Here is a 57,468-nt window from a genome sequence, read left to right as displayed (position 1 = left end):
TACGACCGCCAGTGCCACTTGCCCTCGATCTGCAGACCGATCCCGACGTACTGGCCCGGTTTGTACGACTCGGGGAACCCCCAGCCCGTCCGGATGGTGACTGTGGCGGTGTCGTCGGTCTCCTTGGTCACGTCGAGCACCTTGCCGCGGAGCTCGCGCGCGCTCCACAGCGGATTGATCAGGTGCAGATAGTCGTCGGGCAGCAACGGGGTAGTCGCTCGGGCCACCAGACCCCGGATGATGTTGACCTCCGGCTTCCGGGCCTCGACCCCGGCCGCCGGCCGCTTGCTCCACTTCAACAGGTTCACTCAGACTCCTCCCCTAGAAATCCCCACGGCTGGAGTTACTGACCGGTACTACCCTTCGGTGCACGACTGTACACATCAATCGGTGACCGCGGTCACACGATTTGATACTGGCAGGTCACGACCGGTGCCGCGACCCGTTCGGTCACCAGGTGAAGGCGCCGCCGGTCCAGATGCCCGTCGCGATCAGCGCGAAGAGGAGTTCGATGCCGATCGTCTTCACCGCCGCCTTCAGCGCCGAGAACGCGCCCCGCCACGCGCCGTCGAAGCTGCGCGTGCGGACGAGTTCCGATGCCAGCGCACCCACGATGAAGCCGAGCAGCAGGCCGATGACGGGGACGACGAAGAAGCCGACGATGCCGACCAGGCCGCCGACCACGATCGTGCGGTTCGGGATCGCGTCCGCGCGCAGCGACCGGCCCGCGATCAGATACTTGAGCACCTCGCCGATGCCGATGACGACGATGGCCAGAGCGAACACCGACCAGGCCCAACCACCCACGACGAGGGCCCACACGAACAGTGCGCCGACGATGAGCAAGGTGCCGGGCAGGATCGGCACGACGATGCCCACCAGGCCCACCAAGATCACCGCTGCGACCAGCAGCTCACCCCAGAACGGCACCCGGACCTCGTCCGATCACTCGCCGGGCTTCGACGACGCACCGGGGCGCGCGTCGGCGGGCCGGTCGTCGGTCTTGACCATCGAGGTCATCGCCGGGGCCTGATCGTGCGGGGCCTTTTCGTGCGGGGCCGGCCGTGGCGGCGGGCCCGACGGACGCGGCGGGGTCCCCGACGGGGGTATCGGCGCGGGCGGTACCGGGCGCGGACCCCCGGCCGGCCGCGGTACGGGTGGCCGGGGCCCGGGCGGCGGTCCCGGACGACCGGGCGGCGGTCCCAGCGGCGCACCCGGTGGTTTCAGTACACCGGGAGGCGGACCCACGGGTCCGCGCGGCGGGCCGACCGGGCCGGGCGGTGGCCCGGGGCGTCGCGGAGGCGCCGGGGGCGGGGTCGGCGGAAGGTTAGTGGCCTTGCGAACGGCCGGGCGGCCCGGCACGGGTGTGACGAGCGACGCGGCGCGGACGGCACGCTCACGCGCGACCGGCACGTCGTCGGCTGTCGCGGTGACCACGCCCATGCGCCGGCGGTGGAAGCTCTCGGGCTTGCCGAACAGTCGGATGTCGGTCTCGGGTACGGCAAGTGCGGCGGCGACGTTCTCGAAACCGATCGCCGGCTCGTCGAGTTGCCCGTAGATGACGGCCGAGGCACCCGGGGACGCGAGCGTGACGTCGACCGGGAGACCGAGGATCGCGCGGGCATGCATCTCGAACTCGGACAGTCGCTGGGTCGCCATCGTGACGAGGCCGGTGTCATGGGGCCGCGGGCTGACCTCGGAGAAGTAGACATCGTCGCCCTTGACGAAGAGTTCGACGCCGAAAACGCCGCGCCCGGCCAGCTTTCCGTCACCGAGCGCGGTGGCGATGCGCGCCGCGATCGAGGTCGCCGAGGCGTGCGCGTCGGTGCTCATCTCATGGGGCTGCCAGCTCTCCACGTAGTCGCCGTTGATCTGTCGGTGACCGATGGGCGCACAGAAGTGGGACGTGAGCCGGCCGGTGGCCGGATCGATCGCACGAACCGTGAGAAGGGTGATCTCGTAATCGAATTCGACGAAGCCCTCGACGATGACGCGACTGCCCTGCACCCGACCACCAGTGTTCGCGGTCTCCCAGGCCGAGGCCAGCTCCTCGGGGCCCCGCACGACCGACTGTCCCTTGCCCGACGACGACATGACGGGCTTGATCACACACGGGAACCCGACCTGGCGGGCCGCGACGGTGACCTCCTCTAGAGTGTCGGCGAAGAGATACGGCGATGTCGGCAGCCCGAGTTCCTCGTCGGCGAGACGTCGGATTCCCTCGCGGTTCATGGTGGCGACGACAGCGCTCGCGGTGGGGATGACCTCGGCGATACCGCGTTCGGCGACGTCGACGAGGGCCTCGGTGGCGATCGCCTCGATCTCGGGCACCACGTACGCGGGACGATGTTTGTCGATGACCGCGTGCAGGGCGGCGGGGTCGGTCATGTCGATGACCTCGGCATGGTGGGCGACCTGGTGGCCGGGCGCGTCGGCGTAGCGATCGACGGCGACGACCTCGACGCCGAGGCGCTGGAACGCGATCACGACCTCTTTGCCGAGTTCACCTGCCCCGAGGACCATCACCTTGGTCGCGGTCGGACTCAGCGGCGTGCCGATGACGTCCGGCGGCCCGGTCGTCGGCGCCGGCTGGGCTGCGCTGGGCGCACTCTCGCTGTTCGACGTCATCCTCAAATCCTACTTGCCGCCAGCACAGATCCCGGCGCACTCCTCCACCTCGTCGAACACACCAAGGACCGTCGGGTGATCATCCCGTCACCTCGTGCACGAAGCACCAGCGCCACACCTCGTCCGGTTCGGCCGAACGCATGACCGGGTGCCCGGTCTCGTGGAAGTGACCGTTCGCGTGTCGTCGCGGGCTCGAATCGCAACAACCGATGTGCCCGCACGTCAGGCACTTCCGAAGATGTGCCCAGTGGGTCTCGCCGATCGCGACACAGTCCTGGCAACTGCGGTCGTCGCCCGATGCCGGCGCCGGGTCGGCGGCCGGCGCGGCGTCGAACGACTCCAGTTCGACGCAGCGCGCCGTGCTCGAGGCGTCGGAACCGGACCCCGCCGGCCCGGACGCGGCCGATGACTTCCGCCGAAAGATCTTCATGCCCGACATTATCCATCGGGCCGGCGCGATTAGAGTCGCTCGAATGGGCGCATCGCTACTGCTGGTCGCGGTCATCGCCGTGGCGGTCGCCGCGTTGTGTCGTCGCTATGGCTGGTCATCGCCGCTGGTGCTGGTCACCGTCGGTCTCGGGATCGCATGGATTCCCGAGTTGCCGTCGGTGGCCCTGGAACCCGAGCTCGTGCTCTTCCTCATCCTGCCGCCGCTGCTGTACTCGGCCGCGCAGGAGAGTTCATATCAGGCGTTCCGCGCCAACTGGCGTGCAATCGGATTCCTGGCGGTCGGCCTACCGCTGGTGACGACCCTGGTGGTCGGATACGTCGCATACCTCGTCGTCCCCAATCTCCCGCTCGCCGCGGCACTGGTCCTCGGCGCGGTCGTCGCGCCGCCGGACGCGGTGTCGGCGCAGGCGATCGGCCGCCGGCTCGGTCTGCCGCGCCGGATGATGACGCTGCTCGGCGGCGAGAGCCTGCTCAACGACGCGACGGCCCTCACCGCGTTCCGGATCGCGCTCGCCGCGGCGGTGGGGGCCACCGCGACGGTCGGCGAAGGCGTCCTGACGTTCGCGGTGGCCGCCCTCGGCGGCCTGGTCGTGGGCCTCCTCGTCGGGGTGGTCGTGTCCTGGGTGCGTGTCTGGCTCACCGACCCGCCGATGGAGACAGCGATCGGCATCATCGTCCCGTTCAGCACGTACTACGCGGCCGAGGAACTGCACGGCTCGGGTGTCATCGCGGTGGTCACCGCCGGTCTCTACCTCGGGCACCGATCGGTGCGGCTGGGTTACGCGACGCGACTGCAGGACGACGCGGTGCGCAAGTCGATCGACACCATCCTCGAGTCGTTCGTCTTCCTGCTGATCGGCCTGCAGCTACCCATGCTCATCGAGGGCGTCGAGAACGAGTCGTGGACGCAGATCGCCATCGACGCCGCGGCGGTCCTGGCGGCGACGATCCTCGTGCGGATCGTCTGGGTCTTCCCCGCGACCTACCTGCCCCGCCTGCTGTCGCGTCGGATCCGCGACCGCGAACCGTCACCCACCCCGGCGTCGGTCTTCGTCGTGTCCTGGGCCGGCATGCGCGGAGTGGTATCGCTGGCCGCCGCGTTCGCCATCCCCGTGTACACCGAGGCGAACGAGCCCTTCCCCGCCCGCGCGGAGATCCTGTTCCTGACCTTCGTCGTCGTGGTGGGCACGCTGTTGATCCAGGGCACGACGCTGCCCTGGGTCATCCGGTTCCTGGGCGTCAGCGGCGACGAGCGAGCCCAGGACCGGCTGGCCTATGCATCCGCGCAAGACCGGGCGTCCCGCGAAGCCGAACGCCGGCTCGACGAATACGCCACCGAGCTGACCGACGACGATCCGCGCCGCCTCCAGGTGGCGATGCTGCGCAAGTGGATCACGACGCAGCGCAACGTCGCGTGGGAGGAGCTGGGCCGCGGACCCGAGGACCTCGGCGAGAGTCCGACGTCGGCCGGGGCCCGTCTGCGGACGGAGATCCTGCAGATCCAGCGCGCGGTGTTCATCGCCGAACGCGACGCCGGCCGTATCGACGACGAAGTACTGCGGATCGCGTTGCGCCGCCTCGACTTCGCCGAGGGACAGGGCGACCGCGACGTTTAGTCCCCCACCCGAACGAACCCGGGGAGTTCTGCCCATTCCGCGTTCGGAAGTCCTGCCCTACCTTCGGTTCCCATGACCACGACCATGACCCGCCTGGCCACCGCCGGCGCCTCCCTCGTCCTCTCCGCCGGCTCGCTCGCCGTCGGCACCTCCACCGCTGCCGCCGCTCCGTCCGCACCGTCCTGCGATGCCGGGCAACGGACCGTCACCTCTGTCGTCACCGCGCAGTCGGCGGCGTCGATCTGCCAGTGGCGCACCGACGGCACGCTCGAATACCGGGGTGTCGCCCGCTCCAGCGGGAACGCCCTGTGCATCCCGGTGTCCGAGGTGCACCGGCAGGAGAACGGCAGTGGCCGTTACTACTACGTCGCCTACAACAACGGATACAAGTACTCCGTCTTCGACGGACTGGGCCTGAGCATCGTCGGCCCCGACGGGTTGCTGATCAGCTCCGAGGACGCGATCGGCTGAGCGAGAATGTCATTCGTCGTCGACGAACGCGGCGAACACGGCGGTCTCTTCCGTACGGCCGCGCAGCGAGGTGGTCTCCTGTTCCTCCCAGCGCGCCGCCTCACTCGGTTGCGCGGCCTTGACCGCACGCCCGGAGGCCAACGGGCGCCGCGGATCCCGCTTGGCCAGTTCCGACAGCCGGGCACTCTCGTTGACCGGGTCGCCGATGACGGTGTACTCGAATCTCTCGATGGCACCGACGTTCCCGGCGACCACGGCCCCGTGGCTGACCCCGATCCCGGCCGACAGCTCCGGTACCTCCTCGGCCAGACCGGAGGCGATGTCGCGGGCGGCGGCGAGTGCGCTGCCGGCGGCGTCGTCGAGGTCGATGGGTGCGCCGAAGATGGCGAGCACCGCGTCGCCCTCGAACTTGTTCACCAGGCCGTCGTGTTCCTCGACCGACCGCACGATGACGGCGAAGAACTTGTTGAGGATCTCGACGACCTCGGTCGGTCGTCGTTGCGCGGCAAGCGTCGTCGAACCGATGACGTCGACGAACAGCGTGGCGGCCAGACGTTCGGTGCCACCGAGTTCGGGACTCGACGACATCGCCGCCTCGGCGACCTCATGGCCCACGTGACGGCCGAAGAGGTCCCGTATCCGTTCTCGCTCACGGAGTCCGGTGACCATCGAGTTGAAACCGACCTGTAGGTCGCCGAGTTCGGTGCCGTCGTAGACGACGAGGTCGGCGTTCTCGAGGTCGCCGTCGCTCACGCGGTTCATCCCGGCACGCACGCTGCGGATGGGTCCGGTCACACTCATGCTCGACAGCAGCGTCAGGAGCAGACCGGTGAACAGGGCGGTGACCCCGAGGACCGTGGCACCGACGAACAGGTCGAGCTTGGAGGTCTCGTCCCGTGCGAGCCCGAAGGCCAGCACCAGCAGGATGCCGATGATCGGGATCGCCGAACCCACCATCCACGAGACGACCGAGCGCGCCTTCACACCAGTGCGCTTACGCCGACGATGCCCGGCCGAGATCAGTTCCGCTGCAACGGGACGCAGCGTGAAGTCGATGAAGAGATATGAGATCGCCACCACCACGACGCCACTGAGGCTCACCACGAACAGCGTCTTCGGGATCAGCTGCGGGTCGACGATCCCGTACATGATCGTGAGCATGACGGTGGCGACACCCCACAGGAAACCCTGCACCAGCGACAGCCGCCACGGCAGCCGCATCGTCCGCCGGGCGTCACGTTTCGTCGGCGGGACGTCGCGGATGGCCCAGCGCAGGTCGCGGACGCCGACGTAGGTACCCCACCCGATCCCGACCACGAAGGCCACGGTGATGTAGACGGGCACCACGATGAAGTTGACCCACCAGAGTTCGGCGGTGAAGACGGTCGGCTGCGGGATGCCGACCGCGGTGAGCGCGACCGCGACGATCGCGCCGAACATGTTGGCCACCACGATCGACGCGGTCAGCAGGGTCTGAATCCGGACCCGCTGCTTGATGCTGCTCTCGCCGACGGATCCGAGCAGGATGGAACCGTAGTCGCGACTCCCCCGCTTGGCACGCATGGGCACTAGCTAATCACGAGCCGTGCCCGGATCCGCGACGAGCTTCGCGGAGCCACCGCCGGGAGCGTCGGTCCTCAGACGATCTCGCGCCGCACGATGGTCTGGTCGCGACCGGGACCCACGCCCACGCACGAGATGTGCGCACCTGAGAGCTCCTCGAGCCGCAGGATGTAGTTCTGCGCGTTCTGCGGCAGTTCCTCGAAGGTCTTGCACTGGGAGATGTCCTCCCACCAGCCCGGCATCTCCTCGTAGATCGGCTTCGCGTGGTGGAAACCGGTCTGGGTCATCGGCATCTCCTCGACCCGTTCGCCGTCGACCTCGTAGGCCACGCAGATCGGCACGGTGTCGAGGCTGGAGAGGACGTCGAGTTTGGTGAGGAAGTAGTCGGTGATCCCGTTGACGCGGGTGGCGTAGCGGGCGATCACGGCGTCGAACCAGCCGCAGCGACGGGCACGTCCGGTGGTCACGCCCACCTCGCCGCCGGTCTTGGCCAGGTAGGCGCCCCACTCGTCGAAGAGCTCGGTCGGGAACGGCCCCGAGCCCACCCGTGTGGTGTAGGCCTTCAGGATGCCCAGGACGGTGGTGATCTTGTTGGGGCCGATACCGGCACCCACCGCCGCGCCGCCGGCCGTCGGGTTCGACGATGTCACATACGGATAGGTGCCGTGGTCGACGTCGAGCAGGGTTCCCTGGGAACCCTCGAGCAGCACCGTCTCGCCGTTTTCGAGTGCCTGGTTGAGCAGCAGCCGGGTGTCGGCGATGCGGTGTTTGAACCCCTCGGCCTGGCCGAGGACCTCGTCGACGACCTGCGCCGGGTCGAGGGCCTTGCGGTTGTAGATCTTGACCAGGATCTGGTTCTTGAGTTCGAGCGCGGCCTCGACCTTCTGGGCCAGGATCTTCTCGTCGAGGACGTCGGCGACGCGGACCCCCACGCGGGCGATCTTGTCCTGATAGCAGGGGCCGATGCCGCGGCCCGTGGTGCCGATCTTCTTGTTGCCCAGGAAGCGCTCGGTGACCTTGTCGATCGCGACGTGGTACGGCATCAGCAGGTGCGCGTCGGCGGAGATCAGCAGGCCCGAGGTGTCGACATCGCGGTCCTCGAGTCCACCGAGCTCGGTGAGGAGCACGCCGGGGTCGACGACCACGCCGTTGCCGATCACGTTCTGCACGCCGGGCGTCAGGATGCCGGACGGGATGAGGTGCAGCGCGAAGGATTCCCCGCTCGGCAGTACGACGGTGTGCCCGGCGTTGTTGCCACCCTGGTAGCGGACAACCCAGTTGATCCGGCCTCCGAGGAGGTCGGTCGCTTTGCCTTTGCCCTCGTCACCCCACTGGGCTCCGATAAGCACGATCGCGGCCATGTCCGGTACTCCTTTGTGTGGCGCGCTTGGGACCAAACCCGACCAACACTACTGGGTCCGCGCGCTCGATACGCTATCCGCGTGCCGTTTGCCCTTCTCAGCCAGACCAGCCGCGCCGACGACAAGAAGGCCGTTCGTGCCGCGGTCGCCGATGCCCTGACCGATCCCGCGGTCTCACGCCTCGTCGTCGAACCGCGCGTCGCCGAGCGGTTCGCGCCCACCGTGGCCCACGAGAACGACATCTTCCTGTCCCAGGTGCTCGCCGCACTGATGGTCACCGAACGACTCGACGTCGAGGTCGCGTACGTCTCCGCCGAGGCCACCCCGGCGACGCGCCGCTACGGCTTGCCGCACGGACGCCCCGCGCGCGAACTGGCCGAGCACGGCACCGCGGTCGCGGTCCCGCTCATCCGTGACGACGCCGCGACGGTCGTGGTCGGCAGCGCCCGTCACCTGGGCGCCGAGGGCGCGAAACTGCACGGTGAGACCTATGTCGACAACGAGCGCCTGTTCGACGGCGAGGTGCGCTCGATCCTCATCGAACCGACCCTCGCCGCGCCCGGGCTGCGCGCGCAGGTCGAGCGGATGTTGCTGCCGGGCAAGTGGTTCGCCGGACGTGCCTGCCAGACCGGCGGCACGAATGTCGTCGTCGAACGTGAGGGTGTGGTGAACCCGCGCGTCCTCAAGCGGTCGACGTTCTACCGTCATGTCACCGATCTGTTACTCGTTCGCCCCTGACCGCAATCCGTAGCGCCAGTGCGGATATGACGCGCATTGTCGCTACCGATTCCCGACGGGTCAGGCGACCGGACGTGCCTCCGGGCCCGTGGTGAGGTGAAGGTCGTCGCGCCGGATGAGCGCGGTCGCCACGACGCTGATGATCGCGGTGAGTACGAGATATCCGGCGGCCAGCCACGGCGACCCGCTCGCCGCGCCGATCAGTGCGGTGAGGATCAGCGGCGTCAGTCCCGAGGCGTAGATGCCGGAGAACTGATAGACCACCGACAGGCCCGTGTAGCGCACCGGGGTCGGGTACAGGCTCGCGAACAACGTTCCCTGCGCGCCGTAGAAGAGCGCATGGATCACGCCGAAGACGATCACCAACCCGACGGTGAACCACAGCAGGTTCGCCGTCCCGAACAGGGCGAACACCGGATAGACCGCCACGCCGTAGGCGGTGATCCCGATGAGGTAGATCGTCTTGGCGCCATAGCGGTCGGTGAGCAGGCCGGAGAACGGCAGCAGGGCCGCCATCACCAGCGACGCGATCGTCACGGCCACCAGGACCGGGACCTTCTCCATGTCGAGTTCGCTGGTGGCGTAAGCGATCGCGAAGACGCCCCAGGTGTTGAAGGCGGAGCCCTCACCCCACCGGGCGAGGAGACCGAGGACGGTGTTGCGCGTGTTCGGCGGGACCACGACGTCGCGCAGCGGTGCCGTGGACTTCTTCGCGAGTTCGGCGACCTCGGCGAACGCCGGCGTCTCGTCCACCTTCAGGCGCACGACGAAGCCGATGACCACGAGGACGATGCTCACCAGGAACGCGATGCGCCAGCCGTAGGTCAGGAACGCCTGCTCGTCGAGGACCACCTGCAGCAGGGCGAACACACCGGTACCCAGTGCGAGTCCGAGCGCCAGACCGATCTGGGGGATGCTCCCGAACAGACCGCGCTTGCCGTCCGGACTGTGCTCGACCGACAGCAGGACCGCACCCGCCCACTCCCCGCCCAGCGCGAACCCCTGCACGACCCGCAGGAGCAGCAACAGGATCGGGGCGAGCACACCGACCGACGCCGCGGTCGGCAGCACGCCCATCAGGGCGGTCGCGACGCCCATCATCACCATCGTGATCGCGAGTGTGCGCTTGCGGCCGATGCGATCGCCGATGTGCCCGAACACGATTCCGCCGATCGGACGCACCACGAAGCCCACCGCGAACGTGGCGAAGGACAGCAGCGTGCCGACGAACGAACTCTGGTCGGGGAAGAACAGCTGGTTGAACACGAGGCTCGCCGCGGTCGCGTAGAGGAAGAAGTCGTACCACTCGACGGTCGTGCCGAGAAGACTTGCCGCGACGACGGTGCGGAGGCGCTTGCGACGCTCGGCATCGGTCTCGACGACCGGCGCAGCTGCGAGTGTGGAGGTAGCCATGACCGACACACGGTAACGACGCGGCCGCCCGATCCGGCGACTACGAATCAGCGTGAACGAAAAGTTGCGACCGCTGCTCGGGCGTCAGCCGGCCGCGATGTGGGGCCTGTCCGCGGCTCGACGGCGCGCGGTCACCAGGTCATCTCCTCCCGGCACCGTCGCTGGTGATCGTCGGGATCGATCTGCACCGTCGCGTGCTCGAGACCGTGGCGCGCCAGGACGGCCTGCGCGGCGGGCAACACCTCGGCATTGGGCCGACTGCTGCCGAGATGCACAGTGGCCACATCCATCCCGGTCGTGAGCGTCCAGACATGGAGGTCGTGCACGTCGTCGACCACCGGGATGTCGGCCAGATCGGCCCGCAATGCCTCGACGTCGACGTGGGCCGGCGCCTGCTGGTTCAGGATGCGCAGCGCGTCGAGTGCCAGTCGCACCGCCCGCGGAACCACCCACAGGGCGATCAGTACCGCGACGACGATGTCGGCGTAACCCCATCCGGTCGTCATCGCGACGATGCCGGCCACCAGTACGCCGACGCTGCCGACGGCGTCGGCCAGCACCTCCAGATATGCGCCGCGGACCGCGATCGATTCCTTCGCGTCGGCCCGCAGCAGCAGCATGACCCCGAGGTTCACCAGCAGGCCCACCAGGGCCACGACGATCAGGGTGAGGCCCGGGACCTGCGGATCGCTGCCGATCCGCTCGACCGCCTCGTAGAGCACGAAGACGGCGACGCCCATGAGCAGTACGGCGTTGGCGACCGCGGTGAACACCTCGGCGCGGTGCCAACCGAAACTACGGGTGTCGGTGGTCCGCCCGTGCCGGCCGAGCAGCAGTGCGATCAGGCCCATGACGAGTGCGACGACGTCGGTCAGCATGTGTCCGGCGTCGGCGATCAGTGCCAGCGAGTTCACCAGGATGCCGGTGACGAGTTCGACGACGAAGTAGCCGCCGATGAGCGCGACGGCCAGCACCATCGGCCAGAGGCGGCGCCGGCCCCCGGCCGTGGGAGCGTGCGAGTGCGAATGTGAGTGCCCCATGATGCCGGTCAATATATGCAGAAGTTCGCATATGTGGCAACAGGTTGGTCAGCTCCGGAGGGTCGCCAGTGCGGAGGACCTGCGCAGACCTGCCGTCATCAGCAGGTCCACGAGCAGCGAGCGGATCTCGGCGAGCAACGCGGCCTCCGACAACTCGCTGTTGGTGACCAGGTCGACGCGGGCCTTGCGCACGATGCTTCGGATCACCCGGGCCGCGTCGGCCTGGTCGGGTTCCTCACCGGGATCGGCCATCATCATCGCGCGGAGCACCTCGAAGGCCCCGGCGAGATCGTCGATGATCTCGATCAGCTCGGGGAGCACCGGCACACCACGCTGGGTCATGCCGAGCGAACGCCGCGCGATGATGCGGAAGTTGCGGACCGCGTTGTCGATGGGGTCGGCGGTGGCCGAGATCCGGTCCAGCCGCATCCGGGAGCCCCAGTAGAGCGGTGAGATGCGCGTGACCTCGCGCCCGCCGGTCATGTCCGACCGCATCTTGTTGATCGCGGCCTGCGTCCCGCGCGCCGATTCGAGTGCGGCGGCGATGAGTTCCTCGTCGCGCTCGCGCAATCCGGTGGCCAGCTGGCGGGCGGCGTCGCGGACCGTCGCGAGGACGCCGGCCGCGTCCCGGCGCGCCCGGCTCGCCGGATTCACCGGCAGGAGCGCCCCCACGAGGATGCCGACCAGCCCGCCGATGAGCGCGTCGAGTGCGCGATGGAAACCCGCCACGCCGCCGGGCGGGAGGAGCGTCGCGACCAGCGCGGCCGACGAGGCCGCCTGCATGGGGACGAGCGGGCCGTCGTCGAGGAAGACCGCCACCGTCATCGCCAGGGCGACGACGACCATGATCTGCCAGGCCCCCTCCCCGACCAGGCTGATGAACAGGTCGCCGACGAGGATGCCGATCGCGACGCCGCCGACGAGTTCGGCGGCCCGGCGCCACCGCTGCCCGAGGGACAGGCCGAGGGAGATCACCGCGGCGATGGGCGCGAAGAACGGATCGGGGTGGACGAAGACCTCCACCGCGATCCACCATGACACCCCGGCGGCCAGCGCACACTGGACGATCGGCACCAACGACACGCGTAGCCGGCGCAGCCGGTTCTTCAGCGGCGCGGGCATCGCGTTGAACACCCGGCGCGGATACGACGGGTTCGCGGCTCTTGCTGCCATCAGGCGGACGTCATCCGCGGGTGACCGGTCGGATCACACGAGGCCGAGTTCGGCGGCCGCGCGTGGATCGCTGTCGTTGAGCAGGTCGAGGCAACGCAGGTGTTCGTCTTCCTCGCCGATCAGTTCGGCGGCCCGGGCGAGCGCCCCGACGCACCGTAGGAAGCCGCGATTGGGTTCGTGGCTCCACGGCACCGGCCCGAAACCCTTCCAGCCGTGTCGTCGCAGCTGATCGAGGCCGCGGTGGTAACCGGTCCGCGCATAGGCGTACGCCGCGATCACCGCGGCAGAGTCGATGTCGTCACCGGCCGCGGCGGTCTTCGACGACTCGAGAGCCGCCTCGGCAAGGTAGGCCCAGGCGATCGAGGCGGTCGGATGCGCGGCCGCGACCTCCGCCGCGGCAGCACCGTTGAGCAGGTCTGATTCGGCGTCGTCGTCCCCGGTGAGCAGAACCGGTTGCGGGCCGAGAAGATCTCCGAAAGACGTCATGTCCTCTATTCAAGCACCGTGCCGCCCGGGGCCGTCCGTTCGATCAAACGCCCTAGTGCTGGAATGTCGGGCCGTTCGCTAGGGTGAATGACGCAATCGGTCCTGCTGCCCCCGGTGATCGGCGTCGTCGGGCGGCCGGACCGAAGTCGTGCGATGGCGAATACGGGGTGAAACAGTCGATGGCGCGATCCGAGAGGCCGAGAGCTGCTGTCACCAGGGCATTGTCGACCCTGAAACAGGTTCGGGATGATCGTCGCGCTCGCCGGACGGGTGCACGACCGGTGCCCGGCACCACCCCGACCGGCACCGACGCCACTCCACCCAGCACCAGCAGAGAGGGCCGCGAGCCAGCTGTGGACGATTCCACCAAGAACGAGACCGCCGAGGACAAGGCCGCGACGACCGAGGCGACCGCCGCGGAGTCCACGGCAGACGCGTCCACGGCGGACGGTGCCGCGAAGAAGCCCGCAGCACCGAAACCGAAGGGTGGGCGCGGGATCGACGGCGCCACCCAGGTGATCAACCGCGGCAGCCTGCCGTCGGCCGAGGACCTCGAGGACCTGGACGACATCGACCCGCTGGGTGCGGAACCGGAGTCCGCGGAGACCGGCGAGACCGCTGCCGACGACAGCGCCCCCGACGACGCCACTCCTGCACCGAAGCGCCTCGGCCCGAGCGACTCGGCGACCACCGTCATCCAACGGTCGGATCTCCCCGACGCCGCCGAGCTCGAGGACCTCGACGACATCGACCCGACCGCCCCAGAGCCCGACGCAGCATCCCCCGAAGCCGAGCTCGCCGATTCCGAGTCAGCGGCGTCGGACACCGAGACCGCGGCGCCCGACGCCGAGGCTCCCGAGTCCGAGACCCCCGCATCCGACTCCCCCGCCCCTGAATCCACTGAGTCCGAGTCGGATTCGGATACCGAGGCGACCGCCGAACCGACGCTTCCCGACGACACGGACCCGTCGACGGGTACCGCGGTCGGCGCCGGTGTGGCAGCGGCGGGTGCGGCCGCGGTAGCAGCCGGATCGGCTCCCGGTGATTCCGACGCCGAGACCGAGGCCGATTCTGACGCGAAGGCCGAGGCCGAGCCGGTGGACGACGACACGGCGACGGACGAATCCGCGCCGGACGAGACTGCACCGGACGAGTCCGGTGTCGCATCAGAAGCAGACCAGGACCCCGTCGTCGACCCGGACGCCGAGGCGGAGCCGGTGGACGACGAGCTGGCCGACGCCACCGACACGATCGAGCCGGCGGTTCTCGAGGACGAGGCACCCGACGCAGCAGCGGACGAGACAGCGGCGGACGAGACAGCGGCGGACGAGACGGCGGAGACAGAAGCCGACTCGCCGACCGAGGCGATCGCCGTCCCCGCCGGTGGGAGCACCGACACGAACGAGACGGACACCACCGACACCGAGACCGAGGCTGCCGCCGAGGACTCCGGATCGGACGCCGCGACGACCGTGATCCCCGCGGCAGCCGCTGCCGCCGCCTCTGCGCGGAGCGAGACGTCCGCGCCGGCCGAGGAGGAGGCCCGGACCACACCCGAGCCGGCCGTTCCGGCATCGACCGAGGGATGGACGACCACCGACCGCGAACCGCAGGTCATCCCGGGTAGCGGCCCTACGTCACCGAAGAAGAAACGCGGCAAAGGTCTTTTGATCGCGGCGGCAGCGGTCGTGGTGGTGATCGTGGCCGTCGTCGGCGGCATCTTCGCCTACAACAGCCTGCGCGCACCGGCGCCCGCAGACGAGGCCGCGACCGTGGCCATGGACTACACGACCGCGCTGTACGAGGGTGACCTCTCGACCCTGCGGTCGGTCACCTGCGGCGAGCTCAACGCGTTCTACAGCGATTTCGACGACGCCGCTTACCAGCGCACCTACGAGGCGCAGCGGGCCCGCAACGAACTCGTGCAGACGCAGGCGATCAACGCGGTCCGCGTCGTCGAAGGCGGTGACCAGGCCGTCGTCGAAGTGGTCGCGGTACACACCAATTCACCCGATCAGCCCGAGACCGTCACGCTGAACCTGCAGCGCGACGGCGACGACTGGAAGGTCTGCAACCCCACGTGACGAGCGGACATCGGTACGGCCCACCGCCGGCCGGCCCGGGTGACCGTCCTGCGCCGGGCTACTTCACGCCCCCGTCCCGACCGGCACCACCTGCGGGCACGACGCCACGCCGGGGTCTCTCGACGGGCATCAGTCCCGTGCCGGACAACCGGGTCCGAAGCAACCGAATCCGTCCCTACGACGTGGGTTCGCCGCAACGGTCCCGGTCGCGCGTCGACCCGGCCGTCGTCATCGCGGCGCTGGTGATGGTCGCGCTCGCCGCCGCGGTCGTCGTCGGGCTCGCCCTCACCTGAGCCGGGCCCCCGGACCGGCGCGACGCACGGGGTCGATCACCCGAAAAGACAACTGCCCGCACCCTTTCGGGGTGCGGGCAGCGATCGTGGGACCCTCCGTCAGGCAGTCAGGGACTTGCCGTTGGACTTGAGGTCGTTACACGCCTCGACGACGCGCTCGCTCATGTTGGTCTCGGCCTTCTTCGACCAGCTGCGCGGGTCGTAGACCTTCTTGTTGCCGACGTCGCCGTCGACCTTCAGCACACCGTCGTAGTTGCTGAACATGTGGCCGGCGACCGGACGGGTGTAGGCGTACTGCGTGTCGGTGTCGACGTTCATCTTGACGACGCCGTAGCTCAGGGCCTCATCGATCTCGCTCTTGAGCGAGCCCGATCCACCGTGGAAGACGAAGTCGAAGGGCTTGGCTCCGTCACCGAGGCCCAGCTTCTTCGCGGCGACCTCCTGGCCGGTGTTGAGGACATCGGGGCGCAGCTTCACGTTGCCCGGCTTGTAGACGCCGTGCACGTTGCCGAAGGTCGCGGCGAGCAGGTAGCGGTTGCCCGAGTCGCTGGCACCGAGGGCCTCGATGGTCTTCTCGAAGTCTTCGGGGGTGGTGAACAACTTGTCGTTGATCTCGTTCTCGACGCCGTCCTCCTCGCCGCCGACGACGCCGATCTCGATCTCCAGGATGATGTTGGCTGCGCCGGCCTTCGCCAGGAGCTCCTTGGCGATCTCCAGGTTCTCGTCGAGCGGCACGGCGCTGCCGTCCCACATGTGTGACTGGAAGAGCGGGTTGCGGCCGGCGTCGACGCGCTCCTGCGACACCTGCAGCAGGGGGCGGACGTAGGTGTCGAGCTTGTCCTTGGGGCAGTGGTCGGTGTGCAGGCCGATGAGGACGTCATATTTCTCGGCGACGACGTGCGCGAACTCGGCGAGCGCGACCGCACCGGTCACCATGTCCTTGACACCCAGGCCGGACCCGAACTCGGCGCCACCGGTCGAGAACTGGATGATCCCGTCACTGCCTGCGTCGGCGAAACCCTTGATGGCGGCGTTGATCGTCGACGACGAGGTGCAGTTGATCGCGGGGAATGCGTAACCGCCCTTCTTCGCCTTGTCGAACATCTCGGCGTACTGCTCCGGGGTTGCAATGGGCATCGACGGATCCTCCAGGGTGTTGATGTGCTCTGGTGTTCGGGTTCTCTCGCCGTCGATTGGTGCTTCGGTGGCGAGCAGCCGGACTTCCCGCGGCCGGACTTCACTCAGTATGGCAGGTGCGACATCACCCGGCGCGGGCACCATTCGTGCCCGGACCTGCTGGAAACCGGCGGTGGCGGACCCGTGAGATTCTGTCCTCGCCCCACGCGCAGGTACTCTGGGTCCCCGTGATCGACTCCGCGCTTGCCACCACGACCACCAACCTGGCGCTCCTGCCGGGATTCCTGGATCCGGTGAACCTGCTCAACTCGTTCGGCACGTGGATGCTGGCCGGTCTGCTGTTGGTCGTGTTCATCGAGTCGGGTCTGCTGTTCCCGCTGCTCCCCGGCGACTCGCTGCTCTTCACCGCCGGGCTCATCGTGGCGGCGAAGTCGGCGGAGATCGAGCCCTTCGCCCCGCTGTGGGTGCTCCTCGTCCTGATCCCCATCGCGGCCTTCCTCGGCGACCAGGTCGGGTACTGGATCGGCAAGAAGGCGGGATATTCGCTGTTCCGGCCGGACGCGAAGATCCTGAAGCAGGTCTACATCGAGGAAGCGCACGAGTTCTTCGAGAAGCACGGTCCGGTGACGATCATCCTCGCGCGCTTCGTTCCCATCGTGCGGACCTACGCCCCGCTGGTCGCCGGTGCCGCGAAGATGCGGTACCCGATCTTCCTCACGTACAACATCATCGGCGCGGTCGCCTGGGGTGCGGGAGTCACGCTGCTCGGCTACTTCCTGGGCCAGATCGAGTTCATCCGCGACAACATCGACTACATCTTCCTGTTCATCGTCTTCATCTCGGTTCTGCCGATCATCACCGAGATCGTCAAGCGCATCCTGCGCTCGCGCAAGAAGGTCGTCGAGGAGGAGCCCCTCCCCGCGTCCGACGACGCGAATAACTGAGCCGCCGAGCAGCTGGTCTGCGAGAGCAACACCGCACCGAAATAACGACAACCATTCCGGCGGTACGGCGAAACCGCAATGACGACAGTCGGATTCAATCGTTGGTCCCGCCGTGGCCTGGTGTTCACCCGCGTGCTCGAAACTGGTCATATTCATCTAGATGAATAGACCTCGTGACCACACTTCCACTCCGCCGGCTATCTGTCGGCAACACCTACAACTTGCGTGATATCGGTGGCTACGAGTTGCCGGACGGTGCCCATACCAGTTGGGGCCGGATCTTCCGCTCCGACGCCGCGCAGTTCGCCGACGGTACCGATATCGCTGAACTCAACCTGCAGACCGTGATCGACCTGCGCGACGACGCCGAGATCGCGGCGCTTCCCACCGGGCTCGACGCGTTCGTTCCGAATGTTCTCCATCGGCCGTTGGACCCGCGGGCGCTGCTGTCCGCCGCCAGCGATCCCTCGCCGGACCCGCTCGGTGACCTCTACATCGCGCTCATTCGTGAGCGCGGCGCCGAACTGGCGGCCATCATCGCCGATCTGGCTCGGCCGGGTGCGCTGCCGGCTCTGGTGCATTGCGCCGCGGGTAAGGACCGCACCGGGGTGGTGATCGCCCTCGTACTCTCCGCCATCGGAATGCCCGGCGACATCGTCGCCGCCGACTATGCGCTCACCGCCGACTATCTCACCGCTGAATTCTTCGCCGCAGTATCGGCGGAATCGGGCGCCGCCGACCCCACCGACGAGGTACTCCGCGGCGCCCGTCCGGAATCCATGAAGGCGATGCTGCGCGTATTGGCTGCCGAGTACGGCGGCGCCCGTGCCTATCTGACCGGCCACGGAGTGCCGGACGAGGCGATCGACCAGCTCCGAACCACCCTCACCCGCTGACCCCACTAACTGGAGAGATTCCCATGAAGATCGTGCAGATTTCCGATACCCATCTGACCGCGGCCGGCGGTCCCACCACTGCCGCTTTCCGGTTGCTGGCCCAGCATCTCAACGATGAGGTCCGGCCCGATCTGGTCGTGCACTCCGGCGATATCCAGGTCTTGCATCCCGACGACGCCGCCGATCGTGCCCACTCCCGTGCGCTGCTCGACCTGATCAGCGCCCCGCTGCTGGTGATTCCGGGCAACCACGATGTCGGCATGCCTGGTCTGAACGCCTGGGCCGGTCTCAGTGTGACCGATGAGCGTGTGGCCGCGCACGAGGCCGCGTTCGGTCCCGGGCACTGGCGTCACGATACAGACGCGGCGATTCTGCTCGGGATCAACAGCGAGTTGCTGGGGTCCGGCTTGCAGCGCGAGGCCGATCAGTGGCGCTGGCTCGAGAACACCTTGGAGGACCTGCCGGCGGACCGCCCGGTGCTGCTGTTCTTGCACAAGCCGCTATGGGCGGCCACCGACGAGCCTGCCGACCATGCCGAGGTGAAGATGAAGATCGGGGACCAGCGGGTCAGTGTCCGCCAGGTCGATGTGGGACCCGTCGCCCGCGACCGGTTGCTCAGCCTGCTGGAGCGAATCGATCTGCGCGCGGTCGGATGTGGCCATCTCCACCGCTACCGGAACGTGCAGCGGAACAACGCAATCGAGGTGTGGGCGCCAGCCACCGCCTTCCTCGCTCCCAGTGAGGACGACCTCCCGGAAGCGCATGAACAGCTGGGCTACGTCGAATACAGTGTGGCCGGCGGCGACGTCACCGCCGAGTTCCGCCTCGTCCCGGGGATGCCGCAGCTCACCACCGATGATGTGCCCGAGATCGCCCAGGCGATCGAGGCCATGACGGCCGCCGCGGTCTGATGGCCTCCATCGAACTCGACGGAATCGTCCGCAACTTCGGCGACACCACCGCGGTCGCCGACGTCTCGCTGACCACCGGACGCAACGACTTCCTCGTGCTTCTCGGACCCAGCGGCTGCGGTAAGACGACCTTGCTGCGCATGATCGCCGGGCTCCTCCCACCCAGCGCGGGACGCATCCTCGTTGACGGGAAAGACGTCACCACCCTGCCGCCGCGGGAACGTGACCTGGCGATGGTCTTCCAAAATTACGCCCTCTACCCGCATCTCACCGTCGAACAGAATCTCGGTTTCGGCCTCAGTGTGCGCAAAACCGGTAAACCGGAGATCCGTCGACGCGTCAAGGAGGTCGCGGAACTGCTCGACCTCGACCATCTGTTGCGACGGCGCCCAAAAGAGTTGTCCGGCGGGCAGCGACAGCGAGTGGCGCTGGGTCGCGCGATGGTGCGCGAGCCGATGGCCTTCCTCATGGACGAGCCGCTATCCAACCTCGACGCGAAACTACGGTCAAGCACCCGGACCCGGCTCATCTCGCTGCATCGCCGTCTGGACACCACCTTTGTCTATGTCACCCACGACCAAGTCGACGCCATGACCATGGCCACCAAGGTTGCGGTATTGAACGAGGGTCGGATCGAACAGTTCGGTACCCCGGTGCAGATCTACGACGAACCCGCGACGGCGTTCGTCGCCGGGTTCATGGGCGCGCCGCCCATGAACCTGTTGCCCGCCGAACTGTGCGCAGGGGACGGCGACCGGCTGGTAGTGCGTTCTCCCGGTATCGATATCGAGCTGCCCTACCGCGCCAGCGCAGACCTCGGTGTGCGGGAGGTGCTCCTGGGTGTGCGTCCCGAGCATCTCGTCCCGGTGCCCGCCGGCCACGACGGGCCAGCCCTACGGGGCCGGGTCGATATCGTCGAGAACCTGGGCAACGAAGAGATCGCCGAGGTGAAGATCGGGGACCAGCGGGTCAGTGTCCGCGGCGCCCGGCCGATCCAACTCGCGCCGGGCGACGTCACCACCCTGGCAGTACTCCCCGAACACGTTCACCTCTTCGCGCGGCAGAGCGGTCGTCGCCTCACCTGGGAGCCCGACCGGGCCCCTGTCCTCGTTTCCTGAAAGAGATCCCCATGAAGTTGTTACGCGCCGTGCCTGTTCTGGCGGTCGCGCTCGCCGCGGCTATTGCCGGCTGCGCGACTGTTCCGACCACCTCCGACACGGGGAGCGGATCGGCCACCGCGATCATCCCTGAGCTCGCCCCTGACCAGCAGGTGTCGATCCGCTGGGAGAGTTACAACCTCGCCAGTGCCGGGATCTTCGGTGACACCACGCGGGGCCTCGTCGCGGAGTTCGAGCGCCTGCACCCGAATATCGATGTGGAAGCCGTACCGCCGCAGGGCTCGTTGAATGAGATCGCGCAGAGCGTGCAGCGGCAGGTCATCGCCGGCAACCCTCCCGACGTCGCCCAGCTCACCTTCGCCGACCTGCGCTACACCGCCAGCGATCTGGGCGCCAAGCCACTCAGTGATCTCGTCGGCCAGGACGAGGTCGACCGTCTGCTTACCGACGGTCCGCACCCGTACGCGCCCCGGGCCGCTGTGCTCGGTGACGTCGACGGCACCACCTACGGCATCCCTTACGTTTTCTCTACTCCGATGCTGTTCATCAACGCCGACCTGTTCCGCAAGGCCGGGCTCGATCCCACCGATCCGCCGAGAACCTGGGCCGAGGTCGCCACAGCAGCCGCGGCCATCGCCAAGGTGCCCGGCACCAGCGGTGGCGCCTACCTCGGTTGCCTCGATGCCGCATCAGGTGGTGACTGGTGTCTCACCGGGATTGTCCGCTCGGCCGGTGGCCGGCTGCTGTCCGAGGACGGAAAGACCCTTTCCTGGGCCGAACCCGAGTCCGTCCGGGCATTCGAGGGCATGCAACAGATCGCCCAGGCAGGTCCGAATGCGATGCCCAATATCAGCGGCACCGACGCGCAGGACGCGTTCCTACGCGGTGATCTCGGCATGCTGCTGACCTCGGCCGGCCTGCAGAACGCGATCCTCGAATCCTCCGCAGGCAAATGGCAAGCCGCCGCCGCACCCATGCCCGGCTTCGGCGACACCCCTGCCGTCCCCACCAACTCCGGCTCGGCGTTGTTCATCCTGACCGACGATCCGGCGAAGCAGCGCGCCGCCTGGCAACTGATCGAGTTCCTGACCAGCGCCGAAAGTGAGACCACCATCACCTCGAACATCGGCTACGTCCCCCTACGGGCGTCGTTAATCGACGACCCCGCCTACCTCAAAGCGTTCGCCGACGAACACCCAGACTTCGTTCGCCCCAATGTCGCCCAACTCGACCGCCTCGAACCGTGGGTCTCCTACCCCGGACCCAACTACCAGCAGATCCGCACCCTGCTGGCCAAAGGCACCGAGGAGATCGTCTTCCGCGGCGCTGACCCACACCAGACGTTGTCCGCTGCGCAAACCAGCGCCCAAGCCCTGATGCCGAAATGACCGCCGTCCTCGACGAGCCCGCCCCCGGACGCTTCGTGGAACCGGACCCGCCGCCGGCACCGAGCACACCGCCTCCGGTGGTCCGCCGTCCGCTCCTGCGCCGCCTCGCCAGTGGCGCAACGCCCTATCTCTACTTGGTACCCGCCCTGGCCGGGCTGGTGGTATGGGTGTACTCGCCGCTGATCCAGACCATCCAACTGTCGTTCTACGACTGGAACCTGGTGCCCACCTCACCAGCCCGCCCAGCGGGATGGTCGAACTACGTCGAGGCGTTCGACCTACCCCAGTTGGGCAAGGCCACGGTGAACACGCTGCTGTACCTACTTGCTCTGCTGCCCTTCACCATTGTGATCCCAGTGATAGTGGTTCTCCTGTCACAGCGGGTACACGGCCGAGCCCGCGCCTTCTACCGGACCGCGATCTTCGCGCCCTATCTCATCGCACCCATCGTCACAGCCATCGTGTGGCGCTGGCTCCTCGACCCCAACGGCGGTCTGCTCAACCAGGCACTCGGGCTGTTCGGAGTGGCACCGATTTCGTTCCTGCGAGACCCGCAATGGGCCATGTGGTCGATCGTGGTGATCGTAGGCTGGCAACTGCTCGGCTTCGCCGTTCTCGTCGTCTCTGCCGGGCTGTCCGGAATCTCCGACGACTACGCCGCCGCCGCCCGCACCGACGGCGCAACGGAACGCCAGATCACCCGGCGCATCACACTTCCGCTTCTCTCACCGACGCTGCTGTTCATGGCGACGCTGACCATCCTGTCCGCCGCCCAGCTGATGTTCCCGATGATCCAAACCCTCACCCAGGGTGGCCCCGGCGACTCCACCACCAACCTCTACTACCTCCTCTACGACATCGCATTCGGTTCGTTCGACGTCGGCCTCGCCTCCGCCGCCAGCGTGCTGTTCTTCCTCGGCTTCGGGTTCATCGCCTGGGGCGCGGTGTGGCTGATGGACCGCTGGAGCTTCCATGACGACTGAAACGCCCACTCAACCGACCGCTGTTGTGCGCACCCGCCGATTCGACGTGCTTGGCGGCCACCTGGTCCTGGCATTAATCGCCGTGTTCAGCCTGGTGCCGATCATCTGGATGTACGTCACCGCGCTGCGCCCTCGCGACGATGTGCTGAGCCAATCTGTGCTGCCCAGCGGGGTCAGCCTGGACAATCTGCGGGCCGCCGCCGACCTGCTGCCGCTGGGTGGCCTGATCGGCAATACCGCGCTCATGGCCGTTGGGGTCGCGGCCTTCCAGTTGTTCACCGCGTTGTTGGCTTCGTACGCGTTCGGCCGCTGGCATTTTCGCGGGGAACGCGTACTGTTCCTGATCTTCGTCGCCACGTGGCTGGTCCCTTTCCAAGTCACCATGCTGCCCAACTATGTCCTGTTGTCCGACCTGGGCTGGCTCAACACCCTCACCGGGGTGATCGTCCCGCAACTCACCGCACCGTTTGCGGTGCTGCTGCTGCGCCAACACATGCGCTCGTTCCCGCGCGAACTCCTCGACGCAGCACGCATGGACGGCCGGTCGCACTGGAACACCTTGTGGACGGTTGTCGTACCCTCGCTGCGTGGACCGCTCGCCGCGCTTGCCATCCTGCTGTTCGTCACCGCGTGGAACGAGTACTTCTGGCCGCTGCTGGTCCTGTCCGATCCGGCCTCGGTTGTCCAGATCGGGTTGCGCAGCCTGATCACCGAAGCCGGAACCGACTATGGTGCGATGATGGCCGCTGCCGGGGCCCTGTGTCTGCCCATCCTCGCCGTGTACATCCTGCTACAACGCCAGGTCGTCAACGCCTTCGTCCGCTCCGGGTTGAAATGACCAATACCCGTATCGGCGGAAAGGGCCGGATCCCGCTCTACCGTCAGGTAGAAACCGAACTATTGCGCCAGATCCAAGACCAAGAATTGCATCCGGGGCAGCAGCTACCCACTGAACCCGAACTCGCCGCGGAATGGGGCGTCAACCGCCTGACCATCAGGCAGGCCATCAGCGAACTCGCCCGCGCCGGAGTGGTCGTCGTCCGCCAGGGGGCGGGAACCTACGTGGCCGAACCGCCGGGGTCATCGAACTCGGCCTGCCCGCGATGCCGTCCACCGATGCCGACGCCGGCAGTACCGCATCGATTGCCGAATACGTGCAGGAGGACCAGACCGAGACGCTCGTCGACATCACCGATCGGGACAATTCTCTCGACGCCGCCGGACCACTCGGTACGCGAGGGCCCTTGATCCGCATCGACACCCTGGTCCGAACCGGCGAACGGCCGTTGATGGTGTGCAGTTACTGGCTCGAGGGACGCCGCTTCCCAGGCTTCACCGGTTTTGTCGCCGACCGGGTGGCGTTGTTCCAGATTCTGCAGGACCACTACAACATTCGGCTTCGGCACTCCTGGCGCGGACTCACCGCGGCTCTGGCAAGCACCGCCGACGCGCGGCTGCTCGACGTACCCGCGGGCAGCCCGGTGATGCTGCGTGACGGCGTCAACGTCGACGACGATGGGTTGCCCACGATGTATCTGCGGCGCCGGCTGCGTGGTGACCGAATCCGGTTCACAATGCAATACGCCAACGAATAGTTCGTGCGGCAATATCCGACCCCCACACCGAGCGCTCGTAATCCACATGACCGGCGTCTCCACCGGCTGCGCGAGGTCACCGCACGGGCGCCCTCACCACGCGGCGTCGAGGTCGGCGTGCTGCCGGACCCATGCGTGCATGGCGATTCCGGCGGCCACGCCCGCGTTGATGCTGCGCGTCGAACCGAACTGGGCGATCGACACCGTGAGATCGGCCTCGCGTTGCGCATCGTCGCTGACCCCGGGGCCCTCCTGACCGAACAGCAGCACGCAGTCGCGCGGTAGATCGGCTGTTTCGAGCGGACGAGCACCGGGCGTGTTGTCCACCGCCACCACGGTCAGCCCCTCGTCGCGAGCCCAGGAGATGAGATCGGACACCGTCTCGTGGTGCATCAGGTGCTGATAGCGGTCGGTCACCATCGCTCCGCGACGGTTCCAGCGGCGTCGTCCGACGATGTGGACGGCGGCCACCGCGAAGGCGTTGGCGGTGCGGACCACCGTGCCGATGTTCGCGTCGTGTGCGAAATTTTCGATGGCGACGTGCAGCGGGTGCCGGCGTGCATCGATGTCGGCGACGATCGCCTCCCTCGACCAGTACCGATAGGCGTCGACGACGTTGCGCGTGTCACCGTGCGCGAGAAGCTCGCCGTCGAGGCGCGGATCGTCGGGAACGGGACGGCCGGCGTGTTCGTCGGCCCACGGCCCCACGCCGACGGTCGGCCCGGTCTGCCACTCGGTGGGACCGGGTACGGCATCGGGGTCCTCGGCGGGTTCCGGGGCGGGGAGATCGTCGGGGTCCCCCGACCCGGCGTCAGGCAAGCCCGAGATCGCCGAGATCCAGGAGGGAGCGGTACGGCACGCCGAGCGCGGTGATGACCGCGTCGGCGCCGGTCGCGCGGTCGACGACGGTGGCCACGCCGACGACGTTGCCCCCGATGCCGCGCACGGCCTCGACAGCCGTGGACGGCGAGGCGCCGGTCGTGCTGGTGTCCTCGACGACGAGCACGTCTCGACCTTCGATGTCGGGCCCCTCGATCTGGCGTTGCATGCCGTGCGCCTTGGCGGCCTTCCGGACGACGAAGGCATCGACCGGCTTCCCGTCGGCGTGCATGATCGACGTCGCCACGGGGTCCGCACCCAATGTCAGGCCGCCGACGGCGACGTAGTCCCAGTCCGCGGTCAGTTCGCGCATCAGCCGCCCGATGAGCCGCGAGGCCTCGTGATGCAGGGTCGCCCGACGCAGGTCGACGTAGTAGTCGGCCTCTTTACCGGACGACAGCGTCACCCTGCCGTGCACGACGGCGAGCTCGCGGACGAGCTCGGCCAGCCGTGCCTTCGCGGTCGGGTCGACCCGCGGGGTCTCGGCAGGAACCGGGGCGGACGAGGACATGCGACTTCCCTCTCGATCGACGTGCCGGGATTCGATCTCCGGCTGCGTGGGGTGGTGGCGCGATCAGTTGCGGTGGCGGGGCCGTTCGCCGGTGTCCCGGCGAGGTGTCTCGTCAGCTGTTCCGGCGTGCCCGCGGGTCCCGGACCCACGCACGGGCATCGGGGTCATCCGCCGGCCTCCGGTCGTCGGCGACGCCGGGGACGGAGTGGGAGGCTTCCGCGTCGCGGCCTGGTTCTCGGAGTCCCCGGCCGGCGCCCCACCGCCGGACGGCGCGCCCGCGGCCTGTCGCCTGCGCTTGTCCCGCAGTGACTCGGTCTTCTCGTCGGCGAGCTCGGCCCGGGTGGGTCCGTGCGGGTCGCGCGGATCCGGCGAGTCCTCGGGTTCCCGCGTCGGCGGCAGCACCCGGAGAAGGTCGGCGAACCGGCGGACGACCTCCAGGCCGGTGTTCAGCTTGGCCGGGTCGTTGGTCACCGGCATCGAACCGAGCGCCCAGTTGCCCTCGTTCCACAGGACCTCGACGAACGCGGGCGCCTTGTTGGCGAGCGCGACCATCCGGCGGTCGCACACCCGGCGGGCGACGTCGAGATTGTTGGAGAACATGACACGCGGACCCATCGCGCCCAGCAGTTCCACGTCTTCCTCCGCGGGGGCGAGGACGTCTTCGTGCCGCAGGTCGACGACGACATGCGACGGCGAGGACCGTCGGACGGCGATCACGGTCGCGGTCTCGGCGAGGTCGAAGACCACGGCCTCCACCCCGGCGTAGTGTCCGTAGGCGACGTCCTGCACCGGGATGTGGTCGCCCACATTCATGGTGGCGCGACGGAAGACCTTGCGCAGCTTGGTGTCCGACTCGCGGAACTTGAACTCGTGCTCGTCGCCCCAGACCGCACGCTGGTGCCGTGCAACGCTCGACCGCTGGCGGTCGAGCCACAACAGGACACCCGCACCCAGTAGGGCCACGGCGGCGATCAGGAAATAGACGGTGGTCATCGCGCTACAGCCTACTATCGGCGGGCCCGCGGTGAGGTCATCCGCCTACCCGGATGTACCCGCGTTCCTTGTCGACGACGTTGACCAGCACGTCGGCCGGCTCCTCGGTGCCCGCCGAGACGTAGCGCCGGAGGTTGTCGAGGACCTGCTCGGCCAGCGCCTCGCGCCATCCGACGGCGTCTCCGCTCATGTGGGCCGAGATCGCGACCCCGGGCAGGTCCCACAGTTCGCTGTCGGCGGGCAGCGGCTCGGTGACGAAGACGTCGAGCGTGGCCGCCCCCAGATGCCCCGACCGGAGCGACGCGACGAGGGCCGCCTCGTCGACCAGTTCGCCGCGTCCGACGTTGACGAGGTGCGCGCCGGGTTTCATCGCCGCCAGTACCGTCGCGTCGATCATCCCGGCGGTCTGCTCGGTCAGCGGCGCGATCGCGACGACGGTGTCGAAACCGCCCACGTGCGCGGCGAGGTCGTCGGTGGCGACGACGTGTCCGAAGTCAGGATCCGACGCGCGCGCGGTCCGGCCCGCTCCCACCACCCGGATACCCACGGCGCGAAGCAGTTTCGCGATCGCTCGACCGATCCCGCCGGTACCGATCACGAGCGCGGTGGTGCGGTGGGTGGCCACCGTCTCGCGGTGTCGCCACTCGTGGTCGCGTTGCAAGGCCATCGACTCGTGTAAACCCTTGTGGTGGGCGAGGATCGCGGCGAGGACGAATTCCGCGATGGGACGGTCGAAGACGCCGTGGGCATTGGTGACGACGACATCCGAGGACCGCAGTTCGTCGAAGAGCAGCGAATCCACTCCCGCGGCGCACACATGCACCCAGCGCAGGGATGTCGTCGCCTCACCCCAGTGCTCGGCGAGCCCGCGGGAGAAGAAGTCCCACAGCACGAGAACGTCCGCGCCCGGCAGGGCGGCGCCGAGATCGTCTGCCGTGCAGAGTCGTACCGTCGCGAGCTCCTCGATTTCGGCCAGGTTCCCCGGGGGGAGGGTGTCCGGCGAGGTCAGCAGTGCGACGACAGGTGGATGCGGGTGCATGCCCCCACCGTAAGCGTGACCTCGGCGTCGTCGCCAGGACAGACGCCGAGGTTCGCTGGTCGGCCGGTGTCAGCGGGAGATGATCGGCAGGGTCAGCCGGCTGGGGTGTGCAGGTCCGTGCAGCACGCGGTTGGTGGCGATCACCGCGTCGTCGATGGACTCGGTGGCGATGAACCCGCCGGTGTTGGTGTTGCGGTCGTAGCGGGGGAAGTTGCTGCTCGAGATGTCCAGGCGCAGGCGATGTCCGGGAAGGAACACGTTGGACGTGACACCCAGTTTCACCGTGACTTCGTAGACCTCGTCGGGGGTCAGCGGCGTCGGCCGGGAGAGGTCGTCTCGGTAGCGAAGCCGCAGCACTCCGTCGCAGAGGTTGATGGCGCGGCCGTCGGGGAAGACGTCGACCAGCTTGGCGGTGATGTCTGTGTCCACCGCACTGGAGGAGACGAACACGGTCGCCTCTACGTGGCCGGTCACCTCGAGAGGCTCGTCGAGGACGGGGGTCACGTAGCAGAGGACGTCGTCGCGGCCGTCGACGACGGACTGGTCGACCGGTCCGATCAGCCCCGGTTCGGCGGGCATCAGTGCTCCGCCGGTGGTGGGGACCGGGTTGCGCGGGTCGTAGGTGAACTCATCGGACGACTCGGCTGCCGGTACGGCCACTTGGAGGGAGCCATCCCCATGGCGCGTCGCGGCCGATCGTGCGCTGTCGAGGTAGTAGTCGGTGTACCGGGTGTCCGGTAGCGGCCAGTCGGCTTCGTCGCGCCACTGGTCGATGCCCATGACGAAGATCCGCACCCGCGGGGCCGGTGTGTCGGGGACGATGCCGCGCAGGTGTTCGTCGAAGAAGGCGAGATGGAACTGCGTCACGTCGGCGTCGGCCTGGTTGCCGAAGTGGCGGTCGGCGTATCGGCCGGTCCAGTTCACGTGGTCCCAGGGTCCGATGATCAGGCGTGACTTGTCGCGGGCGGCGTCGGAGCCGCCGTGTGTGCGGACGCCGATGAACCCTTCGACGGTGCCGTTGATCTTCAGGTCATACCAGCCGCCGATCGAGAGGACGGGGACGGTCACCTTCCCCATGTACTCCAGACCCGACCAGTCCTGACTGGCCCAGTAGTCGTCGAAGTCAGGGTGGGCGATCCAATCGTCGAACCAGCGGCCCTTGCCGTGGATCGGCAGGTCGGCGAGGGGTGTGGCGTCGTTGAGCGGTAACGGGTCGCGTAGGTAGCCGGCCAGGCGGTACAGAGTGCTCGGGTCCTGGCCGGCGCCGGAGACGAGAGCTCGTTGCTCCTGCCCGGCGTAGATCAACGCGTTCCACCAGGTGGCCAGGCTCAGCGACATAGCGCCGCCCGGCGAGTACCAGAGGTTGGTGTACCAGTTCGCTGCCGCCTTGGTGGGCGCGATCGCGCGCAGACCGGGGGCGTCGCCGCTGGTGGCCACCGCCCACTGGACCATCCCCATGTACGAGCTGCCGTACATGGCGACACTGCCATCGGACCAGCTCTGGGTACGTATCCACTGGACAGTGTCCTGCCCATCGGCGATCTCGTTGACCTTCGGCTCGAAGGTGCCCCCGGAGGCGGTGGTCCCGCGCACGTCTTGGACCACCACCGCGTAGCCGGCGTTGACAAGCGCAATTACCGAGGGAGCAGGACTGGTGGGCCCGCCGACGGTCATACGCCGGTCGTAGGGAATCCGTATCAACAGCGTCGGCGCCTGACCCTCCAGCGGATGCCACACATCCGACATCAGGGTCACCCCGTCACGAGCCGTGACCTCTACGTCGGGTTCGTACAAGTACTTCACATCGTCTCCTTGTCAGACCTGATCGCGCCCGCAACACGCGACAGGGGAAATGCCCGTTCTCCAGAAGCACCCGGCTCGACGGGCGACCCAGCCAGGTACTTTTATTGGTACCCGGTAGTTGATGAAAGTACCGTGAGGTGTTCGTCACTACAAGACCCAACTGGTCGACAGTGCACAAGGGCGAACCGTGGGCAAAGTCAGCTCCGACCGCGATGTCCACACGCCCGCTGCGCCTCTGCCGTCTACGTTGTTCACCGGGCGCGCCGGCTGGACGACCCGACCCGAACACGGCGTCCACCTCGACCGGTTCGGCGCTCACCCCCCTGAAAGGAACGCATTGATGAAACGCTGGCAGGCAAGCGAGTTCGGCGCGCCGAGCACCGTATTGAAGAAGGTGGAAGTCGTCCTACCCGAACCCGGTCCGAACGAGGCCCGCGTGCGCGTCCTGGCCGCCAGCGTGGCGCTTCCCGACCTGATGATGGTCCAGGGCCGCTACCCGCTGGTCCCCTCGCCCCCGGTCTCTCCCGGCCAGGAAATCGTAGGCATCGTGGACAAACCCGGCCCCGGATACCCCTTCCCCGCAGGCACCCGGATCATGGGCAACAGCCGTGCCGACATCGCGATCGGCGGGCTCGCCGAGTACACACTCAGCCCGACTGCCGGGGCGACGCCCGCCCCCGCCGAACTCACCGACGCGCAGGCCGCCGGATTCCCCGGCTCCTACCACGTCGCCCATGTCGGCCTCGCCCACCGGGCCACACTCCACGAAGGCGAAACCCTCCTGGTGCTGGGTGGCTCAGGGCGCACGGGGTCGGCCGCCATCCAGCTCGGCAAAGCCCTGGGCGCCACCGTGATCGCCACCGCCCGCCACAAGGACAAAGCGCGCTTCTGCCGTCTCCAGGGCGCCGATCACGTCATCGACCTCGGCGAACAGGATCTCGCAGATACGGTCCACGAACTCACCGGCGGCCAGGGCGCTGGCGTCATCTACGACACGGTCGGCGGTGAAGCATACGAGCAAGCCACCTCGGCTGTCAGCCGCGGGGGACGCGTTCTGCTGGTCGGATTCGCCAGTGGCACATGGGGACAACCCGACCCCCAGCACATCGTCTTCAACGACTACTCGGTCAGCGGAGCACTTGCCCTCTTCCGCTCCGACACCGAACGCGACCTCACCCGCGAAGCCCTATCCGCCTTCCTGCGCGACGGGTCGATCTCCCCGCCCGTCACCGAGACCTACGACTTCGATGACGCGCCGGCCGCCGTCACCAGCCGCGGCGGAGGCGCCGTCGGCCAGGCCGTCGTCACCATGGTTCAAGCGGTCGTCCCGCAACTGTGACGGGCGCTGGGGCGCAGCGGGCACGCAGAACCTGATCAGCCGGCTCGAAGGGCGATGCTACGACGGCGTGATCGACATCGAAGACGCGGGCCGCCCTCACCGATCGGCCAGCAGCCCGTTCAGAAGAAGGGTTCCCAGTTCGCCGAAAGCGTCGGCGGCACTCATTCCGGTGCGTTCGAGGAGAACTCCGGACTGGACACCTTCGATGGCCAGCGCCACCAGCTGGGCGGCGAAGTTCCCGTCGGTGGCCCGGAAGTCGCCCGCCTCGATGCCTTCCTCGATCAGCTCGCGCACACGTTCGGCGGCACGCTCGGTGTTACGCGCATAGATCTGGGCGGTCGGTCCGAAGGCGACCATGTCGTCGTAGAACGCCTGCGAATTGCGGCGCATCGCCTCGGCCACACCGCCGAGGTAGACGAGGATGCGCGTGCGCGCCTCGTCATGCTCGGCAACACGCTGCTCGATGAGTTCGGCCGATGACCCGAAGAATCGCTTGGTCGCGAGTACGACCATCTGCTCCTTGGTCGGCGCGACGCTGTACAGCGTCGCCCGCGAGCAATGCAGACGTTCCGTCAGCTCCCCGACGGTGACGGTGGTGAAGCCCTCGGCGAGGAAGATCTCTTCGATGCTGTCCAGCAGGTCGGCGCGCCGAGTCGCGTCCACCCGCCGTCGTCGCGGCGTCTTCACCTGCGCACGCCCGCGATTCACCACTTCCGCCATCCCGCGAGTCTGACACACGAATCGAACTCGACGGCGGTCCGCAATCGGCGTGGTACAAAAGTGGGTACTCTATGCTATTTTTTAGTACCCAGTGTTTTTCCGGCACGGACCTGAGTTCACCATTGGAGTTGGCCATGGCATCCCCTGTTGACACACGCGTGCGCGAGATCCTCGCCACCTACACCGGCGACGGCGTCGATGTCGCCCACCTGCTCTGCGACCGGCACCCCACAGACGCCGTGGCACTGACGTTCGTCGACGCAGACCGCTCGATCCGGCAGGCCACCTTCGGCGAACTGGCCGAGTCGTCGAAGCGGGTGGCCGCCGTCCTCGCCGCACGCGGGGTCGGTCAGGGGTCCCGAGTGGCGACCCTGATGGGCAAGAGCCCGGAATTGCTGGCCGTGGTCCTGGGCATCTGGCGCCTGGGCGCGGTGTACGCGCCGCTGTTCACCGCGTTTGCGGAGGCCGCGGTGTCCTCACGGCTGGTCGATGCCGACGTGACGGTGGTGATCGCCGACGAGGACCAGGCCCACAAAGTGCCCGACGGCACATGGGAACTGGTCGTCAACACCGCTGAGGCCTCCGACGGATCCTTGGCCGCGCTGACGCAGGCGGTGTCCGCCGGTGACGTGGCCGGGCAGACCTCGGTGGCCGTCGGCGGCGACGGACCCCTGGTCCACATGTTCACCTCCGGAACCACCGGCAAGCCCAAGGGCGTCGTGCACCCGGTGCGCTATGCCGCCGGGTGGCAGAGTTACCTCGAGTTCGGCCTCGGGGTGGACACCGAGAGCGTGTTCTGGTGCGGCGCGGACCCGGGATGGGCCTACGGGCTCTACACCGCGATCGTGGCACCGCTGGCCGCTGGGATCACCACCACGCTGACCCGCGGAGGTTTCTCCCCGCAGGCGACCTGGGCAGCGCTCGACGAGCTGCGCGTGACCGACTACGCCGCCGCGCCGACGGTGTATCGCGGTCTGTTGACCTCGCCGGACGCCCCGCCGGAGGGGTTGTCCCTCAAGCGGTTGTCCAGCGCCGGCGAGCCACTGACCCCCGAGGTCAACGAGTGGGCGCAACAGGTGCTCGGGTTGCAGGTCCACGACCACTACGGGCAGACCGAGCTGGGCATGCCGATCGGCTATCCCCACCATCGGCTCCTCGAACGGCCCATCGTCGCCGGCGCCATGGGGGTGTCCCTACCGGGTTGGCAGATGACCGTCCTGCGGACCGACACCGATGTCGCGGCGGACTTCGGTGAGGTGGGACAGCTGGCCGTCGACGTCACCGCCAGCGACTTCATGACCTTCACCGCTTACGCCGGCAACGCCGAGGCGACAGCGAAGCGCTTCCGCGGCGACGGACGCTACTTCCTGACCGGCGACATCGCCACGATCGACTCCGACGGCGTCATCCGGTTCTCCTCCCGCGACGACGACGTCATCCTGATGGCCGGCTACCGGATCGGGCCCTTCGACGTCGAGTCGGTGCTGCTCACCCATCCCGCCGTCGCCGAATGCGCCGTCATCGCCGCACCCGACCGCGTCCGCGGGGAAGTGGTCGAGGCCTTCGTCGTGCTCGCATCGAACTGGACCGTCGACGGGGCGACCACGGAAAGCGAACTGCAGCAGTGGGTCAAGACCCACTACGCCGCCCACGCCTACCCGCGACAAGTACACCTGGTCCCGGCCTTGCCCAAGACCCCGAGCGGAAAGATCCAGCGCGCCGAACTGCGCAAGCAGCGCCGCGAACAGACCACCGAAGGCTCGCCGTCGTGAGCGCCGGAGACCCCCTGGGCACCGGGGACACCCCGACCGTTCTCGTCGCCGCCGATGGACCGATCCGGATCCTCACCCTTAACCGGCCGCGTCGTCGTAACGCGCTCAACGCCGAACTCATCGCCGATCTCGACCGCGCACTGAGCGACGCCGAAGCCGATCCCGACGCAGGCGCGATCGTGCTCACCGGGGCCGGCCCGTCGTTCTGTGCAGGCGCGGACCTGAAGTACTTCCTCGAGCTCGACGAACACGGAGAGTCACCCATCGAGTTCCTCCGCGACGTCTCCGCCCTGTGCACCCGACTGGAGACCAGCAGGCTACCCGTGATCGCCGCGATCCACGGGCACGCGGTCGCCGGCGGCATGGAGCTGGCATTGGCCTGCGACGTGGTGATCGCCGCCGACACCGCACTCATCGGCGACGGCCATGTCCGCAACAACCTGCTTCCCGCAGGCGGTGCCAGCGTCCGACTCCCGCGCAAACTCGGCGTCTCGATGGCCCGATGGCTGGCCTTGACCGGTGAACTCGTTGCCGCACAACAACTCATGCCCACGGGCTGGTTGCACAGCGTGGTACCCGAGGACACCCTCGTCGACGCCGCCACGGCGGCCGCACGCATCCTCACCGATCAGCACGGTCCCGCCCAGGCACGCTACAAACGACTGCTGTTCGACCTCGACACCGTCGACCCGCACACCGGCCTCGCCCTCGAGCTCGACACGTTCGACGCACACTGGCGCGCACACGACGTCCCCGCTGCACTGAAGAAATTCCTCACTCGCCAAACAACATCGGCACCCGCAGTGCCCCAGACCGCGGTATCTCAGACAGGAGCACGACGATGAACCGTTTCGACTCACAGGTGGTCGTCATCACCGGCGGCGCCCAAGGACTCGGAGCAGCCATGGCCCAGCAGTTCGCCGCCGAGGGAGCCACTGTCGTCATCGGTGACGTCAATGCCGACACAGCCCGGGCCACCGCCGACACGATCGCCACCGCCGTCGGCCGGGAATGCCACGCCGACGCCATCGATGTCACCGACTCCACTCGGGTGACCGAGTGGATCGACTCGATCGCCGAAAGGCACGGCCGCATCGACGTCCTGGTCAATGCAGCCGGCATCATCCGCGACAACCGTGCCGAGAACATCTCCGACGCCGACTGGCACGCGGTGATCGACGTCTCCCTGTCCGGCACCTTCTTCTGCGCCCGCGCCGCGCTCCCCCACATGCGTGCCAACCAGTACGGGCGGATAGTGTCGTTCTCCTCGATGAGCTGGCGCGGGAACTTCGGTCAGTCCAACTACGTCGCGGCCAAGGCCGGCATCGTCGGACTCACCCGCACCCTCGCACTGGAAACCGCGCGCGACGGCATCACCGTCAACGCCATCGCGCCAGGACTCATCGAAACCCCGATGCTCGCCTCGATGGACGCCGCAGCCCGCGACAAGCTGGTTTCCAAAGTGCCCCAACGCACTACCGGTGACCCCGCGGACATCGCCGAAGCCGCCGCATTCCTGTGCTCCCCCGCCGCCCGCTACATCACCGGCATCGTCCTCGACGTCGACGGCGGCATCAGCATCGGATCGTCCATCCGCTGACGGACCCTCACAGGACGACGGGAACCGATCCCGTGCGGCAGCCCGACCGGTCGAGCAGCGAGCCCAGTCGCTTCGGGGTCTCCAGCGTGACCGAACGGTCTGCGACGACGAGCCCCGGTACCCGGCTCTCGAGTTGCTGCTCGAACTCCGACAACTCGCCGATGGTGTGCAACCACACGCCCATCACGATGTTCGCGGTACCGGTCACCTCGCCACACACCCGCACCTGGGGCAGGTCGTCGAGCGCGTCTACGAGCGCCGAGATCGACCGCGACGACGCCCGCGCCCACACGTTCGCCGTGACCGGCCAGCCGCTGATGACATGGGCCACTTCGCATCTGATCGACAGAACGCGTTCGGCGACGAGGGCGGTCAGCCGACGCCGGACGGTCGGCGCACTCAGTCCGCTCGCGGCAGCCAGGTCGACCGCCGAGCGTCGACCGTCCTCGGCCAGCGCGGCGATGAGCCGCAGATCCATCTCGTCGGGTCCGTGCACCAGCGGACGATGCTCGGGCCGGTACTCGCCGAGCACCGACTCGTCGGCGTCGGAGAGCGTGTGCACCCGCCAGCGTTCGCTCTCGCCGAAGACCCGCATCACCACCCTCGTCCGGGTCCTGGCGACGCCCTCGGTCTCGGCGAGGCGCTGCACCCAGTCGCCGAGGAAACCGAGGTCCGGGACCATCACGGTCAGCAGGAGGTCGCCGTCGCCCGCGGTGCGCTGGATCGTGGCCACATGCCGGTCGGCGGCGAGATGCTCGACGAGCTCCTCGCGCCGCGACGACGCCTGGAGCTCGACGAAGGCGCTGCAGCGAGTGTTGAGGTACGCGGCACCGGGATAGGTCACGATCCAGGCGAGCCCACTGTCGACGAGCCGCTCCCAGCGACGGGCCGCGGTCGCCGCGCTCACGCCCACGACGTCGCCGACCACGCCCCAGGGCGCCCGCGGCGCAACCTGCAGAGCGTGAACGATCTGATAATCGAGGTCGTCCGGCACGCAACAATCCTGCATCACGCGGTGAACTTTTTTCGGTATCGGCAGTCGCCGGGACAGCCCGCGGCAGCGCTCCTACGTTTCCTCCCAACACCCAGTGGCCGCACGGGCGGTCCGGAAACGAGGAGGACGATCAGTGAAGGTCTGCGTCATCGGCGGAGGTCACGGCTCTTACGCGGCTGCGGCGGAACTCAGCGAGAAGGACCACCATGTCACCTGGTGGCGACGGGACTCCGCGGCGTTCTCGTCGCTGGTCGAGCGCGGGACGCTCGACATCGACGATCACCTCGGCCGGCGGCAGATCGGTGTCGACGGTCTGCACCTCGGCGACGCCGGCGACGGCGACACGGGCGGTGGAACCGGCGGTGGCATCTCGATCGTCGCCGATCTCGCCGAGGCGGTGTCCAACGCCGAGGTCGTCGTCGCGCCGGTGCCCGCCTTCGCCCACGAATCGCTCGCCCGGCAACTCGCGCCGCACCTGCGCGACGGTCAGATCGTCTACCTGCCGCCGGGCAGCTTCGGGTCGATCGTGTTCGCGCAAGCCGCGCGCGCGGCGGGCAACCCCGCCGACGTCGCGTTCGCCGAGACCGGCACCCTGCCCTACCTCGCGCGCAAACACGGTGACACCCGCGTCGTGGTCAGCGGATACGCCACGCGCCTGCCCACGGGGGTCTTCCCGGCACGGCACACCGACCGGGCGCTCGCGGTTCTCGGCGAGGTCTACCCCGCTGTCGAGCGCGTCGAGGACGCCCTCAGCGGCGCGCTGATGAACGCCGGGCCCATCATCCACCCGCCGCTCATCCTGATGAATGCCGGTCCACTGGAACACTTTCCGTCATGGGACATCCACAACGAGGGTACCCAGGACTCCATCCGGCGGGTCACCTCCGCGCTCGACGCCGAGCGCATCGCGGTCCGGGAGGCACTCGGCTACGGTGCGCCGCACTTCCCGCTCGCCGACCACTACACCGCCGACGGCGACGAGTGGATGTACGGCAACGCCGCCCACGAGAAGCTCACCGACAGCGGCGACTGGCGCGAGAACATCGACCTGCGGACCCACCGCTACATGACCGAGGACGTCGAGATCGGCCTCGCGCTGCTGAGTTCCGTGGCGACGTGGGCGGACGTGCCGTCTCCGGTGGCCGACGGCCTGCTCGCCCTCGCCGGGGCGGTCACCGGCCGCCCGGCCGCGACCCGCGGGCGCACCTTGGCGAACCTGGGGCTGGCCGACCTCGACCCGTCCGGCATGCGGACATACCTCCACGACGGGCCGGCGCAGTGACGGGCCGCCACATCGCCGTTGTCGGCGCCGGCCGGATGGGCCAGGGCATCGCCGCGGCGCTGGCCTTCGGGAATGTCGCGGTGACGGTCGTCGACCTCCGCGACCGCGGCGCTGGCGCAGCGGCCTATCTCGACGGGGTCCGCGCATCGGTTCGGCAAGCACTCGCGCACAAGGTCACGCTCGGCCTGCTGGCGGTCGAGGACCTCGAGGACGTCGCGACACTGGTGACGGTCGTCGGAGAGGTCGACGCCCTCGCCCCGATGGCCGGGGCGGATCTCGTCTTCGAAGCCGTGCCCGAGGTCGCGGAGGTCAAGCGTGACACGCTCACCTGGATCGAGGCCATGGTCGGCGACACCGTCCCCATCGCGTCGACCACGTCGAGTTTCCTCGTCGACGAACTCGCCGGCTCGCTGGCGGCGCCGGCGCGATTCCTCAACGCGCACTGGCTCAACCCGGCCGATCTCATGCCGCTCGTCGAGGTGGCGCCCGGCACGGCGACGAGTCCCGCGGCCGTCGACGCCACCCGCGACCTGCTGGTCGCGGTCGGGAAGGTCCCCGTGGTGTGCGCCCCCTCGCCCGGGTACATCGTCCCCCGGCTCCAGGCGTTGGTGATGAACGAGGCCGCGCGCATGGTGGCCGAGGGGGTGGCGAGCGCCGCGGACATCGACACCGCTGTCCGCATCGGATTCGGTTCGCGCTTCGCGGTTCTCGGGTTGCTCGAGTTCATCGACTGGGGCGGCTGCGACACCCTCTTCCACGCGTCGAACTACCTGCGTCGAGAGCTCGGCGAGAGGTTCGCACCAGCAGCGCTGGTCGAGACGAACATGACGTCCGGCCGCCGTGGGATATCCGACGGCGCAGGCTTTTACGAGTTCGACCCGGCGACCGTCGCCGACTACCGGGCACAGCGGATCGCCGACTTCGCGCGAGTGCTCGACGCCGTCGGACGCCTCGCCCGCCACGAGGAGTTCAGCAAGGCCGACTGACCCGACCGGACACGCCCACGTCCCGCCACCGGAGTCCCCGGCGGCGCGGTCAAGCACGCCCGGTCGCGTCCAATAATTCGGCGCGGTAAAGCTTTTCCCGATTCCCCGCGAGCCGCGGGTCCGACACAATCGATTCATCCACGAGTACAGCCAACGAACGCCGGCCTCCACGGCCCGTTCGACCACCGATGAGGAGTGATCCGTGGTAACTCTCGACAACTCTGCACCACCCGACCCGTCGGCACCGAGTGCCGCCGCGCCCCGGCGGGAGCGCACCACGCGCGTCGCCGTCGCGTCCGGCGTCGGCACGATCATGGAGTTCTACGACTTCGCGATCTACGGCACCGCGACGGCACTGGTCTTCAACAAGATCTTCTTCAACGTCGACGATCCCTGGTTCGGCACCTTCCTCGGATTCGCGACCTTCGCGGTCGGTTTCGTGATGGCGCCGATCGGAGCCCTGATCTTCGGACATTTCGGGGACAGATTCGGTCGGCGCAAGGCGCTGACCGCGGCCTTCCTCCTCATGGGCGGGTCGACCCTGGCGATGGGCGTCCTCCCCGACTACCAGGCCATCGGGATCGTGGCGCCGATCATCCTGATCTTCCTCCGCATGGTGCACGGCATCTCACGAGGCGGTGAGATCGGCGGCGCGGCCCTGCTCGCCGCCGAACACGCCCCGGCGCACCGGCGTGGTCTGTACGGGTGTTTCGTCACCCTCGGTTCGCCGGTCGGCGGCATCCTGGCCAATCTGTCGTTCGCGCTCGTGCTGCTGATGCCCATGGAGCAGGTCCTGGCGTGGGGCTGGCGCATCCCGTTCCTCATCGGCGGCGTCGTACTGGCGATCGGGGTGTGGACGCGGTCCCGGGTCAGCGAGACACCGGACTTCGTCGAGTCCAAGCGGGCAGAGGAGAACTCGCCGCCGGCCTTCGCGGTTCTCCGGCAGAACTGGCGTCGCGTCGCCCTGGCCGCCGGGATCAACGTCGGTCAGAACTGTTACGCCTTCCTGTTGTTCACGTTCATGCTGTCCTTCCTGACCGAGACCGATCCGGGACGCGGCTTCGAGCGGTCGCCGGTGGTCCTGGGCAGTACGCTGGCGCTCGCCTGTCACGCCGCGACCGTCGTGCTCGGCAGTCACCTGTCCGACCGATTCGGCCGCAAACCGGTGATCGGATTCGGGATGATCACGTCACTGCTGTTCGCGCCGATCCTGTTCTGGGTCACCGCGTCCGGGTCCCTGGCGGCCTGCATCACGGTCATCTCGATCGGGTTCGCGCTCACCGGCTTCGTCTACGGTCCGATGCTCACGACCTTCGCGGAGCTGTTCCCGATCACGCAGCGCTACAGCGGCATCGGGATCGGTTTCCAGGTCGGCGCGGTGCTGGGCGGCGGCCTGGCGCCGATGATCGCGAACCGGATCGTCAGCGCCACCGGCAGCGTGATCCCCGTCGGCTTCTATGCGGCGGCCCTGATGGCGATCAGCTTCTGCTGCCTGATGGTCATCCGCGAGACGGCTCCCGCGCTCGCCGGGCGGCCGACGTTGCGGCAACGCCTGCGTAGCTGACCTCGCGGACCGGGTATTGACAGCATCCTGTCATTAATGACAGGATGCTGTCATAGTCGTCCGAAGGAGGCACCATGAAGACCGTCCATCTCGCCCTGTACCCGACGCTCGCGGATTGGGAGTTCGGGTACGTCGCGTCCGGCATCAACAATCCCGAGTACCAGGCCGAGCCGGGAACGTTCCGGATCGTGACCGTCGGCGCGACTACCGAGCCGGTCCGCACCATCGGCGGGGTCACGATGGTGCCCGACACGACGCTCGACGAGATCACGCCCGCGGACAGCGCGATGCTCGTCCTGCCCGGCGCCCAGATCTGGGAGACCAACGACGCGTTCGTCGACGCCGCGCGGCGCTGGTCCGACGCCGGCACCCCGGTAGCCGGGATCTGCGGCGCGACAATGGGTCTCGCGCGTGCCGGACTACTCGACGACCGACGCCACACCAGCAACGCGCCGGAGCAGTTGTCGCCCACCGGTTATGCCGGGGCCGCCCACTACGTCGACGCCCCCGCCGTCACCGACCGCGGCGTCATCACCGCGGCAGCGATCGCCCCGGTCGACTTCGCACGGGAGGTCTTCGCGCTGCTCGGCGTCTACACGCCGCCGGTGCTCGACGCCTGGTACCAGCTCTACGGCCACCAGGACCCCAGCGGCTTCTACGCGCTGGCCGGCGAGCAGTGAGAGACCCGCAGGACCTGCTGTCGGCCTCCGCGCTGACAGCGTTTCGGCTGAACGGCCAGTTCCTCAGCCTCGCCGAGCGTCTCGCCGAACCCGCCGGGCTGACCGCCACGCGGTGGCAGGTGCTCGGCGCGGTGCTCGACGAACCGCTGCCGGTCGCGGGCATCGCACGAGCGATGGGGATCACGCGGCAGAGCGTGCAACGCACCGCCGACCTCCTCGTCGCCGACGGACTGGCCGAGTACCGCGACAATCCGGCCCACCGTCGCGCCAAGCTCGTCGCCCCCACCGCAGCCGGCCTCGCGGCCGTCCGGGCGATCAACCCGGGACATCGCGCGGCGGCCATCCGATTGGCGACCGCGCTCGACCCGGCCCGGTGGGAGCACGCCTTGACCGCACTCCGCGATCTCAGCGCCGCCCTGGACGAACTCGACGACCAGCGCTGATGTCTAATTGTTGACAATCGTACGATCGAGCGTCACCGTGTAGCCATGACAGCCGGCGTCGAGTCCCAGATCCTCAGTTCCCAGGTCCGCACCGACCAGACCGCGTCGTTGAGCCCCGCCCTGAAACAGGCGACTCCCGTCGTCGTCGACACTGCGGCCGGTTCGTGGATCCGGGGCACCGACGGTCGCGACTATCTCGACTTCACCACCGGTATCGGCGTGACCAGTACCGGCCACTGCCACCCGCACGTCGTCGCGGCCGCGCAGGCGCAGTGCGCCAAGATCATCCACGCGCAGTACACCACCGTGATGCACACCCCGCTCCTCGAGCTCACCGCCCGACTCGGGGCGGTACTGCCCACGGGCCTCGACTCCGTCTTCTACGCGAACTCCGGTTCCGAAGCCGTGGAGGCCGCCGTCCGTCTCGCCCGGATGGCCACCGCGAAGCCCAACATCATCGTGTTCCAGGGCGGCTTCCACGGCCGGACCGTCGCCGCGGCCAGCCTGACGACGGCCGGCACCCGCTTCTCCGCCGGCTTCTCGCCCCTGATGAGCGGCGTGCACATGGCTCCGTTCCCCTATGCCTACCGCTACGGCTGGGACACCGACACCGCGGTCGACTTCGCACTCCGTGAACTCGACTACCTGCTGCAGTCGCGCGTCGCCCCCAACGACACCGCGGCCTTCCTCATCGAGCCGGTGCTGGGCGACGGCGGCTACCTGCCCACCCCGCCGCGCTTCCTGCAGGGCCTGCGCGAGCGCGCCGACCGCCACAGGATCCTCCTCGTTCTCGACGAGGTACAGGCGGGATTCGGTCGCACCGGCAGGTTCTGGGGTCACCAGCACGCGGCGGGCCTGACCCCCGACATCCTGATCACCGCCAAGGGCCTGGCATCGGGATTCCCGATCTCGGCGATCGCGGCGCCGACGGAACTGATGAGCAAGGCGTGGCCGGGGTCGCAGGGCGGCACGTACGGCGGCAACGCCGTCGCGGCCGCCGCCGCGATCGCGACCCTCGATGTGATCGAGTCAGAGGGCCTCGTCGAGAACGCGCGCGTCCGCGGTGAGCAGTTGCTCGCCGGCCTGCGGCAGGTGTGTGCACCGTTCCCGGGCGTCGGCGACGTCCGCGGGCTGGGGCTGATGGCCGGCATCGAGTTCATCACGACCGATGCCGCCGGGAACACGACGCCCGACGCGGCGGCCGCGCTCGCCGTTCAGCAGGCCACCACCACCCAGGGGTTGCTCTCGCTCACGTGCGGGCCGTCGGCCAACGTCGTGCGCCTGATCCCCGCCCTGGTCGTCACCGCCGAGGAGATCGACCTCGGCGTCACCCGCTTCGGTGCCGCGCTCGCCGCGGCCCTGGGCTAGACCTGACAGCCCGGTCTCATATGCCACGGGTGGACATCGCAGCCGAACTCACCGCTCTCGGTGTCGATGTGGACGCCTCGACACGTCGCCTGGCCGAATACTCCTACGACGCCTCGAATTACCGTGTCCCGCCCCTGGCGGTCACCTTCCCGCGTACCGCCCGCGACGTCGCGACGGTGGTCGGGTGGTGTCATGACCACCGCGTCCCGGTGGTTCCCCGCGGCGGCGGGACCTCCATGGGCGGCAACGCGATCGGGCCCGGCGTCGTGCTCGACCTGTCCCGGCATCTCGACCACGTCCTGTCCGTCGACGCCGAATCCGCGACCGCGGTCGCGGGCGCCGGGATCGTCCTGACCACACTGGCCGCCGACGCACGAGCCGCCACCGGCGGCAGGCTCACCTTCGCGCCGGACCCGTCCTCGGCCTCGCGCGCGACCCTCGGCGGCGCGATCGGCAACGACGCCTGCGGCAATCACTCGGTTCGGTACGGCCGTACCAGCGACCACATCGTCGAACTGCACCTCGTCACCACCGACGGCCTGATGCTCACCGCAACCCGTGACGGCCTGCGGGCCACCGATCCCGCCGATGCCGCGGCAGCGGAGCGGGCGGCCGCGATCACCGCGTCGCTGCGGGAGCTGACCACCGCGAACCTGGCGATCCTGCGTACCCAGCTCGAGACCATCCCGCGGCAGGTCTCCGGTTACCATCTCGCGAAGCTGCTGCCGGAGAACGGTTTCGACGTGGCGCGCGCACTCGTCGGCAGCGAGGGAACCTGCGCGATAGTCGTGTCGGCATGCGTCACGCTGGTACCGGTCCCGACGTCTCAGCTCCTGCTGTGCGTCGGCTACCACTCCCCCGCCGACGCCGCCCGGGACGTACCGGCGATCCTTCCGTTCGCACCGTCGGCCATCGAAGGCATCGACCGCAAGATCGTCTCCACGATGGCGGCGCGGCGTGGCCACGACGCCGTCGCCGGCCTGCCCGACGGATCCGCGTGGTTGTTCATCGATGTCGACGAGGACAGCGCTGCCGCACAATCCGAGTCGGACGTACCGGCGACCGCCAAGCGGTTGCTCGACCACCTGCGCGCACAGGGACGGATGACCGACGCCACGGTGGTCGACGACCCCGCCCGCCGCCGGGCGCTGTGGCGGGTCCGCGAGGACGGCGCGGGTCTGTCGTCCCGACTGGCCGACCCCGACGACGAGAGCATCGGCGCGGGCTACGAGTCGTGGCCTGGTTGGGAGGACGCGGCCGTCGCACCCGAGCGGCTCGCCGACTACCTCGACGAGTTCGCCGGCCTGCTCGACCGGCACGGCCTCACCGGGGTCATGTACGGCCACTTCGGCGCCGGGTGCATGCACGTGCGCATCACGTTCGACCTGCGCTCCCCCGAGGGGCGCGCGGTGATGGCACGCTTCTGCACCGAGGCCGCCGAACTCGTGGTGCGACACGGCGGTTCACTGTCCGGTGAGCACGGTGACGGACGCGCCCGGTCGGCGCTGCTGCCGCTCATGTACAGCCCGGCGATGATGTCGGCCTTCACCCGCTTCAAGGCGATCTGGGACCCGCACGGAATCCTCAACCCGGGCAGCATCGTCGATCCGCCCCCGATCACCGCCGACCTCGCCCTCGCCCACGTGCCACGTCGCCTCTGGCCCACCGCTTTCGACCTGGGGCACGAACTCCCGCTCGTCGACCCGTTCGTCCACGCGGTACAGGGATGCATCGGCGTCGGACGGTGCCGGGCGGACTCCGGCGGGGTGATGTGTCCGAGCTACAAGGCCACCCGCGACGAAAAGGACTCCACCCGCGGGCGCGCCCGTGTGCTGCAGGACATGGTCCGCACCGCGCCGAGCGTCGACGAGGGATGGCGGTCCACCGATGTCGCGGAGGCGCTCGAACTGTGCCTGTCGTGCAAGGCGTGTTCCACCGACTGCCCGACCGGCGTCGACATGGCCACCTACAAGTCGGAGTTCCTCGACCACCACTATCGACGTCGGCTCCGCCCGCTGTCGCACTACTCCCTCGGCTGGATGCCCGCGTGGCTGTCGGCGGCGGGGCTCGCGGCACCGGTCCTCAACCGCGCACTGCGATCCAGGCTGAGCGGTCTCGCCGCGCGCGCCGGCGGACTCGACCCCCGGCGCACGATGCCCGCCTTTGCGACACAGCGTGCGCGGCGCACCCACCTCGGTGCACTCTCACCGGTCGACGCGTCGTCCACGGTCGTGCTGTTCGTCGACTCCTTCACCCGCGCCTTCCGGCCGCAGGTGGCCACCGCGGTCGCCGAGATCCTCCGGGCCGCCCACTCCGTCGACCGTGCGTCAGATCCCGTCGACCGTGCATCAGCTTCCGTCGGCTGTGCGGCCGACAACTGCTGCGGTCTCACGTGGATCTCCACCGGCCAGCTCGATCGTGCCCGAAAGGTGCTGCGCCGTACCGTCGCCGACCTCGACGAAGGGACGGACCGACCGATCGTCGTCGTCGAACCCAGTTGCGCCGCGGCGCTCGCGAAGGACCTGCCCGAACTCGTGCCGACCGACGCCGCCCGTCGCGTGGCTGCACGCGTGCGAAGTTTCGCCGCCCATGTGCCCACTCTGCTCGATGCCGGCTGGCGACCACCACCACTGCCCGACGAGGTGACGTTGCAGACCCATTGCCACGAGTACGCGGTGTTCGGCGCCCGGGTCGGCATCACCGCCCTGGAGGCCCTGGGGGTCACCGTGCACACCGCGGACGGTTGTTGTGGCGTGGCAGGCAACTTCGGTTTCGAGAAGGGTCACTACGAGGTGAGCATGGCCGTCGCCGAGAACGGACTCGCACCGGCGCTGCGGAACGCGCCGCAGCGGGCCGTCGTCACCGACGGGTTCAGCTGCGCGATGGCCGTCGAACACCTCGCCGCCGTCGACGACGCCCTCGCCCCCGCGCGCGTACGCGGAATCCATCTCGCCGAACTGCTCAGGGCATCACCCGATACCGATACTCCAGGAGTACAACCATGACGACCATCGCGCCCCAGACCGCTGCCGAAGCAGTGTCCCGCGTCCACACCGACCTGTTCGTCGACGGCGAGTGGGCTCCGGCCGCGTCGGGCAAGCGCTTCGACGTCGTGAACCCGGCCACGGAAGAGGTACTCGCCCAGGTGGCCGACGCCGACGCCGTAGACGCTCGGCGCGCGCTCGAGACCGCGGCCGCGCACCAGGCCGAGTGGGCCACGACCTCACCGCGGTTCCGCAGTGAGATCCTCTATCGCGCACATCAACTCATCATGACGCGCGCGGACGAGATCGCCGCGGCGATGACCGCGGAGATGGGCAAGCCCCTCGCTGAGGCCAAGGGCGAGGTCGCCTATGGCGCCGAGTTCTTCCGCTGGTTCGCCGAGGAAGCCGTGCGTATCGGTGGCGACTCCACCACCACCGGCGACGGATCGCACCGGGTCGTGGTGACCAGGCAGCCCGTCGGCCCGTGCATCCTCATCACGCCGTGGAACTTCCCGCTGGCCATGGCGACCCGCAAGATCGGGCCGGCCGTCGCGGCCGGTTGCACCATGGTCTTCAAGCCCGCCGAACTCACCCCGCTCACCTCCCTGCTGCTGGCCGACATCCTCGTCGAGGCCGGTCTGCCCGCGGGGGTGCTGAACATCGTCACGACCAGCGACCCGTCGACCGTCGTCACCGAGTGGATGGAGAGCGGACTCGCCCGCAAGGTCAGCTTCACCGGGTCGACCGAGGTCGGGAAACTACTCCTGCGTCAGGCGGCGGGCACGGTCATGCGGACGTCGATGGAGCTGGGCGGCAACGCGCCGTTCATCGTCTGCGCCGACGCGGACATCCCGCGGGCCGTCGACGGCCTGATGTTCGCCAAGATGCGCAACATCGGTCAGGCCTGCACGGCCGCCAATCGAGTCTTCGTGCACCGCAGCGTGATCGACGAGTTCACCGACGCCTTTGCCGCGAAGATGGCTGCGTTGCAGGTGGGTGATGGTGCGGCCGACGGTGTGCAGGTCGGCCCGCTCGTCGAATCGAAAGCCGTCGAGAAGGTCTCGGCGCTGGTGTCCGATGCCGTGGCCAAAGGCGCCACGGTCGTCTGCGGGGGCGAGAACCCGGACGGCCCGGGCTTCTTCTATCCGCCGACCGTCCTGACCGACGTCGGGCTCGACGCGGATCTCACTCGTACCGAGATCTTTGGGCCCGTCGCCGCGATCATCCCGTTCGGAAACGCCGACGACGCGGACGATCCCGCGGCCGACGACGAGGTCATCGCACTGGCCAACGACACCCCGTGGGGGTTGGTCAGCTACTTGTTCAGCCAGGACGTCGACCGCTGCGCCAGACTGTCGGCCGCGCTGGAAACCGGTATGGTCGGGGTCAACACCGGCGCCGTGTCCAATCCCGCAGCCCCGTTCGGGGGCGTCAAGGAATCGGGACTCGGCCGCGAGGGCGGACGCGTGGGCATCGAGGAATTCCTCGACATGAAGTACACCGCCACGCCGATTCCCCGTCGCTGACAGGGGTTCCGTTATCCATCCCGTTCAGACAGGAGCGAGAAGACCATGTACCTGGGTGCTCAGCTGTTCACCGACAGCGAGTACGAACAGCGCCTGACACGGGTCCGCGAACTCATGGACCGTCAGGGGCTCTCGGCCATCATCGTCACCGATCCAGCGAACATCTTCTATCTGATCGGCTACAACGCGTGGTCGTTCTACACCCCGCAGATGCTGTTCGTGCCGATCGACGGAGAGATGATCTTCTACGCTCGCGAGATGGATGCGCATGGCGCACATCGCACGTCGTGGTTGCCTGCCGACCAGATCGTCGGCTACCCGGAGAGTTACGTGCAGCGCCCACATCTGCACCCGTTCGACTGGGTCGCCTGGTCACTGCGACAGCGCCACCAGATCGCACCGGCGTCCAAGGCCGGCTCGGTGGGGCTGGAGATGGACTCGCATTTCTTCTCTCCCAAAGCCTATCGGGCGCTGTTCAACGCGATCCCGGAGTGGAAACTCGTCGACAACTTCGAACTCGTCAACTGGGTGCGGTCGGTGAAGTCCGACGCCGAGATTCAGCTGATGCGGCAAGCCGGGATGGTGTGCTCGGAGGCCATGCGCGCCGCCATCGACACCATCGACATCGGGGTCCGGCAATGCGATGCGGCCGCGGCCATCTCGCAGGCGCAGATCACGGGCACCCCGGAGTACGGCGGCGACTACCCGGCGATCGTCCCGATGATGCCCACCGGCGCGGCGGCCGACACCCCGCACCTCACATGGCACCAGGGCACTTTCGTCGAGGACGAGGCGGTCGTCATCGAATTGACCGGTGCACACAACCGATATCACTGTCCGCTCGCCCGGACGGTGTCCCTCGGCACCCCGAGCAAGGACCTCGACTACGTCGCCAAGGCAACCGCCGAGGGCCTGAACAACGTGCTGGAGGCCATCAAGCCGGGTGTGGCCACGCGCGAACTCGCCTCGACGTGGAACTGGACGCTCGCGAAGTACGGCCTCGAGAAGCCCTCGCGTTTGGGCTATTCGATCGGCATCGGCTACCCGCCCGACTGGGGTGAGCGCACGATCAGCATCCGCAGCGAGGACGAGTCGGTACTGGAGACCAACATGACCTTCCACATCGTCTGCGGAATGTGGATGGACAACTACGGTTTCGAGCTGTCCGAGTCGGTTCGGGTCAGCCCGACCGGCGTCGAATGCTTCACCGACTTCCCGCGCGAACTGATCCAGAAGTAGCCACACAACCTGATCGACACCAGCACGACGACCACACAATCTGATCCCTGAGGTCCGAAACCAGCACGACGACCACACAATCTGATCCCTGAGGTGCGAGGAGCGCAAGCGACGAGCCACGAAGGGCTGCCGAGACGAGGTGAAGAAAGTGACCACAACCGAAACCGCCTACCAGAACCGGCATTCGGCACCGACACTGCCGTTGGCGGGCCGCGCCAAGGACCTCGTCGGTTCGATGATCGACTCGTCGACCTCGCTGCTCGCCGCGCAGTCCCACGACATCGTGCGGTTCGCGATGGGCTCCCCCGCGGACGAGGCCGTACCGGCCGACGAGTTCCGTCAGATCGCCGGTGAGATCCTCGATCACACCTCGTTCACCTACGGGGCCACGGAAGGCGAACCCCGGCTGCTGCAACTGCTCGTCGATTATCTCGCCACGACCCCCGACCCGTCGTCCCTCGACCGGTTGGTCATCACCACCGGCGGGATGCAGGGACTCGACCTCGCCTGCAAGCTGTTCGTCGATCCCGGGGACCTGGTCATCGTCGAATCCCCCACGTACACCAACGGCAGTGCGACCGCGCTGTCCTACGGCGCGCAGTTGCTCGAGGTTCCCGTCGACGACGACGGCATGCAGGTCGATCAGCTCGAGGCACTCGTCGCACGCACCCGTCAGACGCCGAAGGCGATCTACACGATCCCGACATTCCAGAATCCGTCCGGCGTCACCATGTCCGAGGAGCGCCGCCGCGAACTGCTGCGGCTGGCGCACACCTGGGGGTCGGTCATCATCGACGACGACCCGTACGGGCTGTTGCGATTCGCCGGCACCGACATCCCGACCTTCCAGACGCTCAGCCCCGGCGACCCGCTGATCTTCTCGGTGCGCACGTTCTCCAAGATCCTCGCGCCGGGCTGGCGTGTCGGCTGGGTCGACGCCGATCCCTCCCTACGCCAGCTGCTGATCAACGGCAAGCAGGCGATGGACACCTGCACCAACGTGCCCAACCAGCACATCGTCGCCGAGTACATCGCCCGCGGCGGACTCGAGGACCATCTCGCCGGGATTCGCCTGCTGTACCGCGAGCGCAAAGAGGCCATGCTCGACGCCATCAGACGTCACCTCGGCGATCGGGTGGTGACCACGGACCCCGAGGGCGGCTTCTTCCTGTGGGTCACGTTGCGCGACGAGTTCGCCGAGATCGACACGCGAGAACTCTTCGAGGTCGCGCTCGCGGACGGGGTGGCGTTCATTCCCGGCCCCGCGCTGTCGCCCGGTGGACGCTTCCGCAACTCGATGCGTCTCTGCTTCGCGTCGAGCACCCCGGAACGGATCGACGAGGGTGTCCGACGTCTCACGGCCAGTCTTGAGAAGATGGCCGGGTGAGTCGTGAACCAGACCTGACCGCCGCCGAGACCGCGGTGCTCGGCTTCATCGACGAGGCCGCGATCATCTCGCTCACCTCGGCACTGGTCGAGGCGCCCAGCGAGAACCCGGGCGGTACCGAGGAAGCCGCGGTCGACGTGCTCGAGAGTGCCTGCCGCGCGCTCGGTTTCGACGTCGTGACCCACGAAGTGGCACCGGGGCGGCCCAATCTCGTCGCCACCGTGCCTGCCGGCACCGGACCGGGACTGATGTTCCTCGGACATTCGGACGTGGTCCCGGCCGGTCCCGGTTGGTCAGCGGACCCGTACACGGTCCGCATCCGCGACGGCCGCATCTACGGCCGCGGTGCCACCGACATGAAAGGCGGACTCGCCGCCGTCGTCGCGGCGATGACCGCGCTACGCCGGGCCGCCGAGGTCGGGGTCGAACTCTCCGGACCGGTCCGCCTGGTGTGCACCGTCGACGAGGAGGAACACGGGACCGGGGTGCGGGACTTCGTGGGCCGCCCCGCCGACCTCGAGTTCCGCGGCTGCGTGGTCGCCGAACCCACCGACATGCAGGTGGTTCGGGGTTGCCGCGGTGCGTCGTACATCGAGATCGAGGTGACCGGTCGCGCGGCTCATTCCGGACGTCCCACCGATGGTCGCAGCGCCATCGACGCCGCGGCCGCCGTCGTCGACATCATCCGCGCCGACGGTGGACGGCTGGCCGAGACGGCCGACGACCTGCTCGGTCACGGCACCTGGAATGTCGGCACCATCACAGGCGGACAGGGCATCTCGGTGGTGGCACCGGGTTGTTCGCTCGGCATCGACCGGCGCCTGATGCCCGATGAGGACCCGCACCGGATCGCCGACGATCTGCGAAGAGCGATCAGCGACAGAGGAATCGACACCGACGGCATCAGCGTCGACGTCCGGGTGACCATGGAGATGCCCGGTTTCGCGACGGAAGCCACGCACCCGCTCGTCACCACAGCGGTCGGTGCGGTCACCGATGCCGGGGCGGACACCTCGGTCGGCGGCTGGACTGCCGCCTGCGACGGTGGCTTCGTCAGCCGCGACCTCGGTGTCCCGTCGATCGTTCTCGGTCCGGGCAACATCAACACCGACGCCCACCAACCGGACGAGTCGGTGGCCATCGCCGACCTGGTCATCGCGGCGAGAGCCTACGCCCTCGCCGCGATGCGGCTGCTGGGCCCCTAGTTCACCTTCTGCTTCTGCAGCGCCGTGAAATCGTTCTCGAGACTGGGGATCTCGGTACCGCGCAGCGAGGCACCGGCGGTCTCCTTGAGGAAGCAAAGGGCGACCATGCCGATGGCGCAGGCACCCATCATGTAGACCGCGGGGAACAGGTTCCAGTCGGTGCTCTCGACCACCGCATCGTTGACCAGCGGCGCGGTTCCGCCGAATGCCGCGGTCGCGACGTTGTAGGAGATCGCGAAACCGGCATAGCGGACCTGGGTCGGGAACATCGCCGGGAAGGTGGCCGAGATGGTCGCCAGCTGGGGGATGTACAGCACACCCAGGATGACGAATGCCACGATGGCCCAGGCGAATCCCTGCCCCATCAGCCAGTAGAGCGGCAGCGCGAGGACGAACAGGCCGATCAGCGAACCCCACCACATGGGTTTGCGGCCGGTCGAGTCCGACCACCATCCGAAGAACGGGATCAGCAGCATCATCACGAGCTGGCCGATGAGGTTGACGACGCTGGCCGAGGTCTCGGACAGATCGATGGTGTTCTGCAGGTAGGTCGGCTGGTAGGCCAGCAGGGTGTAGTTGGCCACGTTGAGCGCGATCACCAGACCGAACATGGTGATGATCGGACGCCGGTAGTTGACCAGCAGATCCTTGAACCGGGTCCAGGCCGAGCCCTTGATCTCGTTGTCCTGCTCGAGTTCCTGGAACACCGGCGTGTCTTCCATCTGCGACCGCAGGTACAGCCCGATCAGGCCCATCGGCAGCGCGAGCAGGAACGGGATGCGCCATCCCCACTGATCCATCTGGCTGTCGGACAACGCCAATTGCAGCAGGAGGACGAAGAGTGTGCCGCCGCAGAAACCGGCCAGGGTGCCGAATTCGAGGAACGAGCCGTACTTTCCGCGCTTGTTGTCGGGCGCGTACTCGGCCATGAACGTTGCGGCACCACCGTATTCGCCGCCGGTCGAGAAACCCTGGATGACACGGAGCAGGATGAGCAGGACGGGCGCCCAGAACCCGATCGACGCATGCGTCGGCAACAGGCCGATCAGTGCGGTCGCGCCGGAGATGAGCAGGATCGTCATCGCCAGAACCGATTTGCGGCCGATGCGGTCGCCGATCGGTCCCCAGACCATACCGCCGAGGGGCCGCAAGACGAAGGAGATCGCGAAACCCAGCATGGTGCCGACGGTTCCGAACTCCCCCGGGAAGAACGCCTGCGTCAGGTAGACCGAGGCCGCGGCGTAGACGCCGTAGTCATACCACTCGGTCGCGTTGCCGATCGCCGAGGCGCCGATGGCCTTGCGGAGAAGTCTCTTGCCCTCTGGTGAGTTCGGGTCTGGTGCGAGCTGCTCGTAACTGTCTGCTGTCGTCGTGTCGCTCATCTGCGCTTCCTGAGTCGTGGGGCCGCTGAGGTCGATCTCGTAGCTGCGATCGGTGGACCCGGGGCCGCGGGCGATCAGCCCCTCGCCACCTGCAGGTTCACGGCGTCCTCGCCGTTCCCGAGCAGGCGACGCAACCCGTCGGCCATGTGCTCGATCATCAGAGCATCGGCCGCCGCGGCGTCTCCCGCGGCAATGGCGTCCACCAACGCCTGGTGTTCGTCGATCCGGTCCTTTCCCGAGGAGTACGTCCCTCGCATGGCTCGCAGACACATTCGCGTCTCCACGAGGATCGTCTCGTGCAACCGCGAAAGTCGTTGACTTCCAGCATATTCCACCAAGGTCTGGTGAAAGGCCATGTCGGCCTCGGCCATCCCCGCACCGTTCGGCTCGTCGACGAAGACGCGCATCGCGTCGACCGCGCCGCCCAGTGCCTCCACCGCCTCCCGCTCGCGGTGCGCGATCACCTGTTGCACAGCAGCGCGTTCCACCGCAGTGCGCGCGACGTACATGTCCCGGATGTCGTCCTCTTCCATCGAGACGACGAACAAGCCGCGGTTACGGTGGCTGACCAGCAGTCCTTCCGCGGTCAGGCGCTGCATGGCCTCGCGCAGCGGACCACGACTGACGCCCAGATCGGCCGCCAGCCCCGACTCCGTCAACTGCGAGCCGGGCGCGAAGTCCCCGTTTGCGATCGCATCGTGCAACTTACGCGCGATGATCGCCGGTGTCGATTCCTGAACCAGCGGCGACAGCACCCGCCGACGTGGCGATTTGTCCTGTTTCGCCTGGTCGACGACGGTTCGATTCGTCCCCGGGTCCTGTGGACCCGGCGTCTTCGCCCCCACCTTCATGGTCACCGTCATTCCCTCTTTCTTACCGTGAATGGCGCGCGTAAGTCAGTGTTTCCCCGCGCGCGCCGCCCATCCAGACGTCATTGCAGGCTGCGGCGAAGTCGTCCAGACCCTCGATGATCGTGGCGAACACATTGCCCGGCACCCATCCGACGTCACCGTTGACCAGCAGATTGTTGCGGCCGTAGAACACTGCGAGGTCGATGAGGAGCCGGTGCTCGGCGGGGGCCGAGCCGAGCTCGTAGCCATACGCCGGGTTCTCGAGCACCCCGTCGAAGGTGAAGTAACACAGGTCGCCCGGGATGGGCGTGATGGTGGTGTTCTCCATGCCCGGTTCGGTCGCGGAGAAGGCCGGCAGTAGGGTGTAGATCTCGTTGCGGGCGAACTTTCCGTGAAACACCTGACCGCCCAGCGGCAATGCGTCCCAGACCGCAGCCGCGGTGCGAGGCGCCTCGGCATCGAGCATCCGGGCGACCGCCGTGACCCCGCGCTTCTCCAATGTCACGGTGATGAACCGGTCAAGTCGGGCCGCGGGGCCGGTTCGCTGTTCGTCGGTCACGCGCGGTCTCCCAACATCGTGAAGCCGGCGGCCGCCTCGTACGCTGCCGCGACGCGCAACACCGTCGCGTCGTGATGCCGGGCGCCGACGAACTGTGCGCCGGTCGGCAGACCATCGGCGAATCCACTCGGCACGGTGATCGCCGGCTGACCGGTGAGATTGAACGGGTAGCTGTAGGGGGTCCAGGATGTCCAGTCGGGCGACCCCGCCCCGTCCGGGACGATACGACCGGCCTCGAATGCCACCGTCGGCATCGACGGCGTCAGCAGGACGTCGAATTCCTCATGGAGCAGGCTCATCTGGGTACCCATCTCCATCCGTAGCGCGGTTGCGCTGACGAAATCGGTTGCAGTGAAACCGGAATGCCGTTCCACCGCGTCGATCAGCAGCGGGTCCACGTGTTCGGCCGCGTGCGGTCCGAGCCCGCGGACGACGACGTCGGCACCCGCGAACCAGATGACGTGGTAGGCCCAGGCCGGGTCCTCCCATCCGAGATCGACCTTCTCCACGGTCGCCCCGAGCTGTTCCAGTACCGACGCCACCCGGTCGGTGTTGGCCTGTACGCCTGGGTCGTTGGTGCCGAAGCCGAGATCGGCGCTGTAGCCGACACGCAGATCGGCGAGGTCGCGAACGTCGGCGACCGCGGTGACCGCACTGGTTGTCGGCAACGGCAGTGCGGACCAGTCACGGGGATCGAACCCGCTCAGGACATCCAGCAGCGCAGCGCAATCCGACACCGTCCGCGTCATCGGACCGACGTGGGCCACCGGCGCGAACGGGCTCGGCGGATACATGGGCACCCGGCCGAGTGTCGGCTTGAACCCGACGACGCCGCAGTAGGCGGCCGGTATCCGGATGGAACCGCCACCATCGGTGCCGACCGACAGCGGACCCAAGCCGGCCGCGAGCGCCGCGGCACTGCCTCCGCTCGACCCGCCCGACGTACGCGAGGTGTCCCACGGATTGCGGGTGACGCCCGTGCGCGGACTGTCGGTGACGCCTTTCCATCCGAATTCCGGTGTGGTGACCTTTCCGAGCAGGACCGCACCTGCCTCGCGCAGACGTGCCACCGCGGGAGCGTCGATGTCCCACACCATCTGATCGGGCTCGATCATCAGCGAGCCGCGCAACGTCGGCCATCCGGCGGTCAGCAGCAGGTCCTTGATCGAGACCGGAACCCCGTCGAGCGGGCCGAGGGGTGTCCCGGCGGCGAATCGCTCAGTGGACTCCCGGGCCTCGGCGCACGTGCGTTCGCGGTCGATGAGGCAGAACGCATTGATGGACGGATCGACGTCATAGATGGCGTCGAGCAGTTCCGCCGCCACCGAATCCGGCGTCAGCTCGCCGGTACGGTAGGCCTCGGCCAGTTCCGTGGCGCTGAGCCACCGCGTGGCGTCCGTCATGCGCCCCCTCGGGAGATTGGTAGATTGTTGACAATCTACCTTGGAGGTGTGGGCGTGACAACCACCGTCGCAATGCTCTATCCCGGCCACGCAGCCGAGGACGACTTCGAACTGATCGAGGCGGCGATCGGCACTGCCGAGCCCCACTCCGAGGTCCGATTGCCGGTCGTGATCACCGAGGTGGACTCCGACGACCACACCGTCGAGGCCATGGCTGCGGTCGGCGAGCAGGACCGCCTCTTCGACGGCCTGCGGCGAGCGCAGGCCCACCACCCATCGGCGGTGATGTGGGCGTGCACCTCGGGCAGCTTCGTCTACGGTTTCGACGGTGCCCGACGCCAGGCCGCCGATGTCGCCGAAAAGTCCGGCCGTCCGGCGTCGTCGACGTCACTGGCCTTCGCCGCGGCCTGCCGGCATCTCGGTCTGTCACGGGTCGCGATCGCCGCCACCTATCCGGAACCACTGGCGAGTCGCTTCACCGGGTTTCTCGCCGACGCGGGTGTCGAGGTGGTGGCCCTGCGCGCCAACGACATCGGGACGGCGACCGAGGCAGGCATGTTCGACGGCGACGGATTGTTCGACATGCTGTCGGCCGCCGATTCCGGCTCGGCACAAGCAATCCTGGTCCCCGACACCGCATTGCACACCGCGATGTGGGTCGTCGACCTCGAAGCCAAGTTCCGCAAACCCGTGCTGACCGCGAATCAGGTCACCGCGTGGGAGGGGCTCCGACTCACCGGGCTCACGGTCGACGCTCCCGGACTCGGGAGCTTGTTCACCTCTCCGCCCGGCCCACCCCCTGGTTGAGGGGTGTCCCCACCCGCTGGTTGAGGGGTGTCCCCACCCGCTGGTTGAGAGGCGTCCCCACCCGCTGGTTGAGCCGGCCCCGAGCGGAGCGAGGCGCCGTGTCGAAACCACTCACCAGTCTCGTCAGAGTGTGTCCCCCACCCGCTGGTTGAGGGGCGCCCCCACCCGCTGGTTGAGCCGGCCCCGAGCGGAGCGAGGCGCCGAGTCGAAACCACCTGGTAACCAGGCAAACCCGTAACGACCTCAGCCCTCAACCGACCAACCCGAAAGCGCCGCAAATGTGTACGTCGAGTCAATGTCTTCGCGGAGGCGTAGCCCGACAAGCTGGCGTGTCACGCCGGCAGCGAAATCCAGAGACAGTCCGGAATGACGCCGGCCTGATTGTCGGTAGTTGAGTTTCTCGGGTCACCAGGTGGTTTCGACACGGCGACTCGCCTAGCGGCTCGTTGCCGGCTCAACCAGCGGAGGGGGTGCCGGCTCAACCAGCGGAGGGAGGTGCCGGCTCAACCAGCGGAGGAGGGTGCCGGCTCAACCAGCGGAGGGGGGTGCCGGCTCAACCAGCGGAGGGGGGGTGCCGGCTCAACCAGCGGAGGGGGGTGCCGCCTCAACCAGCGGAGGGGGGTGCCGGCTCAACCAGCGAGACGTGCCGGCTCAACCAGCGGAGGGAGGGCTCCTCGACCTCGACGCGCTGTCAACGAGAATCGGCGCACGGTCGACGGATCAGTCGATCACCGCTTTCGCGACGGTGATGCAGGTGGTGATCCACTCTCGGTCGGCCGGTCGGAGCGGGCGCGACGCGCGGTCGGCGTCCTCGATCGCCCAGTGCGCGTTGAGGATCATCCGGACGATGACCCAGTCGCGGGCCCGGTCCGGATTGAGGTCCGCCGCATCGGTGATGGTGTAGAAGCGGCGGCGGATGTCGTACCGAACGTCGGATACGCGCGGGCCGAGGCGATTCCACAGCATGGGGGCGAGTTCGTAGTGCGCATCCCCCGACATCGGGCTCGGGTCGATGGCGACCCAGCGGCCGTCGGCATCGGCGAGGACGTTCTCGTGGTGCAGGTCGCCGTGCACGATGACACCCACCGTGGCCGTGTCGGCCAGGAAGTCTCGGCCGACCGACAGCGCCTGCTCGACGAACCGTCGCGGTACCGGGGCGTCCCGCGGGATGCCGGCCAGGCTGTCGAGCCAGCGCTCGAGGTGGGTGGTGAGGAGCGCCAGCCGCCCCGGCGCGGGGACGTGCAACCGGCCGTAGAGCCCGGCGACCACCCGGCATGCTTCGTCATCGTCGACGGTGGTCAGATCGCGTCGCGTCAGTCGTTCGAGGAGGATCGCGCGACGACGCGGATCGGCGCGCAACATGCTTACCGCTCCGCGACCGTGCCAATGTTGCAGTCCCAGTGCCTCTTGCGCGCCTTCGTCGTCACCGTCGAAGGCCACCTTGAGGATTGCCCGCGCACCCTGCCGGTCGAGCACGGGAACGACGAGTGACTCGAACCCGTGCCACAACTCGTCGCCGTCACGACGCAATCCCCACTCGTCCAGGAGCGCCGAGACCGCGCCCGGTAGACGCGACAGCCAGTCCACCCACAGCGGACCGAGCGCGGCCTGCTCCGACAGACCGACCGGGATCTCCGACGCCGTGATCACGGTGCGCCACGGACGAACCGGTAGCCCATTCCGGCCTCGGTCAGGAGGTGCCGCGGGTGCGCCGGGTCCTCCTCGAGTTTGCGTCGAAGACTCGCCAGGTAGACGCGCAGGTAGTTGCTCTGCCCCAGGTACCCCGGGCCCCACACCGTGGTCAGGATGTCACTCTGCGACACCAGTTTTCCCTCGTGACGCACCAGCATCTCCAGGATGCCCC

Annotated in this window: 53 protein-coding genes and 1 pseudogene (2 of these 54 cut by a window edge); 30 read left to right on the top strand and 24 right to left on the bottom strand. The window is 68.2% G+C overall.

Going from position 1 to position 57,468, the window contains the following annotated elements; genetic code table 11:
- The 4 genes from AS181_RS01765 to AS181_RS01750 form a co-directional block, all read right to left on the bottom strand.
- Positions 1-308, bottom strand: partial view of a ferredoxin reductase gene (locus AS181_RS01765; protein WP_058249872.1) — the 5' end (the start) only. Its footprint begins 805 nt before the window's first position; the window shows 308 of its 1,113 coding nt (coding positions 1-308); the start codon lies at positions 306-308; its stop codon lies beyond the left edge, outside the window.
- A gap of 142 nt (positions 309-450) precedes the next feature.
- Positions 451-930, bottom strand: coding sequence for a DUF456 domain-containing protein (locus tag AS181_RS01760; RefSeq protein WP_058249871.1), 480 nt, complete (start codon positions 928-930; stop codon positions 451-453).
- A gap of 15 nt (positions 931-945) precedes the next feature.
- Positions 946-2,628 carry a formate-dependent phosphoribosylglycinamide formyltransferase gene (gene purT / locus AS181_RS01755; RefSeq protein WP_058249870.1) on the bottom strand — a complete coding sequence of 561 codons (1,683 nt, stop codon included), beginning with the start codon at positions 2,626-2,628 and terminating at the stop codon, positions 946-948.
- A gap of 79 nt (positions 2,629-2,707) precedes the next feature.
- On the bottom strand, positions 2,708-3,058 hold the full coding sequence (locus AS181_RS01750; RefSeq protein WP_058249963.1) for a UBP-type zinc finger domain-containing protein: 351 nt from the start codon (positions 3,056-3,058) through the stop codon (positions 2,708-2,710).
- Between the two features lie 43 nt (positions 3,059-3,101).
- Here AS181_RS01750 and AS181_RS01745 point away from each other — a divergent pair, with 43 nt between their 5' ends.
- A complete protein-coding gene (locus tag AS181_RS01745; RefSeq protein WP_058249869.1) occupies positions 3,102-4,694 on the top strand; it encodes a Na+/H+ antiporter in 1,593 nt (530 codons plus the stop codon).
- A gap of 72 nt (positions 4,695-4,766) precedes the next feature.
- Complete coding sequence (locus AS181_RS01740) at positions 4,767-5,165, top strand: hypothetical protein (RefSeq protein ID WP_058249868.1); 399 nt, start codon at positions 4,767-4,769, stop codon at positions 5,163-5,165.
- A gap of 9 nt (positions 5,166-5,174) precedes the next feature.
- Here AS181_RS01740 and AS181_RS01735 read toward each other — a convergent pair whose 3' ends face one another.
- Entirely contained in the window at positions 5,175-6,728 is a 1,554-nt protein-coding gene (locus tag AS181_RS01735; RefSeq protein ID WP_058249867.1) for an adenylate/guanylate cyclase domain-containing protein, read from the bottom strand.
- Between the two features lie 74 nt (positions 6,729-6,802).
- Entirely contained in the window at positions 6,803-8,089 is a 1,287-nt protein-coding gene (locus AS181_RS01730) for an adenylosuccinate synthase (RefSeq protein WP_010840750.1), read from the bottom strand.
- Between the two features lie 81 nt (positions 8,090-8,170).
- Between AS181_RS01730 and AS181_RS01725 the strand changes: the two genes are divergently transcribed.
- Positions 8,171-8,827: a hypothetical protein gene (locus AS181_RS01725; protein WP_058249866.1), complete on the top strand. Its 657-nt coding sequence runs from the start codon at positions 8,171-8,173 to the stop codon at positions 8,825-8,827.
- A 60-nt stretch (positions 8,828-8,887) separates the two neighbouring features.
- On the opposite strand, the gene AS181_RS01720 is transcribed toward AS181_RS01725, so the two are convergent.
- From AS181_RS01720 to AS181_RS01705, 4 genes are all read right to left on the bottom strand, one after another.
- The gene (locus AS181_RS01720; protein ID WP_014928049.1) at positions 8,888-10,240 is read right to left on the bottom strand and encodes an MFS transporter; all 1,353 of its coding nucleotides are present in this window, start codon (positions 10,238-10,240) and stop codon (positions 8,888-8,890) included.
- A gap of 131 nt (positions 10,241-10,371) precedes the next feature.
- Positions 10,372-11,280: a cation diffusion facilitator family transporter gene (locus AS181_RS01715; protein WP_044508171.1), complete on the bottom strand. Its 909-nt coding sequence runs from the start codon at positions 11,278-11,280 to the stop codon at positions 10,372-10,374.
- A gap of 48 nt (positions 11,281-11,328) precedes the next feature.
- Positions 11,329-12,453 (bottom strand): FUSC family protein, encoded by a 1,125-nt coding sequence (locus tag AS181_RS01710; protein ID WP_058249865.1) that lies wholly within the window; start codon positions 12,451-12,453, stop codon positions 11,329-11,331.
- 33 nt (positions 12,454-12,486) lie between these two features.
- Positions 12,487-12,939 (bottom strand): DUF3151 domain-containing protein, encoded by a 453-nt coding sequence (locus AS181_RS01705; RefSeq protein WP_010840755.1) that lies wholly within the window; start codon positions 12,937-12,939, stop codon positions 12,487-12,489.
- Positions 12,940-13,220: 281 nt separating this feature from the next.
- Between AS181_RS01705 and AS181_RS01700 the strand changes: the two genes are divergently transcribed.
- Both AS181_RS01700 and AS181_RS24865 read left to right on the top strand, forming a co-directional pair.
- Positions 13,221-15,023, top strand: a complete 1,803-nt coding sequence (locus AS181_RS01700) for an Rv0361 family membrane protein (protein WP_331456740.1) — start codon at positions 13,221-13,223, stop codon at positions 15,021-15,023.
- Entirely contained in the window at positions 15,020-15,316 is a 297-nt protein-coding gene (locus AS181_RS24865) for a hypothetical protein (protein ID WP_139114176.1), read from the top strand. The genes AS181_RS01700 and AS181_RS24865 overlap by 4 nt, the downstream gene beginning before the upstream one ends.
- A 99-nt stretch (positions 15,317-15,415) precedes the next feature.
- Here AS181_RS24865 and fbaA read toward each other — a convergent pair whose 3' ends face one another.
- Positions 15,416-16,453 carry a class II fructose-bisphosphate aldolase gene (gene fbaA, locus AS181_RS01695; RefSeq protein WP_055474546.1) on the bottom strand — a complete coding sequence of 346 codons (1,038 nt, stop codon included), beginning with the start codon at positions 16,451-16,453 and terminating at the stop codon, positions 15,416-15,418.
- 227 nt (positions 16,454-16,680) lie between these two features.
- Between fbaA and AS181_RS01690 the strand changes: the two genes are divergently transcribed.
- The 9 genes and pseudogenes from AS181_RS01690 (at position 16,681) to AS181_RS25105 (ending at position 24,288) form a co-directional block, all read left to right on the top strand.
- The gene (locus AS181_RS01690) at positions 16,681-17,397 is read left to right on the top strand and encodes a VTT domain-containing protein (protein ID WP_058249864.1); all 717 of its coding nucleotides are present in this window, start codon (positions 16,681-16,683) and stop codon (positions 17,395-17,397) included.
- Between the two features lie 173 nt (positions 17,398-17,570).
- Entirely contained in the window at positions 17,571-18,293 is a 723-nt protein-coding gene (locus AS181_RS01685; protein ID WP_058249863.1) for a tyrosine-protein phosphatase, read from the top strand.
- A 23-nt stretch (positions 18,294-18,316) separates the two neighbouring features.
- Positions 18,317-19,204, top strand: coding sequence for a metallophosphoesterase family protein (locus AS181_RS01680; protein WP_058249862.1), 888 nt, complete (start codon positions 18,317-18,319; stop codon positions 19,202-19,204).
- Positions 19,204-20,322: an ABC transporter ATP-binding protein gene (locus tag AS181_RS01675; protein ID WP_058249861.1), complete on the top strand. Its 1,119-nt coding sequence runs from the start codon at positions 19,204-19,206 to the stop codon at positions 20,320-20,322. Before AS181_RS01680 ends, AS181_RS01675 begins: the two co-directional genes overlap by 1 nt.
- A gap of 11 nt (positions 20,323-20,333) precedes the next feature.
- On the top strand, positions 20,334-21,710 hold the full coding sequence (locus tag AS181_RS01670; protein ID WP_058249860.1) for an ABC transporter substrate-binding protein: 1,377 nt from the start codon (positions 20,334-20,336) through the stop codon (positions 21,708-21,710).
- On the top strand, positions 21,707-22,693 hold the full coding sequence (locus tag AS181_RS01665; RefSeq protein WP_058249859.1) for a carbohydrate ABC transporter permease: 987 nt from the start codon (positions 21,707-21,709) through the stop codon (positions 22,691-22,693). The genes AS181_RS01670 and AS181_RS01665 overlap by 4 nt, the downstream gene beginning before the upstream one ends.
- On the top strand, positions 22,683-23,531 hold the full coding sequence (locus AS181_RS01660; RefSeq protein ID WP_058249858.1) for a carbohydrate ABC transporter permease: 849 nt from the start codon (positions 22,683-22,685) through the stop codon (positions 23,529-23,531). Before AS181_RS01665 ends, AS181_RS01660 begins: the two co-directional genes overlap by 11 nt.
- Positions 23,528-23,746 (top strand): annotated as a pseudogene (locus tag AS181_RS25300) (GntR family transcriptional regulator); the annotation flags it as partial. The gene AS181_RS01660 and the pseudogene AS181_RS25300, both read left to right, overlap by 4 nt.
- Before the next feature lie 50 nt (positions 23,747-23,796).
- Entirely contained in the window at positions 23,797-24,288 is a 492-nt protein-coding gene (locus AS181_RS25105) for a UTRA domain-containing protein (RefSeq protein ID WP_058249857.1), read from the top strand.
- Positions 24,289-24,381: 93 nt separating this feature from the next.
- On the opposite strand, the gene AS181_RS01650 is transcribed toward AS181_RS25105, so the two are convergent.
- The 5 genes from AS181_RS01650 to AS181_RS01630 form a co-directional block, all read right to left on the bottom strand.
- Entirely contained in the window at positions 24,382-25,107 is a 726-nt protein-coding gene (locus AS181_RS01650; RefSeq protein WP_058249856.1) for a TrmH family RNA methyltransferase, read from the bottom strand.
- The gene (gene pyrE, locus AS181_RS01645; protein ID WP_055474429.1) at positions 25,100-25,678 is read right to left on the bottom strand and encodes an orotate phosphoribosyltransferase; all 579 of its coding nucleotides are present in this window, start codon (positions 25,676-25,678) and stop codon (positions 25,100-25,102) included. Before pyrE ends, AS181_RS01650 begins: the two co-directional genes overlap by 8 nt.
- Before the next feature lie 63 nt (positions 25,679-25,741).
- Positions 25,742-26,671 (bottom strand): hypothetical protein, encoded by a 930-nt coding sequence (locus tag AS181_RS01640; protein ID WP_058249855.1) that lies wholly within the window; start codon positions 26,669-26,671, stop codon positions 25,742-25,744.
- 37 nt (positions 26,672-26,708) lie between these two features.
- A complete protein-coding gene (locus tag AS181_RS01635) occupies positions 26,709-27,710 on the bottom strand; it encodes a D-2-hydroxyacid dehydrogenase (protein WP_058249854.1) in 1,002 nt (333 codons plus the stop codon).
- A 69-nt stretch (positions 27,711-27,779) separates the two neighbouring features.
- A complete protein-coding gene (locus AS181_RS01630) occupies positions 27,780-29,513 on the bottom strand; it encodes a CocE/NonD family hydrolase (protein ID WP_058249853.1) in 1,734 nt (577 codons plus the stop codon).
- Between the two features lie 340 nt (positions 29,514-29,853).
- On the opposite strand from AS181_RS01630, the gene AS181_RS01625 reads away from it, so the two are divergent.
- Positions 29,854-30,852, top strand: a complete 999-nt coding sequence (locus AS181_RS01625) for a zinc-binding dehydrogenase (protein WP_058249852.1) — start codon at positions 29,854-29,856, stop codon at positions 30,850-30,852.
- Between the two features lie 96 nt (positions 30,853-30,948).
- Here AS181_RS01625 and AS181_RS01620 read toward each other — a convergent pair whose 3' ends face one another.
- Positions 30,949-31,572, bottom strand: a complete 624-nt coding sequence (locus tag AS181_RS01620) for a TetR/AcrR family transcriptional regulator (protein WP_035716912.1) — start codon at positions 31,570-31,572, stop codon at positions 30,949-30,951.
- Positions 31,573-31,706: 134 nt separating this feature from the next.
- Here AS181_RS01620 and AS181_RS01615 point away from each other — a divergent pair, with 134 nt between their 5' ends.
- From AS181_RS01615 to AS181_RS01605, 3 genes are read left to right on the top strand one after another with little or no spacing between them, the layout of a single operon-like run.
- Entirely contained in the window at positions 31,707-33,344 is a 1,638-nt protein-coding gene (locus tag AS181_RS01615) for an AMP-binding protein (RefSeq protein ID WP_058249851.1), read from the top strand.
- Positions 33,341-34,189: an enoyl-CoA hydratase/isomerase family protein gene (locus AS181_RS01610; protein ID WP_231742209.1), complete on the top strand. Its 849-nt coding sequence runs from the start codon at positions 33,341-33,343 to the stop codon at positions 34,187-34,189. Before AS181_RS01615 ends, AS181_RS01610 begins: the two co-directional genes overlap by 4 nt.
- Positions 34,186-34,944 carry an SDR family NAD(P)-dependent oxidoreductase gene (locus AS181_RS01605; RefSeq protein ID WP_058249850.1) on the top strand — a complete coding sequence of 253 codons (759 nt, stop codon included), beginning with the start codon at positions 34,186-34,188 and terminating at the stop codon, positions 34,942-34,944. Before AS181_RS01610 ends, AS181_RS01605 begins: the two co-directional genes overlap by 4 nt.
- A gap of 7 nt (positions 34,945-34,951) precedes the next feature.
- On the opposite strand, the gene AS181_RS01600 is transcribed toward AS181_RS01605, so the two are convergent.
- Entirely contained in the window at positions 34,952-35,938 is a 987-nt protein-coding gene (locus AS181_RS01600; RefSeq protein WP_058249849.1) for an Lrp/AsnC family transcriptional regulator, read from the bottom strand.
- A gap of 133 nt (positions 35,939-36,071) precedes the next feature.
- Between AS181_RS01600 and AS181_RS01595 the strand changes: the two genes are divergently transcribed.
- The 11 genes from AS181_RS01595 to AS181_RS01545 all read left to right on the top strand — a co-directional run bounded on the left by AS181_RS01595 (position 36,072) and on the right by AS181_RS01545 (position 50,602).
- Positions 36,072-37,220, top strand: coding sequence for an NAD/NADP-dependent octopine/nopaline dehydrogenase family protein (locus AS181_RS01595; protein WP_058249848.1), 1,149 nt, complete (start codon positions 36,072-36,074; stop codon positions 37,218-37,220).
- Positions 37,217-38,206 carry a 3-hydroxybutyryl-CoA dehydrogenase gene (locus AS181_RS01590; protein WP_058249847.1) on the top strand — a complete coding sequence of 330 codons (990 nt, stop codon included), beginning with the start codon at positions 37,217-37,219 and terminating at the stop codon, positions 38,204-38,206. The genes AS181_RS01595 and AS181_RS01590 overlap by 4 nt, the downstream gene beginning before the upstream one ends.
- A gap of 202 nt (positions 38,207-38,408) precedes the next feature.
- On the top strand, positions 38,409-39,770 hold the full coding sequence (locus tag AS181_RS01585) for an MFS transporter (protein WP_058249846.1): 1,362 nt from the start codon (positions 38,409-38,411) through the stop codon (positions 39,768-39,770).
- A gap of 74 nt (positions 39,771-39,844) precedes the next feature.
- On the top strand, positions 39,845-40,450 hold the full coding sequence (locus tag AS181_RS01580) for a DJ-1/PfpI family protein (protein WP_058249845.1): 606 nt from the start codon (positions 39,845-39,847) through the stop codon (positions 40,448-40,450).
- The gene (locus tag AS181_RS01575) at positions 40,447-40,893 is read left to right on the top strand and encodes a MarR family winged helix-turn-helix transcriptional regulator (protein WP_058249844.1); all 447 of its coding nucleotides are present in this window, start codon (positions 40,447-40,449) and stop codon (positions 40,891-40,893) included. Before AS181_RS01580 ends, AS181_RS01575 begins: the two co-directional genes overlap by 4 nt.
- A gap of 45 nt (positions 40,894-40,938) precedes the next feature.
- Positions 40,939-42,261, top strand: coding sequence for an aspartate aminotransferase family protein (locus AS181_RS01570; RefSeq protein ID WP_058249843.1), 1,323 nt, complete (start codon positions 40,939-40,941; stop codon positions 42,259-42,261).
- Between the two features lie 20 nt (positions 42,262-42,281).
- The gene (locus AS181_RS01565) at positions 42,282-45,266 is read left to right on the top strand and encodes an FAD-binding and (Fe-S)-binding domain-containing protein (protein ID WP_058249842.1); all 2,985 of its coding nucleotides are present in this window, start codon (positions 42,282-42,284) and stop codon (positions 45,264-45,266) included.
- A complete protein-coding gene (locus AS181_RS01560) occupies positions 45,263-46,771 on the top strand; it encodes an NAD-dependent succinate-semialdehyde dehydrogenase (RefSeq protein ID WP_058249841.1) in 1,509 nt (502 codons plus the stop codon). The genes AS181_RS01565 and AS181_RS01560 overlap by 4 nt, the downstream gene beginning before the upstream one ends.
- Before the next feature lie 45 nt (positions 46,772-46,816).
- Positions 46,817-48,010 carry a M24 family metallopeptidase gene (locus tag AS181_RS01555; protein ID WP_058249840.1) on the top strand — a complete coding sequence of 398 codons (1,194 nt, stop codon included), beginning with the start codon at positions 46,817-46,819 and terminating at the stop codon, positions 48,008-48,010.
- 148 nt (positions 48,011-48,158) lie between these two features.
- The gene (locus tag AS181_RS01550) at positions 48,159-49,397 is read left to right on the top strand and encodes an aminotransferase-like domain-containing protein (protein ID WP_058249960.1); all 1,239 of its coding nucleotides are present in this window, start codon (positions 48,159-48,161) and stop codon (positions 49,395-49,397) included.
- The gene (locus tag AS181_RS01545) at positions 49,394-50,602 is read left to right on the top strand and encodes a M20 family metallopeptidase (protein WP_058249839.1); all 1,209 of its coding nucleotides are present in this window, start codon (positions 49,394-49,396) and stop codon (positions 50,600-50,602) included. The genes AS181_RS01550 and AS181_RS01545 overlap by 4 nt, the downstream gene beginning before the upstream one ends.
- Here the strand turns inward: AS181_RS01545 and AS181_RS01540 are convergent.
- The 4 genes from AS181_RS01540 to AS181_RS01525 form a co-directional block, all read right to left on the bottom strand.
- Positions 50,599-51,984 (bottom strand): MFS transporter, encoded by a 1,386-nt coding sequence (locus AS181_RS01540; protein WP_058249838.1) that lies wholly within the window; start codon positions 51,982-51,984, stop codon positions 50,599-50,601. The genes AS181_RS01545 and AS181_RS01540 overlap by 4 nt on opposite strands.
- A gap of 74 nt (positions 51,985-52,058) precedes the next feature.
- Positions 52,059-52,847 carry a GntR family transcriptional regulator gene (locus tag AS181_RS01535; RefSeq protein WP_058249837.1) on the bottom strand — a complete coding sequence of 263 codons (789 nt, stop codon included), beginning with the start codon at positions 52,845-52,847 and terminating at the stop codon, positions 52,059-52,061.
- A gap of 10 nt (positions 52,848-52,857) precedes the next feature.
- Positions 52,858-53,394, bottom strand: coding sequence for a DUF3830 family protein (locus AS181_RS01530; RefSeq protein ID WP_058249836.1), 537 nt, complete (start codon positions 53,392-53,394; stop codon positions 52,858-52,860).
- Positions 53,391-54,797, bottom strand: coding sequence for an amidase (locus tag AS181_RS01525; protein ID WP_058249835.1), 1,407 nt, complete (start codon positions 54,795-54,797; stop codon positions 53,391-53,393). Before AS181_RS01525 ends, AS181_RS01530 begins: the two co-directional genes overlap by 4 nt.
- Before the next feature lie 54 nt (positions 54,798-54,851).
- On the opposite strand from AS181_RS01525, the gene AS181_RS01520 reads away from it, so the two are divergent.
- Positions 54,852-55,604 (top strand): maleate cis-trans isomerase family protein, encoded by a 753-nt coding sequence (locus AS181_RS01520; RefSeq protein WP_058249959.1) that lies wholly within the window; start codon positions 54,852-54,854, stop codon positions 55,602-55,604.
- Positions 55,605-56,324: 720 nt separating this feature from the next.
- On the opposite strand, the gene AS181_RS01515 is transcribed toward AS181_RS01520, so the two are convergent.
- Both AS181_RS01515 and AS181_RS01510 read right to left on the bottom strand, forming a co-directional pair.
- Entirely contained in the window at positions 56,325-57,254 is a 930-nt protein-coding gene (locus AS181_RS01515) for an aminoglycoside phosphotransferase family protein (RefSeq protein WP_058249834.1), read from the bottom strand.
- Positions 57,251-57,468, bottom strand: the 3' end of a protein-coding gene (locus AS181_RS01510; RefSeq protein WP_058249833.1) for a response regulator. 487 nt of this gene lie beyond the right edge of the window; 218 of the gene's 705 nt are visible here — the last part of the coding sequence; its start codon lies off the right edge, out of view — the gene reads right to left on this strand; it ends in the stop codon at positions 57,251-57,253. The genes AS181_RS01515 and AS181_RS01510 overlap by 4 nt, the downstream gene beginning before the upstream one ends.

This window comes from Gordonia sp. SGD-V-85 (assembly GCF_001456905.1).
Taxonomy (GTDB): domain Bacteria; phylum Actinomycetota; class Actinomycetes; order Mycobacteriales; family Mycobacteriaceae; genus Gordonia; species Gordonia hongkongensis.
The sequence above is the reverse complement of the archived record's forward strand: the minus strand, read 5'-3'. Positions and strand labels throughout refer to the sequence as shown.

What these genes read in the sequence shown, in the direction of transcription:
- AS181_RS01660 (WP_058249858.1), top strand. Translation starts at nt 22,683, where the DNA reads ATGACGACTGAAACGCCCACTCAACCGACCGCTGTTGTGCGCACCCGC.
- AS181_RS01675 (WP_058249861.1), top strand. Translation starts at nt 19,204, where the DNA reads ATGGCCTCCATCGAACTCGACGGAATCGTCCGCAACTTCGGCGACACC.
- AS181_RS01735 (WP_058249867.1), bottom strand. Translation starts at nt 6,728, where the DNA reads ATGCGTGCCAAGCGGGGGAGTCGCGACTACGGTTCCATCCTGCTCGGA.
- AS181_RS01525 (WP_058249835.1), bottom strand. Translation starts at nt 54,797, where the DNA reads ATGACGGACGCCACGCGGTGGCTCAGCGCCACGGAACTGGCCGAGGCC.
- AS181_RS01540 (WP_058249838.1), bottom strand. Translation starts at nt 51,984, where the DNA reads ATGAGCGACACGACGACAGCAGACAGTTACGAGCAGCTCGCACCAGAC.
- AS181_RS01720 (WP_014928049.1), bottom strand. Translation starts at nt 10,240, where the DNA reads ATGGCTACCTCCACACTCGCAGCTGCGCCGGTCGTCGAGACCGATGCC.
- AS181_RS01745 (WP_058249869.1), top strand. Translation starts at nt 3,102, where the DNA reads ATGGGCGCATCGCTACTGCTGGTCGCGGTCATCGCCGTGGCGGTCGCC.
- AS181_RS01640 (WP_058249855.1), bottom strand. Translation starts at nt 26,671, where the DNA reads ATGACCACCGTCTATTTCCTGATCGCCGCCGTGGCCCTACTGGGTGCG.
- AS181_RS01705 (WP_010840755.1), bottom strand. Translation starts at nt 12,939, where the DNA reads ATGACGTCTTTCGGAGATCTTCTCGGCCCGCAACCGGTTCTGCTCACC.
- AS181_RS01740 (WP_058249868.1), top strand. Translation starts at nt 4,767, where the DNA reads ATGACCACGACCATGACCCGCCTGGCCACCGCCGGCGCCTCCCTCGTC.
- AS181_RS01670 (WP_058249860.1), top strand. Translation starts at nt 20,334, where the DNA reads ATGAAGTTGTTACGCGCCGTGCCTGTTCTGGCGGTCGCGCTCGCCGCG.
- AS181_RS01635 (WP_058249854.1), bottom strand. Translation starts at nt 27,710, where the DNA reads ATGCACCCGCATCCACCTGTCGTCGCACTGCTGACCTCGCCGGACACC.
- AS181_RS01680 (WP_058249862.1), top strand. Translation starts at nt 18,317, where the DNA reads ATGAAGATCGTGCAGATTTCCGATACCCATCTGACCGCGGCCGGCGGT.
- AS181_RS01750 (WP_058249963.1), bottom strand. Translation starts at nt 3,058, where the DNA reads ATGAAGATCTTTCGGCGGAAGTCATCGGCCGCGTCCGGGCCGGCGGGG.
- AS181_RS01565 (WP_058249842.1), top strand. Translation starts at nt 42,282, where the DNA reads ATGCCACGGGTGGACATCGCAGCCGAACTCACCGCTCTCGGTGTCGAT.
- AS181_RS01570 (WP_058249843.1), top strand. Translation starts at nt 40,939, where the DNA reads ATGACAGCCGGCGTCGAGTCCCAGATCCTCAGTTCCCAGGTCCGCACC.
- AS181_RS01615 (WP_058249851.1), top strand. Translation starts at nt 31,707, where the DNA reads ATGGCATCCCCTGTTGACACACGCGTGCGCGAGATCCTCGCCACCTAC.
- AS181_RS01580 (WP_058249845.1), top strand. Translation starts at nt 39,845, where the DNA reads ATGAAGACCGTCCATCTCGCCCTGTACCCGACGCTCGCGGATTGGGAG.
- AS181_RS01535 (WP_058249837.1), bottom strand. Translation starts at nt 52,847, where the DNA reads ATGACGGTGACCATGAAGGTGGGGGCGAAGACGCCGGGTCCACAGGAC.
- AS181_RS01730 (WP_010840750.1), bottom strand. Translation starts at nt 8,089, where the DNA reads ATGGCCGCGATCGTGCTTATCGGAGCCCAGTGGGGTGACGAGGGCAAA.
- AS181_RS01715 (WP_044508171.1), bottom strand. Translation starts at nt 11,280, where the DNA reads ATGGGGCACTCACATTCGCACTCGCACGCTCCCACGGCCGGGGGCCGG.
- AS181_RS25105 (WP_058249857.1), top strand. Translation starts at nt 23,797, where the DNA reads ATGCCGTCCACCGATGCCGACGCCGGCAGTACCGCATCGATTGCCGAA.
- pyrE (WP_055474429.1), bottom strand. Translation starts at nt 25,678, where the DNA reads ATGTCCTCGTCCGCCCCGGTTCCTGCCGAGACCCCGCGGGTCGACCCG.
- AS181_RS01555 (WP_058249840.1), top strand. Translation starts at nt 46,817, where the DNA reads ATGTACCTGGGTGCTCAGCTGTTCACCGACAGCGAGTACGAACAGCGC.
- AS181_RS01620 (WP_035716912.1), bottom strand. Translation starts at nt 31,572, where the DNA reads ATGGCGGAAGTGGTGAATCGCGGGCGTGCGCAGGTGAAGACGCCGCGA.
- AS181_RS01560 (WP_058249841.1), top strand. Translation starts at nt 45,263, where the DNA reads ATGACGACCATCGCGCCCCAGACCGCTGCCGAAGCAGTGTCCCGCGTC.
- AS181_RS01625 (WP_058249852.1), top strand. Translation starts at nt 29,854, where the DNA reads ATGAAACGCTGGCAGGCAAGCGAGTTCGGCGCGCCGAGCACCGTATTG.
- fbaA (WP_055474546.1), bottom strand. Translation starts at nt 16,453, where the DNA reads ATGCCCATTGCAACCCCGGAGCAGTACGCCGAGATGTTCGACAAGGCG.
- AS181_RS01605 (WP_058249850.1), top strand. Translation starts at nt 34,186, where the DNA reads ATGAACCGTTTCGACTCACAGGTGGTCGTCATCACCGGCGGCGCCCAA.
- purT (WP_058249870.1), bottom strand. Translation starts at nt 2,628, where the DNA reads ATGACGTCGAACAGCGAGAGTGCGCCCAGCGCAGCCCAGCCGGCGCCG.
- AS181_RS01665 (WP_058249859.1), top strand. Translation starts at nt 21,707, where the DNA reads ATGACCGCCGTCCTCGACGAGCCCGCCCCCGGACGCTTCGTGGAACCG.
- AS181_RS01710 (WP_058249865.1), bottom strand. Translation starts at nt 12,453, where the DNA reads ATGGCAGCAAGAGCCGCGAACCCGTCGTATCCGCGCCGGGTGTTCAAC.